A 47,157-nucleotide genomic window follows, 5' to 3' on the forward strand; every position below is an offset into this window, starting at 1 on the left:
AAAGTTAACAATTCCTGAACAGATGGATAAAGCTCAAAAATTTCTTCTATCTGTTGACTCTTCAATGCAGGATCCCCTGCTGGATTAAAGATCAATCTAATAATTTTTTGTCTAGGAATAGAATGAAAAAATGGTTTCTTGATGTTCTGTTGCTTCTTGAGCAATCGGATATGGTAACGAGTTGTAGAAACACTGCCTGTGTATCCTTGCAAAACTAAATGATCATGAATTTTCTTTGAGGAGTATCCTTTTTGCATATATGTAATCATGTGCTCCAAATAAGAATTGATTTTTGTAGTTCGACCAGAACGGGTTTGTACACTGATTGTTCGTAAATTTTCCTTTATATACCTTCGTACCGTTCGTCGATCTAAATGTACGTATACAGCAATTTTTCTGATACTCATTCCTTCGGAATGAAGTTTTTTCACCTGTTTGATTATCTGCTTTTTTCGTTGTATGTTTTCAAATCTTTCCCTTTCAAATTTAGTCATGAAAAGAGTAGACAATTGATGTTTAGGCAGATGAATATACTTTTGAAGCGTACGAATGTCCATTGCTAATTCTTTTGCAATCCTAGAAATAGGTATCTTTTTTTTCTGTAATTTTTGCGCGATCACAATTTTTTCTTTTCTGGTAAGCAAAGAGTAAGCTGGATTTATTTCGTCCACTAATGGGCTATTAATTTGTATAGAAGTAGGTAGTAATCGTTGAAAATATTTTTTTATATAATCCATTACGTTTTTTACTAAATGAAAGCGGTCATTAACTTGAATAGCTGTAGGGTGTGCCGCTGTAATTGCATTTCGAAAAGTGACAGAACCGTCTCTAGAAACGATTTCTAGATGGGGAAATGTTTTCAACCAGACAGTCACATCTTCTAAATCCCTAGAAGGGATTAAATCGACGATTTTATGCGTTTCAATATTTACCATAATCGTTCCATATCGATGCCCTTTTTTAATAGCGAAATCATCAATACAGACCTTGGTAATATTACTTTTATCGATTATGATTTCTTTTTTTTAATCCAACGGCAAATGGTGCTTTTACTAATTTTAATTTTCTGTTGATGGAGCCTTTTAGCAGAGTTAATCGAACTCATTTCTAAAGAAAGAGCCAAAATTTCCTTTTGTAAACGCTTTGTTTTGCGTGCCTTCGGCTCGATATAAGGAAGTGGCATGCTAAAAGTCGTATAAGAGCAGCTAGCGTTTATACAAAAAAATTTAGGCAGCTCTAGATGAATAAGGGTTTCAAAATTTGAAACAGGAAGATCTTGAAAAACTCGATAGTATTTTGAATGTACTTTGTCTGATTCCATCATACAATATGGGCATATAGCTTTTATATATTTTGTTTTAGCTTGAAAAACAATTTGATCGTCGATAAATTCATGTTTTACATATTGAATGTTAGAATCTAATACACTTAAAATATTTTCCATCGAATATCCCCCATACCTTTTCCCTATTTTATATGTCATTATATCAATTTCAACTAATACGGGAAAGAACCAAAATTAATAAATAAAATCCCATTAATGGATGATAAAATTTTCACACCGTAGTTCCAAGCAAGTAGCGCTACAATACCTGGCAATGTCATCATAAATAACAAATCATACTTCACAATAGAAATCGTTCCCATACTAGGAACTGAAACATATCCAAGCGACGTAATAATTACCGTTATAATTCCTGTAACAGTCGTACCGAATACACACGTCAACGTAGAATAACGTAATGTTGACCAATCACTACACGTTTGACCACCCATCGTATAAATAACCCAGCCTACAACACCAATAAATATAAATGCTAATGGGAACATATTATCTTTCAATGTTACAAAGAAACTTATGTCACCTTTTGTAATAACAAACACAGCTCCTACAAAAGCAATAACCATACTCGTTATCATATACTTCTTCGGTTTTATATGCTTATATCCCCATAAAATACAAATAGAAATCATCGGCATAAGTGATTCCATAATGGAAGCTACCATTACACCCGACTTACCCATTAACATTTGCCCTAAAAATATGAGGACATTATATACTGTAAATGCCATCGTTCCAAAAAAGACGAGTAACTTTCCTCTTCCCTCTAAACGAAATGCCTGTTTTCCTTCTTTCATTAACAACAATACAATCAGCATTATCGCCACTGCTCCATAACGAATAAGCGAAAAATAAAATGGATCTATGTATTCTAGCGCATGATCAGCAACTGGAAACATCGCTCCCCATGACATACTCGCAATTAAACACGCTAAAGCCCCTATTATCATTTGACCTCTTCTCACCGCAATCCCCCGTTTCTTTCTATTTGCACAAAGAGAATTGTAAAAGAAAAAATATATCACGTAAAATGATTCAAAATGATGTTAACTATCATTTATAATGATAGTTAACATCAAGGGGGATTACAAAATGGAATTAAGAGACTTACAAATCTTTAAAAGCGTTGCCGACCAGGGTAGTGTAAGTAACGCAGCAAAGGAATTAAATTATGTACAATCAAATGTAACTGCACGTATTAAACAACTAGAAAACGAATTAAAAACCCCGCTCTTTTACCGCCATAAACGAGGGATGACTTTAACAGCTGAAGGAAGAAAAATGCTCGTTTATGTTAATAAAATTTTGCAAGATGTCGACGAACTAAAACAAGTATTTTTAGATAGTGAAACACCCTCCGGTATATTAAAAATCGGTACAGTAGAAACAGTAAGTACATTACCTACCATTTTATCTTCTTACTATAAAAGCTATCCGAATGTCGATTTATCATTACAAGCGGGTCTAACAGAAGAATTAATTAGAGAAGTACTTGATCATCAATTAGATGGCGCCTTTATATCAGGTCCTATTAAACATCCACTCATCGAACAATACGATGTTAGTACAGAGAAATTAATGCTTGTAACACAAAATAAAGCTTTTCATATAGAAGAATTTACAACAACGCCTCTACTCGTTTTTAACCAAGGATGTGGATACCGTTCCAAATTAGAACGATGGCTGAAAGACGAAGGTTTGCTACCAAAAAGAATTATGGAATTCAATATATTAGAGACAATATTAAACAGCGTTGCACTTGGCCTCGGAATTACACTCGTACCACAGTCTGCTGTCCATCATCTTTCTAAAGCAGGTAAGGTACATTGTCATGCAATCCCTGAAAAATACGGCAGTATTTCAACGGTTTTCATACGCCGTAAAGATAGCTATATGACGAATTCAATGCGTAGTTTTTTAAAAACAATTGAAGAACATCATCATATCAATATGCTGTGAAAGACATTCTTACATGAATGTCTTTTTTTCTTACAAAAGTGTAAGTCTTTCGTAAGCTAATTCGATAGTTGCAAGTGGACATATTTCCTATAATTAAGACATAAGCAGGGCAACAACAATTCGAAAAGGAGCGGATACGCATGATGAACAATATGAAATCAAATAAATTTTTAAATACAATGGGCATGGTGCTATCCGCACTTGTCGATGCAAAAGCTGTTGCAACTACATTAAACAAATAAGGAGAGATTATAATGAACAACATTACTTTCAACAAATCAGACTTTACCCCGCATTAACGGGCAGTAAGACTCCCACTTCAAAATTCAGCGAAATCAAAGAAGTTAGGTTTAGGATCAACTGCCCGTAAAAGCCCGATTGGTTCAACTAATAATCAGCGAGGGATACCCCGCCCTCACTGATTAAAGTTTCACTTTATCGGACTTGCAAGTGGAGCTACTCTTCTTACAGCTTTCATTTACACACTTGCTCAAGGTCTTATTTAATACTTTGTTTCCCCAAACCCCTTTATATATAGAAAAAGCTGTTCGTCTTATAGACAAGCAGCTTTTTAGTTTGTTTCATATATAATTTGACCTGTTTTCTTAATATCATATCCGCCAATTGCATTTAATTCATTATGAAATTCTTCCGATTGCAGAATGTCTTTCACGACTTCAATCAGCTCTTCATTTTCTTTATTCTTCAAAATTACTAAATCATACTGTTCTTTCATGATTGGAATAAACTCCACATTTACAATTTGCGAAAACTTTTCTGAACCTACTCCTACATCAGCTTTTCCATTTGCAACTTGCGTGGCAACACCCAGATGATTCGATTCTTCCCATTCATATCCACTAATATCAGCTTTATTTAATTTTTGGATTCGTAATTGTTCATCCACTAACACTCTAATACCAGAACCCTTTTCTCGATTTACAAACTTTATAGTGGATCCGGATATGTCAGCCCATGTCTTTATTTTCTTCGGATTTCCTTTTTGGACATAAAACCCTACATTTCTGGACAATAAATTAATCATAATACATGGTTGACCTACTAAAATGCGTTTTACGTAAGGAACATTATATGTACCCGTTTCACCATCAAACAAATGCAAACTAACGATACTTCCTTCTCCTTGATACATTTTCACTAAACTTGTTAAGCTACCTTGATACGCTCTTAAAACATTAGAACTTGGCAAACGATTTTCTATACGTTTAGCTAACATATCTAACGTTAGTTCTTGACCACTAATAATACACGTGTTCAAGATACTACTACCATCGTTTTTCACAGGAGTAACTTGTACCTTTCCTGTTTTCATTTGTTTTATATATTGATCTAAATCCACTGCATCAATGCGCATCTGTCTACCAACTCTATAAGAAGGAAGTTCTCCTTTTTTAATTAAGTCGTATACAGTTAATTTTGATACCTTTAATCGCTTTGCTACTTCTTCCGTTGTGTAGGAATGATGATCCATAGACGATTCCTCACTTTCTCCTTTCATTGTAACAAAGAAAAGAATATTTCTCCTATTTTTTAAAAATAGATATATGTTCAAATTATATTCAAATATAACTAGTTATATTTAGTTATACTTAGTTATAATTAGTTATATCAAAACGAAAGGGGATTTTTTTATGAATAAATTTACATTACGTTCTATTGGGGCACTTATACTTTCTTTCCTTCTTATATTTAGTGCTGCTTGTACAAGTGGGGAAAAGAATACAAAGTCAGCTGCTAAAGAAGATAAAACAGTTGAACTGACTATCTCAGCTGCTGCAAGCTTACAAGATGCATTAAAAGAAATTGAAAAACAATATAAAGAAAAAGAGCCAAATATCAAACTTTCTTTTAACTTCGGTGCTTCTGGAGCACTTCAACAACAAATTGAACAAGGTGCACCTGCTGATTTATTCTTCTCTGCAGCAGAAGATAAATTCCAAACCCTTGTAAAGAAAGGATTCATTAATGAAAAAGAAGGGAAAAATCTTCTTGGAAATGAACTAGTTCTAGTCATCCCTAAAGATAGTTCTCTTACAAAATTTCAAGATTTAAAAGATGAGAAAATCAAAAAAATTGCACTTGGTACACCTGAATCTGTACCTGCTGGAAAATATGCAAAGGCTTCTCTAACACACGAAAACCTTTGGAATGATGTTCAAAATAAAGTCGTATTTACAAAAGATGTTCGCCAAGTGTTAACATATGTAGAAACAGGGAATATCGATGCTGGTATCGTATACAAAACAGATGCTCTCATTTCAGATAAAGTAAAGATTGGTGAAACAGCAGCAGCTACTTCTCATGAGCCAATCCACTATCCTTTAGGTGTTATAAAGGAATCTAAACATAAGAAAGAGGCGACTTCATTTTATGAGTATTTGCAGTCAAAAGATGCACAATCTATCTTTAAGAAATATGGATTTACAGTCCTGTCGTAATTACTATGAGCATTGATGCTATTATATCGCCTGTCTTTCTATCTTTAAGAGTAGCTGCGTGTGCCACTATTCTCGTTACAATTTTAGGGACGATTGTCGGGCGAGCACTAGCTCGCTCCTCATGGCGATATAAAGTACTATTAGAAACCATATTTTTATTACCAATGGTACTTCCACCAACTGTTATCGGCTTCTTTCTCATTATCATCTTTGGAAACAACAGCCCGATTGGAAGGTGGGTTGAATCATTATTTCAGCAGTCTATTATGTTCACATCTACCGCTGCGATCATCGCTTCTACAGTTGTTGCATTTCCGCTTATGTACCAATCAGCGAAAACGGGATTTTCTATCGCAAATGTACAAATTGAAGAAAGTGCTCGTGACCTTGGCGCAAGTGAATATCAAGTTTTTCTGCACGTTACACTTCCGCTCGCATTTCCTGCATTACTAAGCGGGATGATTTTGAGCTTTGTCCGCGCGCTCGGTGAGTTTGGTGCTACACTCATGTTTGCCGGGAACATTCCTGGTAAAACACAGACAATCCCAACTGCAATTTACATGGCCATTGACGCAAGTAATATGCAACTCGCCTGGACACTTGTGGTTATCACTATTAGTATGTCACTCCTATTTCTGCTATGTATTCAGCTTATTAACAAAAGAATTACTAACCTTTAAAGCAGCTTTTTTGGAAGCTGCTTATTTATTTCTTAGGAAATAAATAAGTCGTTGGGAAATAACTGAATTTTACCTCTTATTGAAATATACATTTTATTTGAATTCACTTTCTAAAATAGGCAATTTCCTGTTATTATATGGAGGTGTTTCAAAAAATGAAGAAATGAAAACGCATTTATATCGTGAATTCTTCATCCTGTTTTAGCGATCGGTAATCTTCTACTCTATTAGTGGGGCATTACCGATCGTTAGAACGATATGTAATTATATTGGTATAGGAAACCGAAGGGAGTCTTGTAATGGACATTTTATTAGCGCTTCTTCCTGCAATTGCATGGGGAAACATCTTATTAGTAAGCGTAAAAATGGGCGGTGGTGCATATAGCCAAACGGTAGGTATGACAATCGGTGCTCTATTCTTCGCAACAATTATGTATGTATTTACTCAACCAGCTTTAACAATGACAGTCTTAATTGTTGGTTTTATTTCAGGTTTATTCTGGGCTTTAGGACAAGTAAACCAATTAAAAACAGTTGAAAAACTAGGTGTTTCAACTACCGTAACAATTTCTACTGGTATGCAACTTGTTGCAACTTCTATCTTTGGGGTTATCGCTTTCCGTGAATGGACTACTACGACAACAATTGTTCTGGGAACGATTGCAATCCTATTAATCGTAGTTGGTGTTGTATTCACATCACTAGATGATAAAGAAAATGCTCAGCCACCAGGACAATTGAAAAAAGGACTTCTTACTTTAATTGTTTCTACTTTCGGCTATCTTGTATATGTAATTATTATTCGTTGGTATAATATCGATGGTTGGTCTGCTATTTTACCACAAGCAGTTGGTATGTTTGTTGGTGCGGTTGTACTGACGTCTAAACATAAACCATTTAACAAATATGCAATTCGTAATGCTTTATCCGGTTTACTATGGGGAACGGGAAACTTATTCTTACTTCTTTCATTACCACGTGTCGGAGTAGCAACAAGCTTCCCATTATCTCAAACTGGAATCGTTATCTCAACATTCGGTGCAATTGTCTTCTTAGGTGAAAAGAAAACAAAACGTCAATTGATCTTTATTGCACTAGGCAGTGTTTTAATTATCGGCGGTGCTGTATTACTTGGTATAACAAAAGCATAATCTTATATTCTATTAGTAAACCCCTGAAGCATATATGCTTCAGGGGTTTTTCAATTCTAATTATTTTCTAGATATAATTATTTGTATGTTCTTGCCCCTTATAATTGCTCTTCCACTCTAGCAAACCAGCTACACATATAAAGAGATTAATAACAGCTAATATTAGTATGACGTAGAAACCAGTATAAGTAATAGCCCTTTCCTTTACCATGAATTTCCGCCTTCCCATTATCCATTCCATCTACGGTAAGTCTTTTCTTTTTACAAAATTCTCTTAAAGATGATATCGTTTTTATAACATATCTCTACTAGAAAGGAATAAAGGATATGCTAACTAAACATCGAATTTTATTTATTGGTGCCGGTCGTATGGCCGAAGCTATATTTTCCGGATTACTTAAAACAAGCAAAGAGTACATCGAAGAAATTATCGTCTCTAACCGAAGCAACGCAGAAAAACTAAAACAGTTACAACATCGATATAATGTGTCTACTGCAACAGATTGGAAGCAGCATGTTACATCTGTCGATACAGTTGTTTTAGCAATGCCACCTTCTGCTCATGAAGAGTTATTAGCTGAGCTATCTCCGTTAATATCAAATCAACTTGTCGTAACAGTAGCAGCTGGCATTGGACCATCTTATTTAGAAGCTAGACTCCCAAAAGGCACGCCTGTTGCTTGGATTATGCCTAATACAGCTGCTGAAATTGGAAAGTCTATCTCCTTATATACAATGGGACAATCCATAAAAGAGATGCATCAAGAAACCCTGCAACTGCTTTTAAGAGGTATTGGTACTTCGCAACTTTGTACTGAGGAAGAAGTTCATCAGCTTACTGCAGTTACTGGAAGTGCACCAGCCTTCCTTTATTACTTTGCTGAAAGCTTAATTGAAGCAACAAAAAGTTATGGAGTCGATGAAGAAACCGCAAAACATCTTGTCATTCAAATGATTTCTGGCTCTGCTTCTATGCTCGAACAAACGCAAGATCCAGCTAACCTCCGCGAACAAGTAACAACGCCAGGTGGTTCCACAGCTGAGGGTCTCAAAACTTTATATGAATATAATTTTTCAGAGGCAATTCAAAAAGCAGTAGAAGCAACAAACAAAAAAGCTAGGGGGAAATAATATGACTTTAACAAGTTTAAAGGACTATACAACATTACATAACGGTGTAAAAATGCCTTGGTTTGGTTTAGGTGTTTTTAAAGTAGAAGATGGTTCAGAAGTAATTGATTCTGTAAAAGCAGCAATTAAAAATGGCTACCGCAGCATCGATACTGCAGCAATCTATCAAAATGAAGAAGGCGTTGGACAAGCGATTCGTGAATCCGGTGTTTCACGTGAAGAATTATTTATTACCTCAAAAGTATGGAATAGCGATCAAGGATATGAAACAACACTTCAAGCATTTGAAACTACATTAGAGAAATTAGGTCTAGAATATTTAGATTTATATTTAGTACATTGGCCTGTAAAAGGGAAATATACCGAATCATGGAAAGCATTAGAAAAGCTTTATAAAGATGGCCGTGTTCGCGCTATCGGTGTGAGTAATTTCCACATTCACCACTTACAAGACGTATTTGAAATTGCTGAAATTAAGCCAATGGTCAACCAAGTGGAATACCACCCACGTTTAGCACAAGAAGAGTTACACGCTTTCTGTAAAGAACATAATATCCAGCTTGAAGCTTGGTCACCATTAATGCAAGGACAACTACTAGATAATCCAACGTTACAAGAAATTGCGACAAAATATAATAAATCAACTGCGCAAATTATTTTATGCTGGGATTTACAAAACGAAGTTGTAACAATCCCTAAATCAATTAAAGAACATCGCATTATTGAAAATGCAAACATCTTCGACTTTGAATTAAGTGCTGATGATATGAAAGCAATTCAAGCTTTAAATGAAGATCGTCGCGTTGGTCCAGTTCCAGATAACTTTAACTTCTAAGCGAAAAACCACTGCCATATGCAGTGGTTTTTTTATTTGAGATAACTGAAAATTTAAACTATATTCCATTTGGTTGACACTTCATTGTTCAAGGTGTAAGATTTTGAATTATCAAAGAAACACAAAAATTAATAAAATTTATTCGTTTACTCATTGTATCAAGAGAGGTGGAGGGACTGGCCCTTTGAAACCTCGGCAGCAGGTTCATTTTGAATACTGTGCCACTTCCTGCAAGCTTTATGCTTGAAAGATAGAATGAGGGACTTCGTTTATATACGGGTGCATAACTTGTACGTAAAAATCCCTCTTTCTCAATATGAAAAGAGGGATTTTTTATTTTTCATTTCCCTCATCATCATCCAAACTTAATTATTTAGGAGGAAAATCAAATGAAAAAGAAGTTTGTACCCGGTATTGCATCAGTTGTAGGAGTAAGTATTTTATTAACTGGTTGCGGTAGTTATAAAAACGAAGCAAGCGGAGCAAATGCAAAAGACGAGGCACCTAGCAAACAGGTTTTAAATTTATCTTCACCTACTGAAATACGAACAATGGATACGGCCCGTGCTACAGATACTGATTCTGGTCAAGTAATGAGAAACGTATTTGAAGGTTTGTATAATCTTGGTGAAGGTAACAAACCTTTCCCTGGCGTTGCAAAATCTCATGAAGTAAGTGGCGATAAAACAAAATACACATTCCACCTGCGAGATTCAAAATGGTCAAACGGCACTCCTGTTACAGCGAAAGATTTTGTGTTCGCTTGGCAGAGAGCCGTAGATCCAGCAACAGCCTCTGAATATGCATTTCTATTCTTTGATATTAAAAATGCAACAAAAATTAACAACAAAGAACTTCCAGCCGACCAACTTGGTGTAAAAGCAGTTGATGACCATACGTTTGAGGTAGAATTGGAGCGTCCTGTTCCGTATTTTATTAGCTTAACAGCGTTCCCAACATTTCTACCAATTAACGAGGAATTCTTTAAAGCACAAGGTGATAAGTACGCTTTAGAAGATCATACAATCTTGTACAATGGAGCTTTTACACTAAGCGATTGGAAGCACGAACAAAGCTTTAAATTCAAGAAAAACCCTACCTATTGGGATAAAGATACTGTCAAACTAGAAGAAATCAATTTTAACGTCGTAAAAGAAAAATCAACAGAAGTAAATTTATTCGAGTCAAAACAATTAGATCGTATAAAACTAACATCTGACTTTGTCGATAAATATAAAAAGGATGCTAACTTTAAAGAACGTCCAAACGTAGGCGTACAATTTTTACGTATGAATCAACAAAACAAAGTACTTCAAAATGTTTCTGCACGCCAAGCAATTAATCAAACAATTGATAGAAAATCCTTTGTAAATACGTTATTAAATGATGGCTCTACATCAACACTTGGTCTCGTTCCAAAAAACTTTGCAAAAGGACCTGAAGGAAAAGACTTCCGTACTGCAAACGGCGATTTAACAAAAGTTGATACAAAATCTGCACAAGAGTTATGGAAAAAAGCTAAACAAGAGCTTGGTTCTGAAAAGATAACATTAGAATTATTAACGAGTGATGCTGACCTTGATAAGAAAACTGGTGAATTCTTAAAAGGGCAACTAGAAAAGAATTTAGATGGATTAACAGTAAATATAAAACCGCAACCGCGTAAGCAACAAGTTTCGCTTTTATTAAAAGGTGACTACGAAATCGGAATTGACGGCTGGAGCCCTGACTTTACGGATCCAATTACATTCCTTGAGCTATTTACAACGAATAACCCTTATAACTTAGATCATTACTCTAATAAGGAATTCGATGAAACAATAGCAAAAGTGAAAACAACTTTAGCTGGTGATGAAAAAGCTCGCTGGGAAGCATTACTAGCATCCGAGAAAATATTATTTAAAGACTCTGTTATCGCTCCTCTTTACCAAAAAGGCGAATCTTATTTAGAACGTTCTTATGTGAAAGGAATTGTGCAAGTAGACTTTGCGGGTCAATTAAATTTCAAGTGGGCAAAAATTGAAAAATAAAGTAAAACCGTAATAAGTGAGGGTTCTTCATCCCCACTTATTATTAGCCCACACCAATTGTTTTTTTAGCAAAATATATTAAAAGCAGGTTCTCTCACACAAGAGAATCTACTTTTTTAATATATTATTCTAAGAAATTAACATTCTATTTTTATTATTGACATATAGTTCTTTCCAGTGTTAATATTCTAAATAATCAAAGAAACAAAATATTTCACCATCAAAATATAATGTCTACTACGTTGAAACATATAACGATAGATTATAGCTCAACATGTATATACATATAGAACACCTGATTACCTATAAACAAATATTTATAATAGGTTTTATCTCCTTCTATAGCTACTTCAAGACATGGACATTATGACGTTACGAACAACACATTTAGGGAGGAACGAACAATGAAGAAAAAAGTTGTACCTGTTGTTGCATCTGTTTTAGGGGCAAGTCTATTACTAACTGCTTGCGGGGGAAATAAAGATAATGCAGGCGGAGCGAAAGCAAACGATAAAGTACCTGATAAACAAGCAATTAACTTATCATTCGCTTCAGAAATTCCAACAATGGATGTTGCAAAAGCAACGGATGGGGAATCCATGAATGTAATGCGCAATGTTTTTGAAGGTTTATATGCAATGGGAGAAGATAATAAACCGATTCCTGGTGTTGCTGAGTCGGTTGACATTAGTCCCGATAAAACAAAATATACATTCCATCTGCGTGATTCAAAATGGTCAAACGGTACTCCTGTTACAGCAAAGGACTTCGTCTTTGCTTGGCAACGTGCCGTAAATCCTGATACAGCAGCTGAATACGCATTCTTATTCTTCGATGTACAGAATGCGAAACAAATAAACCAAAAACAATTACCAATTGATCAACTAGGGGTCAAAGCTGTTGATGACAAAACGTTAGAAGTACAACTAGACCGCCCTGTTCCTTACTTCTTAAGCTTAACGACATTCTCAACATTCTTGCCAATTAATGAAGAGTACTTAAAGTCTCAGGGCGATAAATACGGTTTAGAAACAAATCATTTAATTTACAACGGTGCTTTCACATTAGATAACTGGAAACACGAACAAAGTTTCCAATTGAAGAAAAACCCTAACTATTGGGATGCTAAAACGGTAAAATTAGAAGAAATCAACTTCAATGTCGTTAAAGATAAGTCTACAGAAGTGAATTTATATGATTCAGGACAAATTGATCGCGTTGCTTTAACTGCAGAGTTTGTTGATAAATATAAGAGCGATCCAAACTTCAAGGAACGCGCTGAAGTCGGCATTCAATTCTTACGACTAAATCAGAAAAATGAAACATTAAAAAATCAACATGCACGCCTTGCTATTAACGGCGCAATGAATAAAAAAGCATACGTAGAAACAATTTTAAATAACGGTGCTGTTCCAGCTGAAGGAATGGTTCCTGCGAAATTTGCAAAAAGTCCAGAAGGCAATGACTTCCGTAAAGAAAATGGAAATCTAGTCAAGGATGATGTGAAAACAGCGAAAGAAAACTGGAAAAAAGCAAAACAAGAACTTGGTACTGACAAAGTAACAATCGAACTATTAACAAGTGACAATGCTTTAGCTAAAAAGACTGGTGAATATTTAAAAGGTGAGTTAGAAAAGAACTTAGATGGATTAACAGTGAATTTAAAACCGCAACCACGTAAACAACAGTTGAAACTACTATTAAGTGGTGACTATGAAATTGGTATTGACGGCTGGGGCCCTGACTTCGCTGATCCAATTACATTCTTAGATTTATTTACAACAGATAGTGCTTATAACTTCGATAAGTACTCTAACAAAGAGTACGATGAGCTCATTCATAAAGTGAAAACAGATTTAGCTGGCGATGAAAAAGCACGCTTTGAAGCAATGAAGCAAGCTGAAAAAATTCTATTACAAGACGGCGCTGTCGCTCCTTTATACCAACAAGGTCGTTCTTACTTACAACGCTCTTTCATTAAAGGACTTGTAACAACTGACTTCGGCGGTGAATTTAACTATAAGTGGACAGAAGTTGCAAAATAACAAAAGTAAAAAGGTATCCTACGAAGGATACCTTTTACTTTTATACAACTTTAACTACAGAGCTTCCTCTTCCCTTTACCATTCCTTTTATAGCTAAAGTCGTCACTGCTACTAATTGTGTAACCAATACAATAACTAATAATGAAATAATATTTCTCTCTAAACTAACTCCTCCTAATATTATTGTATAATAGCCATTTGCTGCATATGTTGCTTGAAATAATTCACCGATCGTTTGATACGTTTTAGAAAGCATTTCAGTACCTCCTCACAACTTCAATTTACCATATACATACAAATCATTTTTGATTTAAATTGCGGATGAGCCCTTGTGACTGCAGGATAATAATTTATTTTCAACACATACATAATTACATGTTTTTGGGAAAAACTTGTATAGAACGAATTTACATAAGGAGGAATTTATAATGAGAATTCTACTATCAGTTTTATTAGCTCTTATGCTAGTACCTGCATTAACAGGATGTAAAGCCCCTGCAAAAGAAGACACAACTTCTAATAAAAAGACGACTGAAGAAGCAAAAAATGAGGCTCCTGCAGATTTAAAACTAAACTTTAATGAATTTAGTTTAGATGCAGACTATCAAGATACGAAGAAAGACTACGAAGCTGATTATAAGAATGTAGCCGCTGATAAGAAAATGGAAGCAAAGCTTGAAGACCATAAAACAAATGCAAAGTTTACAGGTGACGAGGCTATTACAAAATTAAGCCCACTTCTACAAGAATTAAAATTTGATAAAGATACTCCTGACCAAGAAGTAATCGATCAAGTAGTGAACGTGTTCAAACTTGATAAAGACTACCAAAAATTCGATTTAGAAGTTGTCTTCTCTGATGGAACGAAAAAAGAATATAAAAGAGAAATAAAATAAAGAAGTAGGCGATTGCCTACTTCTTTATTTTTGCATATCTTAAATCTGGTTTAGATCCAACATAATATTGAAGTCCAGATACCGTTTGTTTTTGTAAATAGGAATCCGACGGGAATATAATTGGAATTAATGGTGAATCTGTAAACATAATATCTTCCGCTTTATGCAATAAGTCAAAACGCTTATCTTCATTTTGTTCAACTTCTGCTTCCTTCACTAAAGCATCAAATTCTTTATTATGCCATTTTGCATAATTGTTTGGACCATCACCTGCATATAAATCTAATTTAGTAATTGGATCTAATAAAGAACCGCCCCATCCCATATAAGCCAATTGGAAATCACTTTGCTTATATGTGTCGATGTAACTCTTCCACTCTTTATTTTCTAATTTAATATCTACGCCAAGATTTTTCTTAAACATTTCTTGCATTGCTTCTGCTACTTTTTTATGTTGTGTATCTGTAGTGAATTTTAATGTTACTTCAGGTAATGTAGACCAGCCTTGTTCTTTCATGCCTTCTTCTAATAATTTTTTCGCTTCTGCTGGATCAAATTTAACGTAACCACCTTTTTCTTTACGGAAATCACGCCCACTTTGTGTTTTTGCTCCTTCTGGAACGAATGCATTTGCTTCTTGTGCATTGTTTTTATACAGTTTTTCAACAATAAACTTACGATCAACTGCTAATGAGAATGCTTTACGTACTTTCGCATTTGTGAATGGCTCTTTTTCTACGTTAAACGAATAAATATAAGATGAAAATCCTGCAACACGTTTATATTCTTTATTTCCTTTTTCTTTTTCAATCATTTCTTGCGGTAAACCGCTTAGTAAATCTAATTCTTTTGATTTATATAATTGGTACGCTGTTTTAGAATCTGGAATAATACGAAACTCAATTTCTTTTAATGTTACCTTTTTATCATAGTATTCTTTATTTTTTTGTACTGTAATAGCCTGATTATGCTTCCATTCTTTTAATGTGAATGGCCCGTTCGTAATTAACTCTTTTGGATCTGTTTTTAATTTATTATTATCATCAATCGACTTTTTAGCTAATGGAATAAATAATGAGCTTGCTAATTTCTGTTTAATAGAAGCAACTGGATGTTCAAGAGTTACCTTTAATGTTTGAAGATCAACGACTTGAATACCAACTTGTCCTTCTTCACCTTTTCCAGTATTGTATGCCTCTGCCCCTTTAATAAAATACATTTCTGTTGCATTCATAGAACCCGTTTTCGGATTCAATAATCGCTTCCATGCAAATTCAAAATCATTTGCTGTAATAGCAGAACCATCTGACCATTTAATATCTTTCTTTAAATGAATTGTATACTCAGTTCCATCAGCATTTACTTCTTCTTTCTCTGCTAATTCATTTTGATATTTCCCATCACTATCTTGCGTATATAAGCTTGAGAATAAATGTCCAATTACATAACCTGACGTGCTATCTGTCGCAATAGCGGAATCAAGTGTATATGGATCGCTACCAATATTCGTTACTAATCGATCGCCTTCTCCCTTACCAGCACTCGCCTTTTGCGTCTCTTTCTTACCGCAAGCGACAGAAGTAATTGCTAAAACAGTCATAATGACAAACAGTAAAAACTTCTTCATCCTACATTCTCCTTTAACCTGAAATTTTTGGTGTTGATGCCAATAGTGTTTTTGTATAAGAATGTTGTGGATTATAGAACACTTCGTCCGTATTTCCAAATTCAACAAGTTCTCCTTTATATAAGACAGCCACTTTTTCACATAAATAGTGAACCATCGGCAAATCATGTGCGATAAATAAATATGTATAGCCTTGTTCCTTTTGAATCTTTTGCAGCAGATGTACAATTTGAATTTGCAATGAAACATCTAATGCTGAAATTGGTTCATCAAGAATCAATACTTCTGGCTCACACAATAACGCTCTTGCAATAGCAATTCGTTGACGTTGTCCTCCGCTAAATTCGTGCGGATAGCGATCGATATATCGTCTATCTAATCCCACACGTTCTAGCGCATCACCTGCTACTTTATCCTTTAATCCTTTATCACCTAAACCGAATGAAATATAACCCTCCGTTACGCTATCGCGTACTTTCCAGCGCGGATTTAATGCTGCTGTGGAATCTTGAAAAATGAACTGTACTTTCTGTAAAAAATCTCGCCTATGAGCTGATTTCAGCTTGTGAACGACTTGACCGTTATAATCAATTTCACCAGACGTTGGACTCTCAATCCCTGCTATGAGCTTTCCAAGTGTTGTTTTTCCTGAACCACTTTCACCAATAATGCCAAGTGTTGTTCCTTTCGGAATAGAAAGTGATATGTCTTTTAACGCTGTGATTTCTTTACTTTTACTTCCATACGTTTTCGTTACTTGCTTTATAGTAATTAAATCTGTCGTCATGAGGCATTCACCTTCTCTTTTGATTTCGCTTTATTATGCTCTAGAACATGTTGCCAACAATGTGAACTATGCTCCTTAGAATATGTGGTTCTCTCTGGAAAACGATGAATACATTCTTTTATCGCTACTGGACAACGATTTACAAAAGGACAACCAAAGCTATTTAATGTTTCAATGGAAGGTGTCGTTCCTTCTATAGCACGTAATACCTTTTCGGAATCATCCATATTCGGAATTGCTTGTAATAAACTTTTCGTATATGGATGTTTAGGAGAACCTATTACCTCCTGTATCGTTCCTTTTTCAACAACACGTCCCCCGTACATAACAACTACTCGATCAGCTACTTCACGTACAAGTGCCAAATCATGTGTAATTAATAAAATACTCGTATTTTGTTTTTCTTTTCTTTCTTTTAATAGCCCCATAATTTGTTTCTGAATCGTTACATCTAACGCTGTTGTCGGCTCGTCTGCAATTACAAGCTTTGGGTGACAAGCAAACGCAATTGCTAAACAAATACGCTGCCTCATACCTCCGCTTAATTGATGTGGGTACTGTTCAAAGCGTTTCTCTGCTTCATGTATCCCTAAACCCGTTAACAAGTTAATCGCAATTTCCTTTGCTTCTCTTTTCGATTTTTTCCCATGTTGCAAAACTACTTCTGTAATTTGTTTGCCTACCTTCATCGTTGGGTTTAAAGATGAAAGCGGATCTTGAAATATAAAGGAAATATCTTTTCCGCGAATTTGATTCCATTCTGACTCTTGTAAATTCGTTAATTCATTTGCTTGGAAAGCTATATTCCCATCATCGATATGAATAGATTCTTGATTTAATCCGACAATAGATTGTGCTGTAACACTTTTTCCTGAACCACTTTCTCCTACAAGTGCAACGATTTCACCTTCATTAATAGAAAAGGAAACATGCTTCACAATTGCTTGCTTACTATTCTCTTTTTCAACGGTCAATGTTACGTTTTCTAAAGATAAGAGCTGTGCCATGTTTTTTCTCCTTTCGATTCCGTTTGACGATTTTTGGATCAATCGCATCTTGCAAACCATCACCAATTGCATTAAATGCGAACATAATGAGTGCAATCATGATTGCCGGGAAAAATAGCTGCCACCATTCTCCGCTCAATAATGTCCCGAGTGCATCATTCGTCATCGTCCCCCAACTTGCCGCTGGTGATTGTACTCCAAGTCCTATAAAGCTTAAAAATGATTCTGAAAAAATAGCTGCTGGAATTGTAAATGATAAATTCACGATAATAATCCCTGTTAAATTCGGAATTAAATGCCCATATATAATTTTCATATGTGATGTACCTAATCGCTCTGCTGCAATAACAAATTCTCTTTGTTTTAAAGACAAGACCTGCGCTCTAACGAGACGTGCCATGCCAATCCATCCTGTTAACGCAAGAGCGATTATAATTGTAAAAAGTCCTGGTTTCATCACGATCAATAGTAAAATAACAATTAATAAATATGGGATACCATATAACACTTCAATCCCTCGTATAATCCATTCATCTATTAACGTTCCAAGACGATTACGCCCTCTCACATATCCACTAAATCCACCAATCAGTACACCAAGCCCTATATCGAGGGCAGCTGCTACTAATCCAACTGTTAGTGAAATCTTCCCACCAGCCCAAGTACGTGCCCAAATATCTCTCCCTAGATCATCTGTTCCAAACCAATGTTCACTACTCGGCGGTAAATTTGTTGCCTCTTTTACTTGTTCACTCGCAGTAAATGAAGTTAAACTTTCGCCAATAAGCGAGAAAACAATAATTAGCAATAACGTCACTGTTCCTAAAACTGCGATTGGATTCGATATAAACTTACGAAACACTTCTTTCTTTCTGCTAATTGTTTGCTGATTTTTATTTATCGTTAATTCTTTTTTCTCTTCTTTCGTTAATAACTGTTCATTAATCTCATAAGCTCCCATTTAAATATCCCCCCTCCTTATGTAATAGAACGAATACGCGGATCAACAATGCGATGAATAATATCTGTAATGAAAATACAAGCAATTAATAATGCACTATAGAAAATCGTTGTTCCCATAATCACCGGATAGTCTCGGTTAAAAATACTATCTACAAAATATTTTCCTAGGCCAGGAATTGAAAAGATTTTTTCAATAACGAAAGTCCCTGTTAAGAGTCCAGCCATTAACGGTCCAACAAATGTAAGTACTGGAACAATCGCATTTCGAAGAGCGTGTCTTATAATAATCTTCTTAATTGGTATACCTTTTGCTCTTGCTAGCTTAATATAATCACTCTGCAGTACTTCGATCATATTAGAACGAACAAACCTTGTAATAACTGCGATTGGCCCTAACGCTAATGCAAAGGATGGCAATACCGTCTGTTCGAATGTTCCCCAAGAGGCTACTGGTAAAAACTCAAATTGGATAGCGAATACTTGTATAAATAGTGGCGCTAAAATAAAACTTGGAATAGAAATACCTAAAATTGCGAGCAAACTCACACTATAGTCAATTACTCTCCCATGATATAGAGCAGCAAATGTCCCTGCCGCAATTCCTACTAACAATGAAATAACAAGTGCTTGTAGACCAATAATTGCTGATGGACCAAAGCCAGTTGTTATAATTTCTGATACACCTTGCCCGGTTGATTGAACCGATTCACCAAAATCAAAATGAACTACACCGTCTAAATAAGCAACATATTGATTCCATAACGGTTCATCAAGGTGATACTTCGCTCTCATGTTTTGGATCACTTCTTCAGGAAAGATTTTTGCATCTGATGAAAATGGATCTCCCGGAATAATATGCATAATTAGAAATGTCACTGTCGTAATAACCCATAGTGTGAACACCATAACCGATAATTTTTTAATTACATACACTTCAATAACCCCCTAAACACATGAATTTACTTTGTTTTATGAATGTACTTTTTCCATTACTCCCTTTTCTCTTTTTAGAATACAAAAAGCCTTGATCTTAAAAAATAAGATCAAGGCTTAACAAACAAAGGCCCATCACTTATCTTTCAAGACTTGCTTGCTGGAATTAGCACGGTGTTCCTATTACAGAACCCGCTGCTGAGGTGTCATAGGGCCAGTCCCTCTACCTCTCTGGATAAGTAAATTGCTATATTATTATTTGGTTCAAATTGTATATTTCGAATTATAATTCTGAAAAATTGAAAAGTCAATCGAATTGGATAAATTTAGAAAAATCAGTTTTTAATTCATTTATCGAAATTACAGTTTTCGGCTTATCATAAAAAGAAATGATGTTAAAGGAGTTATAAGATGGACCCCTTACTTCTTGCTACTATAGGATTACCCTTAACAATCGTTATACTTGTCATCATCGGCTCCTATAAACTCTTTATTAAAAAGAAACGTATTACTTCTTTTTATACTCCTTTCGATAATATTACCGGGCAAACTATTTCCGAATTTCACGAAGAACAGAAAATATTAGTATCTGAGGATGAAGACGGAGATGGCAAGAAGAAAAAATAACCTTGCACAGGCAAGGTTATTTTTTCGTTTCTGCTTGAAAACGTTTATAGTATGTCGATGCTGTTGCAAAGTTAATTTCTATATCACGAATCAACGATGAATCTTCTTCTTTAGCTAACTTCTGTAATTTTTTCATCGCTTGTTCTGATTCATTCAAGAAACCAACATATACCTCATGTTCTTGCTCTTTCGACTTCGGAACACGAATTTCTTTACGTATATGATCAATATCTTCTAACATGCTCGTTGTTACCTTTTGCACGTCTTCTTTATATGTTGCATTCGTTATTTCCTTACCGCCCTTTTCTTTTGCCACTTCAAATAACTGCAGTGCTTTATTAATTTCTTTATTCATTTTTATATCGTATTTTTCATGTACTGCAAGGTATTCTTTCATCTCTTCTGTTTGTTCAGTAGATTGCTCTACCTTTTCTTTCGGTTCTTTCGTATCTTTATTTCCATTACATCCTGCTAGAAGGATCATACTTCCCATTACAGCAATACCCAAAACCTTCTTCATCTCTTCTTCTCCTTTTATCTACAGCTATTACTCATTATAGTTTCTTTTATCTCCACTTGTTATTATACCGAGAACGCCCTACTTTTTACACTTAAGACGACATCGTAATATATATACCAACATGTTTGTCACAGTATCGTCACTTTATACAAATAACTTTTGCAATGCTTTACTACATCACCTTACAAAACTGTAAGCACACATAAAGAACAAACCATGCTAGACTTACATATGCATAACGCAAACATATGTAAGGTTTTAAGGAGAATCATCTATGTACAACACAATGCCTTTTATGGGAGAAGATATTCGTGTCCTTATTCACGAAAAATCACTTCATATCGAAAATACAGAGAGCCTTCGCCGCGTATTAAAGAAGAAGCATGCTCCATTTAAGTTAGCTCAATATTTAAAACAACAACATACAAATCAATTTCATACCGTGCTAAATATATCGGATAAATCATTAACAATCGAAATCATCGGTCATGTCTACATTGGAAACTTTGCAGATACCTTAAAGGAAATCCCACGTATACCGAAGATTGCTCCTATTATCGTTAAAAAAGCGTATAAAATTACTGACCATACCGATATTATCGACTGTGGGGAAAAAGAAGTCGATAGTAATCGCTGGGTGTGGGATAAACTTGCTGTTTTATATGATACGATCATGAATAATATGTATGAGGTATTTCAAAGAAATGAAAAAAAGAACTGATTCAAACATTCCCTTTGAATCAGTTCTTTTTTGTTAAGCCTCTAAATTTTGTCTTTGTTGCAGTTCAAACTGCTTCTCACTTCTTCTGGCCATAAATAGATAACATAATACTGCCCCTACTTCACAAAGCGCAATAACAACACCCATCGGTAACGCTGTATTACTCCCACCAATACCTACTAGCGGAGCGACAAGCGCTCCTGAAATGAACTGTAATAAGCCTAATAAAGCTGACGCTGTTCCTGCAGCTTGCTTCTGATTTCTCATCGCTAATGAGAACCCAGTTGTTGATACAACCCCGACACTTGATACAACAAGGAATAACGAACATAAAACACCGATTAAACCTATTCCTAGTACGATTGTCAGTAGTAAAGATAGGCCACCAACAGCTGCGATAATAATACCAGCAACAAATAATGTCTTCTCATTCACTTTCCCCGCTAAACGACCCGTTACCTGACTAGCAATAATAATACCGATGCCGTTAATCGCAAAGAATAAACTAAATTGCTGTGGTGATGCTCCGTATATGTTCTGCAACACAAATGGTGAGCCCGAAATGTATGCAAACATTGCCGCTGTTACTAATCCTTGTGACAATGCATATCCCATAAACAGACGGTCCTTTAACAATTTTCCGTACGTCGCCAAAGTCCCTGACAAACCACCCGTTTCTCTTTCTTCAGGAGGTAATGTTTCACGCAATACAAAAGTAGCTGAGATTAACATGAATACGCTAATTGCTCCAAGAACGATGAAAACACCGCGCCACGTTGTAAACTGTAATAATTGCCCCCCAATAATCGGTGCCAAAATAGGTGCTGCTCCGTTTACTAACATAAGCAGTGAGAAAAACTTCGTCATTTCAGAACCTGAGTACATATCACGTACCATCGCACGTGATATAACAATCCCGGCTGATCCTGAAGCTCCTTGTAGGAAGCGCAATAACACTAATGTCCAAATAGATGGCGCAACAGCACAAAGTAAAGAAGAAGCAACATAAATAATAAGAGCAATAATAAGTGGTTTGCGTCTTCCGTAAATATCACTAATTGAGCCAACAAATAATTGTCCTACTGACAGCCCAAGCAGACAAGCTGTTAATGTAAGCTGCGCTAGGGATGCACCTGTTTGCAAGTCATCCGTTAACTTCGGTAATGAAGGCAAATACATATCAATAGATAATGGCCCAATCGCCGTAAGTGTTCCTAATACAAGAATCATCCATAACCTGTTTGCCTTTACAGGTTTATATATTTCGTGATTAACTTCATTCACTTTTTCAATTCACCCTTTCCTATACACACTGAATCGTAACAATTATAGTTACATCATAAACATACGTCAAGTACAGCGCATTTTCCTCTTTCATAATGTAAAAAAAGCGATAGAAATTCTATCGCTTTACTTTTTCACATTGCTATTCGTAAATTTAGATACTGAGGCCATCGTCTCTCCTGTATCTAAATATGTAATTTGAATTGGGTCTCCTACTTCTGTAAACATAGCATACGGGAATTTCTTCACCGGTATCATAAATACCTTTTGTTCATTCTCTAAAAGTACGTACACGATTGTATTTTCACCTGATTTCTCTTTATATACACGTTGTACAATACCTTCTTTTTGCGCTTCTTTTCCTGTTGAGGTTGGTCTAAAGGTATCACCATTACCACTCATTACGTTTTTATAATTCTCAAGCGCTTCTTTCTGCGAAGAACCTGTCGCAAATATTTTTGCATTAGCAGCATATACAACTGTATGTGCACGTACTAGGCCTCCATCATCAACAACCGGAATAATCCAAGCTGGTTTACCGTATACGTTATAAATGACAGGCATTGTCCCATGCCATTTCTCTCTCTTAAAGGAATTATCCACTACTTCTGTAGCTGCTGAACCATCCATAATCCCCTTCACTTCTTTTCCATTATAGTAATATAGCTTGCCTGTGCGTGCATCTACTAATGAATAGCCTAGGGCTGAATCTACTCCTTCTTTTGGAGAAGTAAAGTCTGTAAAATAATATAGTGTTCCATCTTTACCAAAGATCGGGGTCACGCCTTCTTTCGTTCCCCACTCAGTCGGAATCTTCATATCAGTTTGCGAGAATTTCGTATTCCAAAATCCGTGAATATATTTACCAAAGTACGTATTTAACGTAGATGCAGTCTCATGATTTAATACACCATCAACAAATTTAGGTGCCTTTCCTTTATCATACCTTTTCACTTCACCTGTTTGTGCGTCTACTACGACAACACCCTCTACCTCAAATCCAGATCTTCCTGAAATAAATTCACCATACGTCATTGTATAATATGGTTTCCCTTTATCATCAACCTCAAATTTAGGTTTTCCTTTAAAGATTAAATCTGGTTCTGCTTGCCTTACCACACGCTCTAAATTATTACCAAAAAACATGCTTGGCACATATTTCATTTTATAACCGAGGTGCAGTTTCGCTTCCGCATCAGGATTTGTACCTGACATCGTTACATACCCTGGAATTGTCTCAGCTTTACGCGCTTTAAAAAATCCTGAAACTTCAATCGGCGCTACATATAAAGCTTCGCCGTTTACCATTTGTGGCGTTAATTCTCCTAGCTCAAAATAAGCTACTTTCGGAATATCACCAAATACTTTTTTCATCTTATTCTCCGCTGTCTTTGGCGGCACTGTAAACGGCTGGTCATTTTCAGTAAATGACTCTGAAATATCTTTCTCTACCTTAACAACAGAATCATATTTCTTTTGCGAGATTACTATATCGTGCAAATAACCAAAGTAACCGTAACTTGCGAGTAAAATAAACATTAGAAGTCCTTTTAACGTACCTTCTAATTTACCTATTTGATCTTGTGAAAATAAAACAAGCCCAATTAAAATTGCTACTGCAACAGAATAATGAGTAAGAATCGAATCTACTCGATCATCAATTAGCCAAAAGTATTCATAGATTGCAATACCTATCCAAAATAAAACAGGAATAACTAAAATAGATGATTTCTTACCCTTTACAACCTTCTTATCTCCCTTCTTATCCACTGCTCGAAGCTTACTACTACTTCTTGTCCATGGAATCAAAAACAAAGTAAGAATAGCTAAAACTACAAATTTCATCAAAGGCACTGTCCCCTTTTCTTTTGTATTCCCTTTTAGTATAACAAATAAAGGGTATTAAGGTGAAAATAGGAATAGTTATATTTTTTTACTACTTAATACAATCCCGCTTACTACATATAGAATAGATGCAATATAAAAAATTGTACCAATCGTAAAGAAATCTACTAAATATCCCGTGGCAATAACCGCTACTGCTCCGCCAATGGATGTCCACACATGGTATTTTCCAATCTCATAACCAGCCTTTTCCTGCGCAACCTTTCGTGCTAACGAAGTCTTCTCAGTATTACGCTGCACAGCACCTAAAACTCCCATTACAATTTGAAGAAGATACACATGCCATACTTCCGTGGCAATCGGAAAACAAAGCATTAAGATTGCCATGGACCAAGCGTATATTATTAATAATTTTTTATCACCTACTTGATCAGATACCTTTCCCACTAGTGGATATACAAGTGCTGATGTTAAAGCAAATAAGCCATACGCCCAGCCAAATTGCGAGAAGCTATTTCCAACGTTTCGAAGCAATAATATATAAAAAGGAAATACCATACTTCCTGCCATCATGATGATACTTTGCGAAGCTACAAATCTTCTATATGTCATTTCGTATACTCCCTATAAAATAAATTCACAAATCTCTCTTCTGAATCTACTTCCTTCTTTTTCTTGAGAAATTCTTCAATACGAGGATATGCCTTCTTTAACTGCTCTTTCGTTGGATAAGAATAATACGGCAAATAGTAACTACCGTTATGCTTTAAAGTAACATCAATCATCTTCCGAATGACATCCTCTGTTTTCTTTATCTCACTATCTGAGCGTCCCTGGTTAATTAAAAGAACCAGCGCAAACATATCATCTTTCGCATAGGACAAAACTGCATTTTCATTCTTTTCCACGTAACGAATCGTAATGTTGAGCAAATTAAACTCTTCTTCATTTAATACGTTACGTAAATCATCTATATACTCCGTGAAAGCATCTATAGGCACAAAGTATTCTTGTAACACTTCGGTCCTATTTGGATTTTCATATTCCATAAAAGCACTATCTGATCTCATAACATTATTACGCGTCTCATACTTTCCATCTGTACGTTCAAAATAACCTCTTTGTATATTCCAAAATGTATTCTTTCCCCAATCACTATAACGTGATAACCCAAGTAAAAATTTCGGTGCAGCTATAATATTTTCTTCCTTTAATTCACTGTACTCTTCTCTCATATTTTGATTTTGTGCCAAAGTATAATCTGTCACATACATCTCTTTTAAAAATGAATTTGGAGCAACAGAAATACGTGCTAAGTGCATACGAACATTCTCATCTCTTTTCACTTTCTCTTTGAAATAAGATGCGTATTCTTTATAATCTATCATTCTCGTGTGCATTTCATATAATTCATCATCTGTTAACTTCAGCGTCACATCTAAAATAACTCCAAATAAACCGTAACCACCAATGACATATGGAAATAACGCTGCATTTTCTTCTCTACTTACATTACGTACCGTGCCATCTGCCATTAACAATCTAAATGACTCTATTGTATCAATCAGTGCCTCATGACGAATATCACGCCCGTGTACATTTACACTTAATGAACCACCAACAGTAAAAATATTTTGAGACTGCATGACCTGTACCGCAAGGCCATATGGATTTATTTTCTTCTGAATATCATTCCACGTGACACCACTTTGAACTGTAATCCGCTTCTTCTCTGGATCAAATTCTAATATTTTATTATATCCTTTCATATCGAGCATCGTACCATTCGGATAATATGTCTGTCCTCCTTGGCTATGTTGCATACCTGCAATGGAAATTTTCTCTCCTGAAACTTTTGCATCTCGCACTAATTTTATTAACGAGTGCTCTTCCGTAGCACTTTCAACTCGTTTTATTTTTGTCGGAAGCAATTTACCTACATCACTCATAATAGGATGATCAATTTGTTTTTTATACGTATGTACAGACGTTGCAAGCAAAACCGTATATGCCGCAATGACCACTGCTATCTTTCTTTTTTTCAAAGGACACTCTCCTTATTAGCAACAAAAAGAGATACCCGTTCTTTCAGGTACCTCTCTTGACAGTGATTACTTTGCTGCTGGCAATTGTATTGGATCAAATTTATCATACGATGTAAACTTTGCATCCGTAATAATGTGCGCTTTATCTTCACCATTGCTACTCATAACCATATCTATCTTTGCTGATTCATATTTAAAATCTTTTGTAATAATATATTCCCCATCTATTTCTTCTATCTTTGCATTTTGGCCTTGTAGCATTTGTTTCTGCTTTTCATCCATACTAGCTAGCATACTCTCTGTCTCTTTCCCTTTTAATGCAAACTTCAGCTTATAATTATCTCCACTTTTCTCCATCTTCACTTTATTTAAAATTTCCGATGGAATCTCTAAATTATCTACCATTCCTTGAGTCGCATTCATTCCGTTAGCATTTAATTGTTCCTCTGGTACAGACATAACTTCACCCGAATTAGGATTTTTCACCTGACCAGCAATTTTTCCACCCACATCATAAACAATAACCTCTGTACCAGAAACATTCATTTCAGAACGAGAGTTTTTTTTCTTCGGCTCTAGTTGCATTTTAGCCTTCATTACATTCATCTCTGTTCCTTCAGCCTTTATTCCCACATCATATGTCATCGTTACATTTTCTTCGTTTTTAAAAGCTTCATTCGCTTTATTGAAAACATCCTTCGCTGTTAATTCCTTTTCTTTCTGCACAGCTTCTTTTTTCGGTTCATCAGTCTTTTTTGTTTCCTCATTACTACACCCTACTCCTAGACCAACTGCAAGTACTAAACTTGAAATTAAAATAAGTTTTTTCATAACGTCCCCTCCTTCCCAAAAATAATATCATCTCTTTTCCTATGAAATCTATATAATTCGTAATATTCTTCTTTAATTTTTTTCCTATATAGCAACATGTTTGAGAAAAAGTTTAAATATGATGTAAATAATAACAACTCATTTCAGGAGGTCATTATGAAAGCAATTATTTGCACAAAGTATGGACCACCTAATGTTCTCCAGATTCAAAATGTAGAAAAGCCTAAACCTAAAAAAAATGAAGTATTAGTTAAAATTCACGCAACAAGTGTATCGACTGGAGATTGTAGAATACGTGGCTTTAATAGCCCCCTCTTATTTTGGATTCCTATGCGGATCATATTAGGTTTCAGAAAACCGAGGAAACCTATACTTGGCGTAGAGTTATCCGGTGAAATCGAAGACATTGGAACAGATGTAACACAATTTAAAAAAGGAGATCCAGTTTTTGCATTAACAGAACTAAACCTTGGTGGTTATGCCGAATACACATGCGTGCATGAAAGTGGATTAATAGCATTAAAACCTACCAATGTGACATATGAAGAAGCTGCCGTTATTCCTTTTGGCGGAACTTCAGCATTGCACTTCCTTAGAAAAGGACAGATAAAAAAAGGGCAACGAGTACTTATATACGGCGCCTCTGGTTCAGTAGGGACAGCTGCCGTACAACTTGCTAAATACTTCGGGGCGACTGTCACAGCTATTTGTAGTAGTTCGAATTTCGATTTAGTTACAGCCTTAGGGGCAGACAACGTAATTGATTATATGAAAGAAGATTTTACTAAGCGGGGCGAGCACTATGATATTATATTTGATGCAGTTGGAAAATATAATAAGTCTCTTTGTACAGATGCATTAATGCCTAATGGAAAATATGTATCTGTGAACGGAATGATGGCAAAAGTCAGTAAAGAAGATATGAACCTACTAAAACAACTAGCTGAAACAGAAAAGCTAAAGCCTGTTATTGATAGAACTTACCGATTAGAAGAAGTTGTAGAAGCCCATACGTATGTAGAAATGGGCCATAAGAAAGGAAATGTTTCGATTACCTTAAAATAAAATATATTCTGAAAATATCATTGACAATTCTTTTTGTACGATTTACTATTAGTACCATATTCAAAACTACATACACATACTCTTATCAAGAGTGGCGGAGGGACTGGCCCGATGATGCCCGGCAACCGAGCTTATAACATATAAGCTAAGGTGCTAATTCCTGCAAAACGAGTTTTCGTTTTGGAAGATAAGAGAGGAATCTATTTCGTCTATTCGGCACCTCTCTTATTTTTGGGAGGTGCTTTTTATTTTGGAACGTATATGAAGGGGGATTTATAGATGAAAAAGGTATTATTAAGCATTGTAAGCGGAGCAGTATTATTATTATTAGGCGCCTGTAGCGTGAGTTCAGATAAAGAGGTAAAAGCATTAGACGAGAAAAAGATTACTGTCGGTGTAACAGGTGGACCACATGAACAAATTTTTGAAAAGGTAAAAGAAGTTGCAGCAAAAGATGGTCTCGAAATTGATATAAAAGTATTTAATGATTATGTAGCGCCGAACGTATCTTTAGATGAAAAAAGCCTTGATGTAAATAGCTACCAAACAAAATCGTATTTAGATGTATTTAAAGCTGAACGCAATATGAAATTAGCTGAAGTATTTTCAACAGTAACATTCCCTATGGGCATATATTCTAAAAACATAAAAGATGTAAAAGACTTAAAAGAGGGCGATGCAATTGCTGTACCAAATGACCCAACGAATGAACTGCGAGCTTTAAAATTATTTGAAAAAGCAGGGGTTTTAAAAGTTGATCCGAAGGCTACAGAAAAAGCGACTGCGAAAGATGTAATTGAAAACCCGAAAAATTTAAAGATTGTTGAATTAGAAGCTTCTCAATTACCAACGCAACTAAGTGAAGTGAAAGCAGCTGCAATTAACACAAACTTTGCATTAGGTGCAAAATTAAGTCCAGCGAAAGATTCTATTTTCCGCGAAGGAAAAGATTCACCATATGTGAACTGGGTCGTTGTTCGTACTGAAAATAAAGATGATGCCGTTGTAAACAAATTAAAGAAAGCTTATCAATCTAAAGAAGTAAAAGAGTTTATCGAGAAAAAATTTGATGGTTCAGTTTTACCATCTTGGTAGGAGCTGACGATAATGATTGAATTAAAAAACATATCCAAAGTATTTACAACAAAAAAAGGGAATGTTGAGGCTCTTAAGTCTACTTCCCTTAAAGTAGAAAAAGGCGATGTATTTGGAATCATTGGGTATAGTGGCGCTGGTAAAAGCACATTGATTCGATGTGTAAATCTATTAGAAAAACCAACGACAGGAAATATCATTGTAAACGAACAAGACTTAACAACATTATCAACAAAAGAACTAGCAAAAGCGAGACAAAAAATCGGAATGATCTTTCAAGGATTCAATTTACTTAAAACTGTTACCGTCTATGAAAATATTGCATTACCGTTACGGCTTGCTGGCATTCCAAAAGCGGAAATTGAAAAAAGAGTAGAAAAATATTTACGCATCGTGGATCTTTTTAACCGTAAAGATGCTTATCCAAGCGAACTTTCTGGCGGTCAAAAACAGCGCGTTGCAATTGCACGTGCACTATCACATGAGCCTGAAGTGTTATTAAGTGACGAAGCAACGAGCGCTTTAGATCCAGAAACAACTGATTCTATTCTTGATTTGTTATTAAAGATTAACGAAGAAATTGGAATTACGATTTTACTCATTACACATGAAATGAATGTCATCCAACGTATATGCGACCGCGTTGCCGTTATGGAACATGGATCTGTAGTCGAAAGCGGGACTGTGAAAGATATTTTCACAAACCCACAACATTTAACAACAAAGAAATTTGTAAATAGCGCATTTGCAGCGAAAATTCCAGAAGAGGTACAGAAAGAACTACAAAGTACTGGAGAAATTGTAACACTTTCTTTTATAGGAAGTTCTTCAGGAGAACCAGCACTAGCTGTCGCCACAAAACGTTTCCAAGTATATCCAAATATTTTATCTGGTAATATTACACAGTTAAAACATGAGGCATATGGGAAACTTGTCGTTCATATGCAAGGTGAAAAAAATGAAGTAAACCGTGCTTTAGCATTCTTACAAGAGAAAGGTATCATCGTAGAGGGAGGGAAAACAGACTATGGAAAACAAGTCCTTTTTGGATGAATGGAGTAAAGTCATATGGGAAGCCACAATCCAAACCTTTCAAATGACATCTATTTCATTACTCATCTCGATCCTTATTGCACTACCACTTAGTGTAACACTTGTTTTAACAAGACCTGGTGGACAGCACGAAAATAAAATCATTTATCCTATTCTTAATACAATTATTAATATAATTCGCTCTCTTCCATTTATCATTCTATTATTCTTCATCTTACCTTTTACAAAGTTTCTAATGGGAACATCCATTGGCGTGCAAGGTGTGATCGTACCGCTTGTCGTCTTCACAGCTCCTTATATCGCACGTTTAATGGAGACAGCCTTACTAGAAGTAGATCGCGGTGTTATTGAGGCCTATCAAGCAATGGGTATCTCTACTATTAAAATCATTTGGCACGTCATGGTGAAAGAAGCTCGTCCCTCCCTTGTACTTGGATTAACAATTGCAACAATTGGCTTAATTGGCGCAACAGCAATGGCTGGACTCGTAGGTGCTGGAGGGCTAGGGGACTTGGCATACCGCTTCGGACATTTACGCTATGAACCTGAAGTAATGTATGCAACAGTCTTTATTTTAATTATCCTCGTTCAAGGATTACAGTCTTTAGGGAATGGTGTTGCACGAAGATTGAAGAAAGATTAAAAAAAGAAGGCATCTCACCAGGGTGAGATGCCTTCTTTTTTTATCTTTTAAATCCACCTTCTGAATGAATAACTTGCCCAGTAATCCACTCAGCTTCTTCACTTACTAAAAATTTAATGAGTCTAGCTGCATCCTTTGGCTCACCAATTCTGCCAAAAGGAAACATCGGCTTTAACCCTTGTGTTATCTCTTCAGTCATCCATCCTGTATCGGTTGGTCCTGGATTAATTGCATTCACTGTTATTCCTAAATGAGCTACCTCTGCTGACAATGTACTAGTAAGAGCATCAATAGCTCCCTTCGTTGTCGCATAAGCTAGTTCTCCTGCCATAGGACCTTGAAATTGCCCCGAAGTAATATTAACAATTCTACCACCAGATTTCTTATCAAATCTCCGGGCAAATTGACTACTTAACAATGTAGTCGCACGGATATTTACCATGTAATGCTTATCTAGTTCTTCAGCAGTCAACGTAGAGAAATCATTATTCGTAGAGTACGCTGCATTATTAATTAATATATAAGGGTACCCTAATTGTTCAGTAACTTTATTTATAAGCTCTTTCGGTGCATCATTCCGAGTTAAATCTAACTCCATGCTCGATACTCTAACACCGTTTTGCAATAGCTCTTCTTTTAATTGTATTTGTTCATTTTTATCGACGCCCCAAGGCATCTCTTTATCGTAAGCTGTCCAATACGTAAAAAACATATCGTATCCTGCTTCAGCTAATTCTTTACAAATCGCTGCCCCAATACCATCTAGACGACTTACCCCTGTAACAACTGCTACTTTATTTTTTAATTGATTCATCATATACTCCTCCAAGTTTAAAGGGCGCATACTTTATATAAGAGATATAAAATTTCCCACAAAAAAAGACAGATACATAAAATAGGCATCTATCCTTACAAAAGGGATGTACAAGCCAAATATGCAGTCCTTGAATGATTTACAGATAGCTAAATAAACCCTCACTTATGAGAGAAAAATTCATCTATCTAATTTCTAATCATTACAAATTCATCCACATATTAAGTCTTTGTCCCCTTTACATATATCTCTATTCTTAGTTTACCAAAACAGATAAAATGTTACAAAAAATAAAACAATTACTCACAACCTATCCTTGTTCACATTCTCTCCATTGTGAATCTTTTCACATTGAATATATAATAAACTTGTAAATACAATATTGGAGGGATTTCAATGATTATCAATTTTTTAAGAACTGATAAACGTGCTACTTTCATATTATTACTTTTACGTCTTTACATAGGATATACATGGCTCGCTGCTGGGATAGGCAAAGTCTTCGGACAATCTTTTGACGCAAGTGGTTTTCTAAAGGGTGCTATTGCTCAAGCATCAGGTGACCACCCTGCAGTACAAAATTGGTGGGCAGATTTTCTTCAACATTTTGTCCTTCCAAACGCAGACCTATTTAGCTTTTTAGTTCAATGGGGAGAAATTTTAGTAGGTCTAGGTTTAATTTTAGGCGGATTAACAAAAACAGCTGCATTTTTCGGAATCATAATGAATCTTTCATTTTTATTAAGTGGAACTGTTAGTGTAAACCCAAACCTGCTTATTTTGACTATATTCATTTTAGTTGCAGGGCAGAACGCTGGACGTATTGGATTAGATGGCTATATCTCTCCTAAACTTTTCCATAAAAACAACCACGGAACATATAAATTAAGTAAAACTGCGTAGTAACAGTTTACTTTTAAAATATAAATAAGAAAAAGAGCCTGAGTATAGGCTCTTTTTCTTATTTATCCTAATTTAAACTTTTAACGAGCCACGAAAACCTCTGGCAGCATAGTAAGAGTCTGCTCCATTGTGGTACACGAAAACATGTCCGAAGCGATAATCGCAAAATAGAGCACCACCGAGTTCTCGAATATCTGAAGGTGTTTGTACCCAGCTTGATGATTTCATGTCGAAATCCCCAAGTTTTTGCAATTCCCGATATTGTTCTTCAGTTAATAGTTCAATGCCCATAGCATTTGCAACATCAATAACGTTATTTTCTGGTTTATGTTTTTTTCTTGATTCTAACGCTTCAAGATCATAACAAAGACTCCTGCGGCCTTTAGGACTCTCCTTTGAACAATCATAGAAAGCATACTCGTCCTTTTCTTCATCATAACCAACAACATCCGGCTCACCGCCAGTTACTTCCATTTCATTAAGTGACCACAATTTTTCATTATTAGTAGTCAGCTTCGCTTCAACTTTAGCCCATTCAAGACCTTCATGGCGGTTCATGTTTTTCTCAAAACGAGCTTTCAATACTTTCAATAACTCTTCACGTTTTTCTACTAGTAAGTCATTTTTATTTCCTGTCATATTAATCCTCCCTGATATGTGTACGGATAGTAGTTTAAGTATATATTTTATAATAAATCATCTCAATATGAAGAGCGTTTCAACCTTATGTCTTTTACAAACATCCATTATAAAGTCCTAAAACCCTCTACACTCTCTCCAAGAATATAGTGTGAAAACCACATCAAATTCTGCTTCATAATAGCTACATTCATTCCCGGCTGATTAGGACTATATGCCATTCCTTTAAATATAATTAATTCTGTATCAACTTCCATATCCTTTAATCCTTGATATAGATCATATGCATTTGTAATTGGAATTCTTGCATCCTTTTCCCCATGTTGAATTAAGGTAGGCGTACAAGCTGATTTAATATACGTCATAGGTGATGTCTTCGTATATATCTCTCGATCATTCCATGGGGTATTTCCTAAATACATTCTAATAAAATAAGGGATATCTGTATTTACATAATGAGTACTCCAGTTCGTGATTCCGCCTCCAACTGAAATAGCTTTAAACCTGCTACTAAATGTAGAACAGAAAGCTGATATATATCCTCCGTTACTCCATCCCATAACTCCTACTTTATCATTATCTACAATCCCTTGATCAACTAGTTTATCCACCCCTGATATAACATCATCATAGTCAGCGATTCCCTGTTTTCTATAGTTTGCTTTTAAAAATTCATTACCATAACCAGAACTTCCTCTGTAGTTTGGCTCTAAAACGATAAAGCCTTTTTCGATAAACTGTTCAATCGGATATTTCTCATTGAAGCAGTCTGAAAATATCGGAAAGGATGCCCAAGCCGGACCGCCGTGAATTACTACTAATAAAGGATATTTTTTATTTACGTCAAACTCTACTGGCGTTGATAAAACACCTTCTATTTCAAGACCATCACTACTTTTCCATGAGATGATTTGCCTGTTACTTTTAAGTTTCCCTTTGAAAAAGTTATTTTCATCCGTTATTTTTTTATCGTCTAAATAGATTTCAAAGGTTTCATTTGTTATAGCCTTATTATAGGATATATGTTTTCCATCCTTTGTTATAGAAGCATCCATTATAAAGCCATCTACTTTTTCGCTTAATGCTTCTACAGTGCCATCTTCAGCTAGTAATCCAATACGATAATTCGTTTTATCCTGCCATCTAATTAAAATTCCTTTAGCTGTCCACTGTAATGGCATAACAGTACTATCAAAATCTGTTACAGGTTGAATTACCTCTCCTGTATTTATATCACATACCTCTAACGTACTGTCTTGTATATGGTTTCTATAGTAATCCTTCTCTCTTATACTTGCTGTGTAACATATTTTACTGCCTTCAGGAGAAAAGCAGACGCTACCGCCCAACAACTTATCCACATTCAGCTTTTGTAGCTCTCCAGCTTTAGTATGGAGTATGTATAAATCTCCATTTATATAATCCGCCATATTTGAGCTTGGTGTCGCCATAAACACAATCTTCTTCCCATCATTTGAAATATCAAATTCATGGATATGAAAATCCTTACCATCAGTTAATTGATAAACAACTCTTTTCTCGTGTTCATATGTATCACTTTGTATCACCTTTTCTATTTCAATGTAATATAAACAATTATTCTGGTGTTCCTTACCTATATGTTGAAACTCTCCATATAGATCCCTACGCTTCTTTATCTCCACACATTCTTTTGACTGCGTAACCATAATAAAGACCCTTGCCAGTAGGACCCCATTTGAATGTACTGACTCCTTCTTTCTCATCAGTAATTTGAACCCCTTCATAACCATCTAGTGACTTAACAAAGATCTGATTTTTCCCATTACCAACGGGGCTAAGATATGCTATATCCCTAGAATTTGGAGACCATAATGGGCATGTACTTTCTATATCTCCATTTATCAATAAACAACTCTGTCCCTTTTCTTTTCCATATATCCATACATGATTCCTATATGTATTGTCTTTCCAGTTAGCCGTCTTCTTAACAAACGCTACGTTTTTACCATCATCACTTATGTTTGTACTTGATAAGGTTGGTAATGAAATAATCTCTTCTATACTTAGATATGTTTTTTTATTCACTTTCATCAATATCCCCCCTTGAAATGTCCATAAATCTCTCGTCTCTTTTTGTCGTAATAAAGGAGATTTTTCACAGATACTTAAAATGATAACGGAAAATTCAGATAAATAAAAGTAAAACATTAATCTATAGGGTTCTATCCACTTACCAATTCTAGATGTTCTTTTTCGGCACAAAAACACCCCTTTAGATAAAATATCTAAAGGGGTGCAAATTTGTAAATTTATTTTAAAGCTATAACTATATTTATTAACCTACCAATCTCCTACTCAACAGTAACAGATTTAGCTAAGTTACGTGGCTTATCAACGTCACACTCGCGGTGAAGTGCTGCGTAGTATGAGATAAGTTGTAATGGAATAACTGCTACTAGCGGTGCTAGTGCTTCATGGACAGCTGGTAATACGAAGCTGTCACCTTCCATTTCTAAGCCTTTCATTGAGATGATACATGGGTTAGCACCGCGTGCTACTACTTCTTTCACGTTACCACGAATTCCAAGGTTTACGTGCTCTTGTGTAGCAAGTGCGATAACTGGTGTACCATTTTCGATTAAAGCGATTGTACCGTGTTTTAACTCTCCTCCAGCGAATCCTTCTGCTTGGATGTAAGAGATTTCTTTTAGTTTTAACGCACCTTCTAATCCTACGTAGAAGTCTACGCTACGTCCGATGAAGAAACAGTTACGCGTTGTTGCTAAAAATTGTTTTGCTAATGCGTCCATTTCTTCTTTTTGATCACAAAGTTCTATCATTGCATTTGCTACAAGTCCTAGTTCGTGTGTTAAATCGAAATCAAGAACTTCACCTTTTGCTTTAGCAATATCAGCTGCTAAAATTGAAAGTACTGCAAGCTGTGCTGTGTAAGCTTTCGTTGATGCAACTGCAATTTCTGGTCCAGCGTATAATGGAAGTGTATAATCAGCTTCACGAGAAAGAGTAGAACCAGGCACGTTTGTAATTGTTAATGCTTTATGACCCATTTCATTTGTTTGTACAAGTACTGCACGGCTATCAGCTGTTTCACCACTTTGTGAAATGTAAATGAAGAATGGTCTTTCTGTTAATAATGGCATGTTGTAAGAGAATTCACTTGCTACATGTACTTCAACTGGCATTTTTGCAAACTTCTCGATAAATTGTTTTCCAACAAGACCTGCATGATAACTCGTTCCACATGCAATGATGTAAATACGATCGCTATCTAAAATCGCATTGCGGATGTCTTGATTTAATTCAATTTCGCCATTTTCATCTTGATACTTTTGAATTATATTACGGATTACAAGTGGTTGCTCATCGATTTCTTTAAGCATGAAGTGAGGATATGTTCCCTTTTCAATATCACTTGCGTCTAATTCCGCTGTAAAAGGTGCACGTTCAATCGTTTCACCTTGTAAGTTTTTAATTGTAATACTTTCTTTCGTTACGATTACGATTTCTTTATCCATTAACTCAATAAATTGATCTGTAACTTGTAACATCGCCATAGCGTCGCTTGCCACAACATTAAAGTTGTCACCAACACCTACTAATAGCGGGCTTTTGTTTTTAGCAACATAAATCATGTTTGGATTTTCAGCATCAAGTAATCCGATTGCATAAGAGCCATGTAAAAGAGATAGCGTATTACGGAACGCTTCTTCTACACTTAATCCTGTGCTCACTTGTTGTTCCATAAGCTGTACGATAATCTCTGTATCTGTTTCACTTACGAACGTTACATCTTGTAAATATTCCTTTTTCACTAATTCATAGTTTTCAATTACACCGTTATGAACTAGTGTAAAGCGTTTTGATGTACTTTGATGCGGATGCGCGTTTACTTTACTTGGAACACCGTGTGTAGCCCAGCGTGTATGTCCGATACCTACGCTTGCTGCTACGTTCTCATCTACGATTTCACGAAGTTTTGCGATACGGCCTTTTTCTTTGTATACAACAACACCGTTCTCTGCTTGTACTGCAATACCTGCTGAATCATATCCACGATATTCTAGCTTTTCTAAACCTTTTAATAAAATTTCCTTTGCATCTTGCTCTCCAATAAATCCTACGATTCCACACATGTTTAGTCGCCGTTACAAATGCTTACACTGCTCTGCGAACATGTAACGACATAGTCCGATACCATTTTTATTTATACTAAAAAACGGATTACATATTGCTAGCCCTGTAAGCTTGTAACGGCTTTCACCTTCCTCTCGATTGGGTTTAAGTCCGTATATACTTATACAGCTAGTTTTCATCCGTTCCTCTTCTCTCATCACACTTTCACCTTTGTCCACTAAGTCACCTTAATGATTTAAGTAAAAGTTTGCGGTTGTGATGAACAACCGGGAGTCATCCGCCGAAATCTCGATAAACCCCACCTCGTCAACTACACTATTTGTAGTTCTGGCGCTTTTATAATTTACAATATTTCCTTTGAGAAAAAGAACAAGACCATCTTATAACAAACATGGATAAACCGTCAATGAAATTTTTTTCATCGTCTATAAAACATATGAAAAAGGAGCACTTATTGTGCTCCTTTTTCATATAAATTCAGCTAATTATTCAGCGCCAACTTCAGCTTTCACAACTTCTACAATGCGATGTACAAATGCATCACAAACTTCTTGTGTTGGTGCTTCTGCCATTACACGAATAAGTGGCTCTGTTCCAGATGGACGAACAAGAATACGGCCATCACCGTTCATTTCTTCCTCTACAACACGAATAATTTCTTTAATTTTTTCATTTTCTAATGCTAATTTTTTATCTGTTACACGAACGTTTACTAGCAATTGTGGGAATTTCGTCATTTCTCCTGCAAGCTCAGATAATGGTTTTTTCGTCATTTTCATGATGTTTACAAGTTGAAGTGCACTTAACATTCCGTCACCAGTTGTAATGTAATCAAGTAAGATAATATGGCCTGATTGTTCTCCACCTAAGTTGTAACCACCGCGTTTCATCTCTTCCATTACGTAGCGGTCACCAACTGCTGTTTTATCGCTTGTAATATTGTTTGCTTCAAGTGCTTTGTAGAAACCTAAATTACTCATAACAGTTGAAACAACTGTATTATGTTTTAATTGACCAGTTTCTTTCATGTATTTCGCACAAATAAACATAATTTGATCACCGTCAACGATGTTTCCTTTTTCGTCTACAGCAATTAAACGGTCGCCATCGCCATCAAAAGCAAGTCCGATGTCAGCACCTTTTTCTTTTACTAATTCAGCCAATACTTCTGGATGTGTAGATCCTACACCTTCGTTAATATTCATACCGTTCGGTGAAGTCCCCATTGTTGAAATATCAGCTTCTAAATCTGCAAATAAGTATGGAGCTAAAGAAGATGTGGCACCATGTGCACAATCTAAAGCGATATGTAGGCCAGAGAAGTCTTCTTCAACAGTTTGTTTAATGTATTGTAAATATTTTTGTCCACCTTCAAAGTAATCGCTCACTTGTCCAAGGTTAGTACCTGTTGGACGTGGTAGTTCATCAACTTCTTTGTCTAATAAAGCTTCAATTTCAGCTTCTTGCTCATCTGTTAATTTAAAGCCGTCTGAACCAAAGAATTTAATACCGTTATCTTGTACTGGATTATGAGATGCAGAAATCATAACACCCGCTTGTGCGTCTAGTGCTTTTGTTAAATAAGCAACACCCGGTGTAGAAATAACGCCAAGGCGCATTACTTCTGCTCCAGTTGATAATAGACCTGCTACTAAAGCTCCTTCTAACATATGGCCAGATACACGTGTATCACGACCGATAATTACTTTTGGACGATCTGTATCTTTTGTTAATACATAACCACCAAAACGCCCAATTTTGAAAGCTAATTCAGGTGTTAACTCCTTATTTGCAACTCCGCGTACTCCATCTGTACCAAAATATTTACCCATTATGATTCGCTCCTTTTTCTTGCTCTTTTTGATTATGGTTATCTACTGTTGGTTCTTGACTAGTTTCTTTATCTTTATCTTGATTTTGGTTTTGATTATTTTCCTGTTCCGTTTCCTTTTCTGGATCGGGTTCAGGATTTTTTGGCTTCTCATTTTGATTTTCTTGATTGGTGTTTGAATCCGGTTGTTGACCGTTACCCTGTACTTCTTTATCTGGTTTTTCTTTCTTTACAATAGTAACTTTAGCACTTTTTTGTTTTGGCTCTATTGAAATATTACCAGGACCACTCACTTGAATAGAAATATCTTTCGTCCCTGAAGATACATTTTGCAGATTAATTACCGCTGTTATTTGAGCAGCTGTTATTTTATCTACTATACTTGCTTCTCCTGAAATATCAACACTTATCTTTTCATCTTGCGGCGAAATTAGCTGAGCCGTAACATCTTTAGAAAGTCCATTTTTTTGGATTGGGATACCATCAATCGTTTTTGTTTTCGTTTGTTTTGTTTTTTGTACTCCCACCGAAACCTTCACTTGATTCGGTTTTGCACTTGTTACACCCTTGGGTAATAAAACAGAGGCATCGAATGTTGTAGACTCTGTCAATTGACTAAAATCTACTTCGACCCCCTCTAGCGATTGTATATTATCCAAAATATCTTTTGGACCAGCTATCGTTACTTCTCTCGGCTCGACACTGATATTTGTAACTGCCAACCCTTCTGCTAAACTCCCCTTCTTCGTATACGTTACAGGAACAGTTTTTTCAGTATTATTGGCTGTAGTTTGCGTTGCCACATTCAACGTTACACTAATCTTAGATGGACTTGTTCTTACATTTAAACGTTTTCCTTCTTTATTGTATAATGTAACTTCGGGCGTTTTTGTAACAGTTTTATTAACACCTTTTAAATCAACATACGCTTTGGCAGATGAAATGCTTTCAATTTCTTCTTTCGTCCCAACTACCTCAACAGTATCCGGTTTAAGGCTTGATTTTTCGAGAGTAGCCCCCGCTGGCATCTGATCCTCATTTGATAATTTCAAATCTACATGAACATATTTTCTCGCCTTTTCATGAAGAGTAACTTTAATTGTTGATGGCTGAACTGTTCCTTTCACATCATCTGGAAGCCCGTTCGTTTTTAAAGAAATCTCATAAGTTCCTTTTGGACTATCTCGCAAATCAATTGGTATGTCAAATTGTTTTTTTGCTTTTACTGTAGCAACTGATGCTTTTGGGCCTTCTAACTTCACCTTAACGCCCTCTGCTGGAATACCACTTACAATATATTTCTCCTCATCATACTTAAGGTTAATCGCATAATTAGTTAATGTTTCTTTCGTATCATTTGCAAAAGGTAATATACCTGATGTCGTATTTTTTTCAGTTAACGTCGCTGACATAAAAAGCATACACGCCAATAGTAATGAGATCCCTTTTAAAAACCAATGATTCTCCATTAACTTATCCATGACGCTTTCTCCTCCAATTCCATAAAGACGAAGAAGTCGTTTTTTCGTTCCCACTAAATTCAGCTAATAACATATCCTTCAGCTGTTCTGTCTTCAAATCACGATGCAACTTACCATTTTTCGTTAAAGAAATTTGACCAGTTTCTTCAGACACAACTACTGTAATACTATCAGTAACTTCACTAACTCCCATTGCAGCACGATGTCTAGTTCCTAATTCTTTAGAAATAAACGGACTTTCTGATAATGGAAGATAGCATGCTGCTGCTTTAATTGTACTTCCTTGCATAATTACCGCTCCGTCATGAAGAGGTGTATTTGGAATGAAAATATTAATAAGTAATTCCGATGATACGTTTGCATTCAGCGGAATACCCGTTTCCACATAATCACCCATACCGGTCTCTTTTGACAAAGTAATTAATGCACCAATTCTACGTTTCCCCATATATTCGGTTGCTTTTGCTATCGCTGTTGCAACCATTTCAGGTTCATCATCCTCATGCGGTCCACCACGCGAAAATAAACTCCCGCGCCCTAGCTGCTCAAGTGCTCTTCGCAATTCTGGCTGAAAGATAATAATAACGGCTAAAAATCCCCATGTTAATACTTGTTCAGTTAGCCAAGATAACGTATGCAATTCAAGGAAAATACTAATCATCTTAACGACAATGATAACTGTAATCCCTTTTAAAAGTTGAACAGCTTTCGTCCCTCGGATTATGAGAATCAGCTTATATATAATAAACCATACAATGGCAATATCTAATGCCGTACTAAGATATTTCAAAATGGTCGTATCTTCAAAAGGCATGCTATCCCTTCCTCCTACTTACGAGCAATTCTATCCATATATTGAAATATTGTTTTATGCTCTATCTGTATGTATTTCCAACAACTAGTTAATTATACCATACATGAAACAAACGACAATTACAAACAACCCCCTTTAGCTCAAATTGGTAAGATGTCAAACATTTTTATCTTACAGTATAATATAAATCATTATTATACGCCTATTTTCAAATAAAAAAAGCAACTTCTCAGTTGCTTTTCTTACATTTATTTTAGTTTTTCACCGAATAAAGAACCCATTAAAGCAACTGCTGTTGTTGCCGTTCTATTTCTCTCATCTAAAATCGTATTTACCTCAACAAATTCAGCAGATGTGATAATATCAGCTTCCGCTAACATTTCCATCGCCAAGTGGCTTTCACGATAAGATAGACCACCAATTACAGGCGTTCCAACACCTGGTGCATCATGAGGATCAAGACCATCTAAATCTAATGATAAGTGTACACCATCAGTATGAGATAAATATGCGATTGTTTCTTCCATAACAGCCGTCATCCCCATACGATCAATTTCATGCATCGAGAACACTTTAATACCTTCATTGCGAATGAAGTCTTTTTCTCCTTCATCTAATGCACGCGCACCGATAATTACAACATTCTCTTTTTTCACCTTTGGATATGCTCCGTATAAATCTACAAGTGAAGAATGTCCATAACCTAAACTTGCTGCAAGTGACATACCGTGAATATTTCCAGATGGTGAAGTTTCCTCTGTATTTAAATCACCGTGTGCATCATACCAAATAACACCTAAGTTTTTATAATGTTTGGCTACACCAGCTAATGTACCGATAGCAATACTATGGTCACCACCTAATACAAGTGGAAAACGACCTTCTTCTATAATATGATCCACCTTACTTGCTAATTCATTACATACAGTTGCAACTTGTGTAAGGTTTCTTAATTTTGTATTTTCATCTACCTCTTTTTCTCTCTCTATACATATATCTCCCATATCCTTAACGTCATATCCAATTTCTTCAATTCTTTCAATTACCCCTGCATAACGGATCGCGCTCGGTCCCATATCAACTCCACGACGCATCTGTCCTAAATCCATTGGAACTCCAATAACTGAAATTTCTTTTTTCATAGATAGTATCCCCCTTTTATGCCTTCACTAAATATTTTAAATCTTTTATATAGTCTGACTCAACTCGACATTTTTTTGTATGGATATACAATTTATTCACTTATATTCACGTTGAAAATCAAATTTCAAGACTATCCTATGTATAAAGTTAACTTAATGAAACAATCGCAATCACTATTATCAAATAATAATAATAAAACACTCCTACATTTAGAAGTGTTTTTCTGACGCTATTTTCCATACTGCTGCAATATTCTTCGTTGTCATTTCAATATTTTCTTCTGCTACTCTATATGCTTCTTCTAGTGTCATCGGTCTTGTTGTAATACTAAATACCGCATCTATTCCTTTCTCGTAAACAGCTGGATAATCAGATGATACAGACCCTCCAATAGCAATTACAGGCACAGAAAAACGTTTCGCACGCCCCGCAACACCAACAGGAGCCTTCCCATATGCAGTTTGTTCATCTATTCTACCTTCACCAGTTATAATGAGATCTGCATCTTCTATATGTTTATCGAAATTTGTATAATTCAATACAATTTCAATGCCCCTTCGCAAGTCTCCCTTTAACACTGAAATAACAGCCGCTCCCATTCCTCCTGCTGCCCCTGCACCAGGTATTTCAGATACATCAAAAGATACATATCGTTTAAGGATATTCGCGTAATGTTTTAAATTCTCATCTAGCTCTTTCATCATCTCTACATTCGCACCCTTTTGTCTCCCAAATACGAAAGATGCCCCCTGCATTCCGACTAATGGATTATCCACATCACAGGCCGCTTCTATCTTTACTCCCTTTAAGCGTGGGTCCAGTTGTGAAAAATCAATAGCATCAATTGAATGTAATGCGCCTCCAGATGGATCTATTACTTCACCCTTGTCATTTATAAATCTTACTCCTAAAGCTGCTAACATACCTGCCCCACCATCATTTGTAGCACTTCCTCCAAGTCCTAAAATTATGTACCCCACTCCTTGATCTAGCGCATGTAATATAAGTTCTCCTGTTCCTTTTGTCGTTGTAATAAGTGGGTTGCGCTTTTCAACTGGAACGTGCTGTAATCCTGATGCTGCTGCCATTTCAATAAACGCTGTCTTTTTATCTTTAGAAATGCCATAAAAAGCTTGTACACCTTCTCTAAGCGGTCCTGTCACACTAATTGATATAATTCTCCCCCCTGTAGCATCAACAAGTGATTCAACCGTCCCTTCTCCTCCATCTCCAATTGGTATTTTCACATACTCTGCATTAGGAAAAATCGCTCTAAAACCTCTTTCAATAGCTCCACATACTTCTATAGCTTTTAGGCTTTCTTTATATGAATCAGATGCAATAACAACTTTCACAATTATCCCCCCATCCCTTATTTTTACGTTTTCTTCATTTTAAACGATAAATATAAAAGTTGTCTTTTTAAACACAAAAAAGCTTACATCGTATGATGTAAGCTTTTTCTATTTAGATGGAGCCTAGCGGGATCGAACCGCTGACCTCCTGCGTGCAAGGCAGGCGCTCTCCCAGCTGAGCTAAGGCCCCTTAGTAATAAAGCGGAAGACGGGATTCGAACCCGCGACCCCAACCTTGGCAAGGTTGTATTCTACCACTGAACTACTTCCGCGAAAATGGTGAGCCATGAAGGATTCGAACCTTCGACCCTCTGATTAAAAGTCAGATGCTCTACCAACTGAGCTAATGGCTCGTAAATGGCTGGGCTAGCTGGATTCGAACCAGCGCATGACGGAGTCAAAGTCCGTTGCCTTACCGCTTGGCTATAGCCCATTAATATTTACTAGTATGGTTATCTTCTCAAAAAAATAAACCCTTTCAGGTTATTTTAAAGAAAATGGTGGAGGGGGGCAGATTCGAACTGCCGAACCCGAAGGAGCGGATTTACAGTCCGCCGCGTTTAGCCACTTCGCTACCCCTCCGACATTTAAACATATATGGTGGAGGATGACGGGATCGAACCGCCGACCCCCTGCTTGTAAGGCAGGTGCTCTCCCAGCTGAGCTAATCCTCCAAAAGTGGTGACCCGTACGGGATTCGAACCCGTGTTACCGCCGTGAAAGGGCGGTGTCTTAACCACTTGACCAACGGGCCAAAAATTTAAAAACTTTTCCAAGCTTCCAACCGGGCTTGAACCGGTGACCTCTTCCTTACCATGGAAGTACTCTACCAGCTGAGCTATGGAAGCATAATGGCTCCGCAGGTAGGAATCGAACCTACGACCGATCGGTTAACAGCCGATAGCTCTACCGCTGAGCTACTGCGGAACAATACAAGCCTGGCAACGTCCTACTCTCACAGGGACAAGGTCCCAACTACCATCGGCGCTAGAGAGCTTAACTTCCGTGTTCGGTATGGGAACGGGTGTGACCTCTCTGCCATCATTACCAGACTTTTATCATTATACACATTCTTTTCAGAATGTCAAAAGGAATTTTAAATATATATTCCTTCAAAACTAGATAACATTGCTACATATTATATGGTTAAGTCCTCGATCTATTAGTATTCGTCAGCTCCACATGTCACCATGCTTCCACCTCGAACCTATCAACCTGATCATCTTTCAGGGATCTTACTAGCTTACGCTATGGGAAATCTCATCTTGAGGGGGGCTTCATGCTTAGATGCTTTCAGCACTTATCCCTTCCGCACATAGCTACCCAGCTATGCCCTTGGCAGAACAACTGGTACACCAGCGGTGCGTCCATCCCGGTCCTCTCGTACTAAGGACAGCTCCTCTCAAATTTCCTACGCCCACGACGGATAGGGACCGAACTGTCTCACGACGTTCTGAACCCAGCTCGCGTACCGCTTTAATGGGCGAACAGCCCAACCCTTGGGACCGACTACAGCCCCAGGATGCGATGAGCCGACATCGAGGTGCCAAACCTCCCCGTCGATGTGGACTCTTGGGGGAGATAAGCCTGTTATCCCCGGGGTAGCTTTTATCCGTTGAGCGATGGCCCTTCCATGCGGAACCACCGGATCACTAAGCCCGACTTTCGTCCCTGCTCGACTTGTAGGTCTCGCAGTCAAGCTCCCTTATGCCTTTGCACTCTACGAATGATTTCCAACCATTCTGAGGGAACCTTTGGGCGCCTCCGTTACACTTTAGGAGGCGACCGCCCCAGTCAAACTGCCCACCTGACACTGTCTCCCGGGTCGATAAGACCCGTAGGTTAGAATTTCAATACAGTCAGGGCGGTATCCCACCAGCGCCTCCACCGAAGCTAGCGCTCCGGTTTCAATGGCTCCCGCCTATCCTGTACAAACTGTACCAAAATTCAATATCAGGCTACAGTAAAGCTCCACGGGGTCTTTCCGTCCTGTCGCGGGTAACCTGCATCTTCACAGGTACTATAATTTCACCGAGTCTCTGGTTGAGACAGTGCCCAAATCGTTACACCTTTCGTGCGGGTCGGAACTTACCCGACAAGGAATTTCGCTACCTTAGGACCGTTATAGTTACGGCCGCCGTTTACTGGGGCTTCAGTTCAGAGCTTCGCTTACGCTAACCCCTCTCCTTAACCTTCCAGCACCGGGCAGGTGTCACCCCCTATACTTCGCCTTACGGCTTCGCAGAGAGCTGTGTTTTTGCTAAACAGTCGCTTGGGCCTATTCACTGCGGCTTTCCGTTAAGAAAGCACCCCTTCTCCCGAAGTTACGGGGTCATTTTGCCGAGTTCCTTAACCAGAGTTCTCTCGCACACCTTAGGATTCTCTCCTCGCCTACCTGTGTCGGTTTGCGGTACAGGCACCTTTTATCTCGCTAGAAGCTTTTCTTGGCAGCGGGGAATCAAAGAC

Annotated in this window: 40 protein-coding genes, 9 tRNA genes, 2 rRNA genes, 3 pseudogenes and 3 riboswitches (2 of these 57 running past the window's edge); of the genes and pseudogenes, 17 read left to right on the forward strand and 37 right to left on the reverse strand. The window is 36.5% G+C overall.

Annotated elements, in window-relative coordinates:
* The 3 genes and pseudogenes from MHI28_RS16975 to MHI28_RS16985 form a co-directional block, all read right to left on the reverse strand.
* Positions 1-1,016: the 5' portion of an ISL3 family transposase gene (locus MHI28_RS16975; protein WP_157812401.1), read on the reverse strand. 277 nt of this gene lie to the left of the window's left edge; 1,016 of the gene's 1,293 nt are visible here — the first part of the coding sequence; it begins with the start codon at positions 1,014-1,016; its stop codon lies off the left edge, out of view.
* Positions 1,010-1,444, reverse strand: a complete 435-nt coding sequence (locus tag MHI28_RS16980) for a transposase family protein (protein WP_075717486.1) — start codon at positions 1,442-1,444, stop codon at positions 1,010-1,012. Before MHI28_RS16980 ends, MHI28_RS16975 begins: the two co-directional genes overlap by 7 nt.
* A gap of 71 nt (positions 1,445-1,515) precedes the next feature.
* Positions 1,516-2,307: pseudogene (locus tag MHI28_RS16985) on the reverse strand (DMT family transporter); the annotation flags it as partial.
* Between the two features lie 127 nt (positions 2,308-2,434).
* On the opposite strand from MHI28_RS16985, the gene MHI28_RS16990 reads away from it, so the two are divergent.
* Both MHI28_RS16990 and MHI28_RS16995 read left to right on the forward strand, forming a co-directional pair.
* The gene (locus MHI28_RS16990; RefSeq protein WP_000423024.1) at positions 2,435-3,301 is read left to right on the forward strand and encodes a LysR family transcriptional regulator; all 867 of its coding nucleotides are present in this window, start codon (positions 2,435-2,437) and stop codon (positions 3,299-3,301) included.
* A gap of 425 nt (positions 3,302-3,726) precedes the next feature.
* Positions 3,727-3,807: pseudogene (locus MHI28_RS16995) on the forward strand (DUF3948 family protein); the annotation flags it as partial.
* 65 nt (positions 3,808-3,872) lie between these two features.
* Here the strand turns inward: MHI28_RS16995 and MHI28_RS17000 are convergent.
* Positions 3,873-4,793, reverse strand: a complete 921-nt coding sequence (locus MHI28_RS17000) for a substrate-binding domain-containing protein (RefSeq protein ID WP_142287191.1) — start codon at positions 4,791-4,793, stop codon at positions 3,873-3,875.
* Positions 4,794-4,953: 160 nt separating this feature from the next.
* Here MHI28_RS17000 and modA point away from each other — a divergent pair, with 160 nt between their 5' ends.
* The 7 genes from modA to MHI28_RS17035 all read left to right on the forward strand — a co-directional run bounded on the left by modA (position 4,954) and on the right by MHI28_RS17035 (position 13,632).
* Positions 4,954-5,760 (forward strand): molybdate ABC transporter substrate-binding protein, encoded by an 807-nt coding sequence (gene modA, locus MHI28_RS17005; RefSeq protein WP_001032237.1) that lies wholly within the window; start codon positions 4,954-4,956, stop codon positions 5,758-5,760.
* Positions 5,761-5,765: 5 nt separating this feature from the next.
* A complete protein-coding gene (gene modB / locus MHI28_RS17010; RefSeq protein WP_000020519.1) occupies positions 5,766-6,440 on the forward strand; it encodes a molybdate ABC transporter permease subunit in 675 nt (224 codons plus the stop codon).
* A gap of 299 nt (positions 6,441-6,739) precedes the next feature.
* Positions 6,740-7,591, forward strand: a complete 852-nt coding sequence (locus MHI28_RS17015; protein ID WP_000353548.1) for a GRP family sugar transporter — start codon at positions 6,740-6,742, stop codon at positions 7,589-7,591.
* A gap of 327 nt (positions 7,592-7,918) precedes the next feature.
* Positions 7,919-8,722, forward strand: a complete 804-nt coding sequence (gene proC, locus MHI28_RS17020; RefSeq protein WP_000956241.1) for a pyrroline-5-carboxylate reductase — start codon at positions 7,919-7,921, stop codon at positions 8,720-8,722.
* Position 8,723: 1 nt separating this feature from the next.
* Positions 8,724-9,557, forward strand: coding sequence for an aldo/keto reductase (locus tag MHI28_RS17025; RefSeq protein ID WP_340828112.1), 834 nt, complete (start codon positions 8,724-8,726; stop codon positions 9,555-9,557).
* Between the two features lie 152 nt (positions 9,558-9,709).
* A riboswitch (SAM riboswitch) is annotated at positions 9,710-9,814 on the forward strand.
* Between the two features lie 132 nt (positions 9,815-9,946).
* A complete protein-coding gene (locus tag MHI28_RS17030) occupies positions 9,947-11,587 on the forward strand; it encodes a peptide ABC transporter substrate-binding protein (RefSeq protein ID WP_340828114.1) in 1,641 nt (546 codons plus the stop codon).
* A 404-nt stretch (positions 11,588-11,991) separates the two neighbouring features.
* Positions 11,992-13,632: a peptide ABC transporter substrate-binding protein gene (locus MHI28_RS17035; protein ID WP_000731066.1), complete on the forward strand. Its 1,641-nt coding sequence runs from the start codon at positions 11,992-11,994 to the stop codon at positions 13,630-13,632.
* 40 nt (positions 13,633-13,672) lie between these two features.
* Here the strand turns inward: MHI28_RS17035 and MHI28_RS17040 are convergent, their stop codons facing one another.
* The gene (locus tag MHI28_RS17040) at positions 13,673-13,888 is read right to left on the reverse strand and encodes a hypothetical protein (protein ID WP_340828116.1); all 216 of its coding nucleotides are present in this window, start codon (positions 13,886-13,888) and stop codon (positions 13,673-13,675) included.
* Between the two features lie 172 nt (positions 13,889-14,060).
* Here MHI28_RS17040 and MHI28_RS17045 point away from each other — a divergent pair, with 172 nt between their 5' ends.
* Entirely contained in the window at positions 14,061-14,528 is a 468-nt protein-coding gene (locus MHI28_RS17045) for a YusW family protein (RefSeq protein ID WP_001221557.1), read from the forward strand.
* A 16-nt stretch (positions 14,529-14,544) separates the two neighbouring features.
* On the opposite strand, the gene MHI28_RS17050 is transcribed toward MHI28_RS17045, so the two are convergent.
* From MHI28_RS17050 to MHI28_RS17070, 5 genes are read right to left on the reverse strand one after another with little or no spacing between them, the layout of a single operon-like run.
* A complete protein-coding gene (locus MHI28_RS17050; protein ID WP_000714109.1) occupies positions 14,545-16,155 on the reverse strand; it encodes a peptide ABC transporter substrate-binding protein in 1,611 nt (536 codons plus the stop codon).
* Positions 16,156-16,168: 13 nt separating this feature from the next.
* Positions 16,169-16,942 carry an ABC transporter ATP-binding protein gene (locus MHI28_RS17055; RefSeq protein WP_000205648.1) on the reverse strand — a complete coding sequence of 258 codons (774 nt, stop codon included), beginning with the start codon at positions 16,940-16,942 and terminating at the stop codon, positions 16,169-16,171.
* Positions 16,939-17,949: an ABC transporter ATP-binding protein gene (locus MHI28_RS17060; RefSeq protein WP_000057892.1), complete on the reverse strand. Its 1,011-nt coding sequence runs from the start codon at positions 17,947-17,949 to the stop codon at positions 16,939-16,941. The genes MHI28_RS17055 and MHI28_RS17060 overlap by 4 nt, the downstream gene beginning before the upstream one ends.
* A complete protein-coding gene (locus tag MHI28_RS17065) occupies positions 17,906-18,910 on the reverse strand; it encodes an ABC transporter permease (RefSeq protein ID WP_000501540.1) in 1,005 nt (334 codons plus the stop codon). The genes MHI28_RS17060 and MHI28_RS17065 overlap by 44 nt, the downstream gene beginning before the upstream one ends.
* A 17-nt stretch (positions 18,911-18,927) precedes the next feature.
* The gene (locus MHI28_RS17070; protein WP_000289328.1) at positions 18,928-19,845 is read right to left on the reverse strand and encodes an ABC transporter permease; all 918 of its coding nucleotides are present in this window, start codon (positions 19,843-19,845) and stop codon (positions 18,928-18,930) included.
* A 136-nt stretch (positions 19,846-19,981) separates the two neighbouring features.
* Positions 19,982-20,087: riboswitch (SAM riboswitch) on the reverse strand.
* A 169-nt stretch (positions 20,088-20,256) separates the two neighbouring features.
* Here MHI28_RS17070 and MHI28_RS17075 point away from each other — a divergent pair.
* A complete protein-coding gene (locus tag MHI28_RS17075) occupies positions 20,257-20,472 on the forward strand; it encodes a DUF3951 domain-containing protein (RefSeq protein ID WP_000371395.1) in 216 nt (71 codons plus the stop codon).
* A 16-nt stretch (positions 20,473-20,488) separates the two neighbouring features.
* Here the strand turns inward: MHI28_RS17075 and MHI28_RS17080 are convergent, their stop codons facing one another.
* Complete coding sequence (locus tag MHI28_RS17080) at positions 20,489-20,992, reverse strand: hypothetical protein (protein WP_000756523.1); 504 nt, start codon at positions 20,990-20,992, stop codon at positions 20,489-20,491.
* Between the two features lie 274 nt (positions 20,993-21,266).
* On the opposite strand from MHI28_RS17080, the gene MHI28_RS17085 reads away from it, so the two are divergent.
* Positions 21,267-21,713 carry a hypothetical protein gene (locus MHI28_RS17085; RefSeq protein ID WP_000282864.1) on the forward strand — a complete coding sequence of 149 codons (447 nt, stop codon included), beginning with the start codon at positions 21,267-21,269 and terminating at the stop codon, positions 21,711-21,713.
* A gap of 33 nt (positions 21,714-21,746) precedes the next feature.
* Here MHI28_RS17085 and MHI28_RS17090 read toward each other — a convergent pair whose 3' ends face one another.
* The 5 genes from MHI28_RS17090 to MHI28_RS17110 form a co-directional block, all read right to left on the reverse strand.
* Positions 21,747-23,006 (reverse strand): multidrug effflux MFS transporter, encoded by a 1,260-nt coding sequence (locus tag MHI28_RS17090; protein WP_223266695.1) that lies wholly within the window; start codon positions 23,004-23,006, stop codon positions 21,747-21,749.
* Between the two features lie 117 nt (positions 23,007-23,123).
* On the reverse strand, positions 23,124-24,842 hold the full coding sequence (locus tag MHI28_RS17095) for a DUF3981 domain-containing protein (RefSeq protein WP_000674051.1): 1,719 nt from the start codon (positions 24,840-24,842) through the stop codon (positions 23,124-23,126).
* 78 nt (positions 24,843-24,920) lie between these two features.
* Positions 24,921-25,454 (reverse strand): MFS transporter, encoded by a 534-nt coding sequence (locus tag MHI28_RS17100; protein ID WP_000222368.1) that lies wholly within the window; start codon positions 25,452-25,454, stop codon positions 24,921-24,923.
* Entirely contained in the window at positions 25,451-26,887 is a 1,437-nt protein-coding gene (locus tag MHI28_RS17105) for an FAD-binding oxidoreductase (RefSeq protein WP_000746278.1), read from the reverse strand. The genes MHI28_RS17100 and MHI28_RS17105 overlap by 4 nt, the downstream gene beginning before the upstream one ends.
* Before the next feature lie 66 nt (positions 26,888-26,953).
* On the reverse strand, positions 26,954-27,718 hold the full coding sequence (locus MHI28_RS17110; protein ID WP_000733608.1) for a DUF6612 family protein: 765 nt from the start codon (positions 27,716-27,718) through the stop codon (positions 26,954-26,956).
* Between the two features lie 156 nt (positions 27,719-27,874).
* Between MHI28_RS17110 and MHI28_RS17115 the strand changes: the two genes are divergently transcribed.
* From MHI28_RS17115 to MHI28_RS17130, 4 genes are all read left to right on the forward strand, one after another.
* The gene (locus MHI28_RS17115; protein WP_000643850.1) at positions 27,875-28,783 is read left to right on the forward strand and encodes an NAD(P)-dependent alcohol dehydrogenase; all 909 of its coding nucleotides are present in this window, start codon (positions 27,875-27,877) and stop codon (positions 28,781-28,783) included.
* Between the two features lie 79 nt (positions 28,784-28,862).
* Positions 28,863-28,977: riboswitch (SAM riboswitch) on the forward strand.
* A gap of 85 nt (positions 28,978-29,062) precedes the next feature.
* On the forward strand, positions 29,063-29,878 hold the full coding sequence (locus MHI28_RS17120; RefSeq protein WP_340828118.1) for a MetQ/NlpA family ABC transporter substrate-binding protein: 816 nt from the start codon (positions 29,063-29,065) through the stop codon (positions 29,876-29,878).
* Positions 29,879-29,890: 12 nt separating this feature from the next.
* Positions 29,891-30,931: a methionine ABC transporter ATP-binding protein gene (locus MHI28_RS17125; RefSeq protein WP_000571304.1), complete on the forward strand. Its 1,041-nt coding sequence runs from the start codon at positions 29,891-29,893 to the stop codon at positions 30,929-30,931.
* Positions 30,906-31,574 (forward strand): methionine ABC transporter permease, encoded by a 669-nt coding sequence (locus tag MHI28_RS17130; protein WP_000428878.1) that lies wholly within the window; start codon positions 30,906-30,908, stop codon positions 31,572-31,574. Before MHI28_RS17125 ends, MHI28_RS17130 begins: the two co-directional genes overlap by 26 nt.
* 40 nt (positions 31,575-31,614) lie before the next feature.
* Here MHI28_RS17130 and MHI28_RS17135 read toward each other — a convergent pair whose 3' ends face one another.
* Positions 31,615-32,391: an SDR family oxidoreductase gene (locus MHI28_RS17135; RefSeq protein WP_002162955.1), complete on the reverse strand. Its 777-nt coding sequence runs from the start codon at positions 32,389-32,391 to the stop codon at positions 31,615-31,617.
* A gap of 393 nt (positions 32,392-32,784) precedes the next feature.
* Here MHI28_RS17135 and MHI28_RS17140 point away from each other — a divergent pair, with 393 nt between their 5' ends.
* Complete coding sequence (locus MHI28_RS17140) at positions 32,785-33,291, forward strand: DoxX family membrane protein (RefSeq protein WP_000586147.1); 507 nt, start codon at positions 32,785-32,787, stop codon at positions 33,289-33,291.
* A gap of 72 nt (positions 33,292-33,363) precedes the next feature.
* Here MHI28_RS17140 and MHI28_RS17145 read toward each other — a convergent pair whose 3' ends face one another.
* The 20 genes and pseudogenes from MHI28_RS17145 to MHI28_RS17240 form a co-directional block, all read right to left on the reverse strand.
* Complete coding sequence (locus MHI28_RS17145) at positions 33,364-33,930, reverse strand: DUF4256 domain-containing protein (RefSeq protein WP_000147384.1); 567 nt, start codon at positions 33,928-33,930, stop codon at positions 33,364-33,366.
* 107 nt (positions 33,931-34,037) lie between these two features.
* A pseudogene (locus tag MHI28_RS17150) lies at positions 34,038-36,003 on the reverse strand (S9 family peptidase).
* A gap of 260 nt (positions 36,004-36,263) precedes the next feature.
* Complete coding sequence (glmS, locus tag MHI28_RS17155; RefSeq protein ID WP_000334155.1) at positions 36,264-38,066, reverse strand: glutamine--fructose-6-phosphate transaminase (isomerizing); 1,803 nt, start codon at positions 38,064-38,066, stop codon at positions 36,264-36,266.
* Positions 38,067-38,078: 12 nt separating this feature from the next.
* The gene (locus MHI28_RS17160) at positions 38,079-38,264 is read right to left on the reverse strand and encodes a hypothetical protein (protein WP_001206405.1); all 186 of its coding nucleotides are present in this window, start codon (positions 38,262-38,264) and stop codon (positions 38,079-38,081) included.
* 288 nt (positions 38,265-38,552) lie between these two features.
* Complete coding sequence (gene glmM / locus MHI28_RS17165) at positions 38,553-39,899, reverse strand: phosphoglucosamine mutase (RefSeq protein ID WP_000521478.1); 1,347 nt, start codon at positions 39,897-39,899, stop codon at positions 38,553-38,555.
* Positions 39,892-41,379 carry a CdaR family protein gene (locus MHI28_RS17170; protein ID WP_000359605.1) on the reverse strand — a complete coding sequence of 496 codons (1,488 nt, stop codon included), beginning with the start codon at positions 41,377-41,379 and terminating at the stop codon, positions 39,892-39,894. The genes glmM and MHI28_RS17170 overlap by 8 nt, the downstream gene beginning before the upstream one ends.
* Positions 41,372-42,193 (reverse strand): diadenylate cyclase CdaA, encoded by an 822-nt coding sequence (cdaA, locus tag MHI28_RS17175; RefSeq protein WP_001115692.1) that lies wholly within the window; start codon positions 42,191-42,193, stop codon positions 41,372-41,374. Before cdaA ends, MHI28_RS17170 begins: the two co-directional genes overlap by 8 nt.
* Positions 42,194-42,441: 248 nt before the next feature.
* Positions 42,442-43,335: an arginase gene (rocF, locus tag MHI28_RS17180; RefSeq protein WP_000711565.1), complete on the reverse strand. Its 894-nt coding sequence runs from the start codon at positions 43,333-43,335 to the stop codon at positions 42,442-42,444.
* A 210-nt stretch (positions 43,336-43,545) separates the two neighbouring features.
* A complete protein-coding gene (locus MHI28_RS17185; protein ID WP_000869593.1) occupies positions 43,546-44,691 on the reverse strand; it encodes a glycerate kinase in 1,146 nt (381 codons plus the stop codon).
* 117 nt (positions 44,692-44,808) lie between these two features.
* Positions 44,809-44,881: transfer RNA gene (locus tag MHI28_RS17190), tRNA-Ala, on the reverse strand.
* Positions 44,882-44,891: 10 nt separating this feature from the next.
* Positions 44,892-44,963 (reverse strand) — tRNA-Gly (locus MHI28_RS17195).
* A 5-nt stretch (positions 44,964-44,968) separates the two neighbouring features.
* Positions 44,969-45,044, reverse strand: a tRNA-Lys gene (locus MHI28_RS17200).
* 5 nt (positions 45,045-45,049) lie between these two features.
* Positions 45,050-45,124: transfer RNA gene (locus MHI28_RS17205), tRNA-Gln, on the reverse strand.
* A 65-nt stretch (positions 45,125-45,189) separates the two neighbouring features.
* Positions 45,190-45,273, reverse strand: a tRNA-Tyr gene (locus MHI28_RS17210).
* Between the two features lie 16 nt (positions 45,274-45,289).
* A tRNA-Val gene (locus tag MHI28_RS17215) sits at positions 45,290-45,365 on the reverse strand.
* A 5-nt stretch (positions 45,366-45,370) separates the two neighbouring features.
* Positions 45,371-45,445: transfer RNA gene (locus MHI28_RS17220), tRNA-Glu, on the reverse strand.
* 21 nt (positions 45,446-45,466) lie between these two features.
* Positions 45,467-45,539, reverse strand: a tRNA-Thr gene (locus MHI28_RS17225).
* 4 nt (positions 45,540-45,543) lie between these two features.
* Positions 45,544-45,618 (reverse strand) — tRNA-Asn (locus tag MHI28_RS17230).
* A gap of 9 nt (positions 45,619-45,627) precedes the next feature.
* Positions 45,628-45,743 (reverse strand): 5S ribosomal RNA (gene rrf / locus MHI28_RS17235).
* Positions 45,744-45,833: 90 nt separating this feature from the next.
* Positions 45,834-47,157, reverse strand: a 23S ribosomal RNA gene (locus tag MHI28_RS17240); it runs 1,598 nt beyond the window's last position.

The sequence above is a fragment of the Bacillus sp. FSL K6-0268 genome, from assembly GCF_038005425.1.
GTDB lineage: Bacteria > Bacillota > Bacilli > Bacillales > Bacillaceae_G > Bacillus_A > Bacillus_A thuringiensis_S.

Bases quoted from the DNA above. Each gene is read 5' to 3' on its own strand.
- MHI28_RS16980 (WP_075717486.1), bottom strand. From the start codon at position 1,444: ATGGAAAATATTTTAAGTGTATTAGATTCTAACATTCAATATGTAAAA.
- MHI28_RS16990 (WP_000423024.1), top strand. From the start codon at position 2,435: ATGGAATTAAGAGACTTACAAATCTTTAAAAGCGTTGCCGACCAGGGT.
- MHI28_RS17000 (WP_142287191.1), bottom strand. From the start codon at position 4,793: ATGGATCATCATTCCTACACAACGGAAGAAGTAGCAAAGCGATTAAAG.
- modA (WP_001032237.1), top strand. From the start codon at position 4,954: ATGAATAAATTTACATTACGTTCTATTGGGGCACTTATACTTTCTTTC.
- modB (WP_000020519.1), top strand. From the start codon at position 5,766: ATGAGCATTGATGCTATTATATCGCCTGTCTTTCTATCTTTAAGAGTA.
- MHI28_RS17015 (WP_000353548.1), top strand. From the start codon at position 6,740: ATGGACATTTTATTAGCGCTTCTTCCTGCAATTGCATGGGGAAACATC.
- proC (WP_000956241.1), top strand. From the start codon at position 7,919: ATGCTAACTAAACATCGAATTTTATTTATTGGTGCCGGTCGTATGGCC.
- MHI28_RS17025 (WP_340828112.1), top strand. From the start codon at position 8,724: ATGACTTTAACAAGTTTAAAGGACTATACAACATTACATAACGGTGTA.
- MHI28_RS17030 (WP_340828114.1), top strand. From the start codon at position 9,947: ATGAAAAAGAAGTTTGTACCCGGTATTGCATCAGTTGTAGGAGTAAGT.
- MHI28_RS17035 (WP_000731066.1), top strand. From the start codon at position 11,992: ATGAAGAAAAAAGTTGTACCTGTTGTTGCATCTGTTTTAGGGGCAAGT.
- MHI28_RS17040 (WP_340828116.1), bottom strand. From the start codon at position 13,888: ATGCTTTCTAAAACGTATCAAACGATCGGTGAATTATTTCAAGCAACA.
- MHI28_RS17045 (WP_001221557.1), top strand. From the start codon at position 14,061: ATGAGAATTCTACTATCAGTTTTATTAGCTCTTATGCTAGTACCTGCA.
- MHI28_RS17050 (WP_000714109.1), bottom strand. From the start codon at position 16,155: ATGAAGAAGTTTTTACTGTTTGTCATTATGACTGTTTTAGCAATTACT.
- MHI28_RS17055 (WP_000205648.1), bottom strand. From the start codon at position 16,942: ATGACGACAGATTTAATTACTATAAAGCAAGTAACGAAAACGTATGGA.
- MHI28_RS17060 (WP_000057892.1), bottom strand. From the start codon at position 17,949: ATGGCACAGCTCTTATCTTTAGAAAACGTAACATTGACCGTTGAAAAA.
- MHI28_RS17065 (WP_000501540.1), bottom strand. From the start codon at position 18,910: ATGGGAGCTTATGAGATTAATGAACAGTTATTAACGAAAGAAGAGAAA.
- MHI28_RS17075 (WP_000371395.1), top strand. From the start codon at position 20,257: ATGGACCCCTTACTTCTTGCTACTATAGGATTACCCTTAACAATCGTT.
- MHI28_RS17080 (WP_000756523.1), bottom strand. From the start codon at position 20,992: ATGAAGAAGGTTTTGGGTATTGCTGTAATGGGAAGTATGATCCTTCTA.
- MHI28_RS17085 (WP_000282864.1), top strand. From the start codon at position 21,267: ATGTACAACACAATGCCTTTTATGGGAGAAGATATTCGTGTCCTTATT.
- MHI28_RS17095 (WP_000674051.1), bottom strand. From the start codon at position 24,842: ATGAAATTTGTAGTTTTAGCTATTCTTACTTTGTTTTTGATTCCATGG.
- MHI28_RS17100 (WP_000222368.1), bottom strand. From the start codon at position 25,454: ATGACATATAGAAGATTTGTAGCTTCGCAAAGTATCATCATGATGGCA.
- MHI28_RS17110 (WP_000733608.1), bottom strand. From the start codon at position 27,718: ATGAAAAAACTTATTTTAATTTCAAGTTTAGTACTTGCAGTTGGTCTA.
- MHI28_RS17115 (WP_000643850.1), top strand. From the start codon at position 27,875: ATGAAAGCAATTATTTGCACAAAGTATGGACCACCTAATGTTCTCCAG.
- MHI28_RS17120 (WP_340828118.1), top strand. From the start codon at position 29,063: ATGAAAAAGGTATTATTAAGCATTGTAAGCGGAGCAGTATTATTATTA.
- MHI28_RS17125 (WP_000571304.1), top strand. From the start codon at position 29,891: ATGATTGAATTAAAAAACATATCCAAAGTATTTACAACAAAAAAAGGG.
- MHI28_RS17130 (WP_000428878.1), top strand. From the start codon at position 30,906: ATGGAAAACAAGTCCTTTTTGGATGAATGGAGTAAAGTCATATGGGAA.
- MHI28_RS17135 (WP_002162955.1), bottom strand. From the start codon at position 32,391: ATGATGAATCAATTAAAAAATAAAGTAGCAGTTGTTACAGGGGTAAGT.
- MHI28_RS17140 (WP_000586147.1), top strand. From the start codon at position 32,785: ATGATTATCAATTTTTTAAGAACTGATAAACGTGCTACTTTCATATTA.
- MHI28_RS17145 (WP_000147384.1), bottom strand. From the start codon at position 33,930: ATGACAGGAAATAAAAATGACTTACTAGTAGAAAAACGTGAAGAGTTA.
- glmS (WP_000334155.1), bottom strand. From the start codon at position 38,066: ATGTGTGGAATCGTAGGATTTATTGGAGAGCAAGATGCAAAGGAAATT.
- MHI28_RS17160 (WP_001206405.1), bottom strand. From the start codon at position 38,264: ATGAGAGAAGAGGAACGGATGAAAACTAGCTGTATAAGTATATACGGA.
- glmM (WP_000521478.1), bottom strand. From the start codon at position 39,899: ATGGGTAAATATTTTGGTACAGATGGAGTACGCGGAGTTGCAAATAAG.
- MHI28_RS17170 (WP_000359605.1), bottom strand. From the start codon at position 41,379: ATGGATAAGTTAATGGAGAATCATTGGTTTTTAAAAGGGATCTCATTA.
- cdaA (WP_001115692.1), bottom strand. From the start codon at position 42,193: ATGCCTTTTGAAGATACGACCATTTTGAAATATCTTAGTACGGCATTA.
- rocF (WP_000711565.1), bottom strand. From the start codon at position 43,335: ATGAAAAAAGAAATTTCAGTTATTGGAGTTCCAATGGATTTAGGACAG.